The organism is Streptomyces indicus (genome assembly GCF_900100315.1).
In the GTDB taxonomy this organism is placed as follows: Bacteria; Actinomycetota; Actinomycetes; order Streptomycetales; family Streptomycetaceae; genus Streptomyces; species Streptomyces indicus.
Genome location: NZ_FNFF01000005.1, coordinates 333286 through 389115, shown reverse-complemented (window position 1 = coordinate 389115; position 55830 = coordinate 333286). Strand labels below are relative to the sequence as shown.

Annotated in this window: 53 protein-coding genes and 1 pseudogene (2 of these 54 cut by a window edge); 29 read left to right on the top strand and 25 right to left on the bottom strand. The window is 71.7% G+C overall.

Annotation, left to right across the window (positions count from 1 at the left end; all coding sequences use genetic code 11):
* On the top strand, positions 1–456 hold the 3' portion of the coding sequence (locus BLT97_RS16370) for a hypothetical protein (protein ID WP_093610932.1). The gene continues 420 nt to the left of window position 1, outside the view; 456 of the gene's 876 nt are visible here — the last part of the coding sequence; its start codon lies off the left edge, out of view; the stop codon is at positions 454–456.
* Positions 457–692: 236 nt separating this feature from the next.
* The gene (gene arfA, locus BLT97_RS16365; RefSeq protein ID WP_093610702.1) at positions 693–2231 is read left to right on the top strand and encodes an arabinosylfuranosidase ArfA; all 1539 of its coding nucleotides are present in this window, start codon (positions 693–695) and stop codon (positions 2229–2231) included.
* 35 nt (positions 2232–2266) lie between these two features.
* Here the strand turns inward: arfA and BLT97_RS16360 are convergent, their stop codons facing one another.
* The 7 genes from BLT97_RS16360 to BLT97_RS16330 all read right to left on the bottom strand — a co-directional run bounded on the left by BLT97_RS16360 (position 2267) and on the right by BLT97_RS16330 (position 10614).
* Entirely contained in the window at positions 2267–3349 is a 1083-nt protein-coding gene (locus tag BLT97_RS16360) for an aldose epimerase family protein (RefSeq protein ID WP_245769356.1), read from the bottom strand.
* Positions 3322–4560: a multiple monosaccharide ABC transporter permease gene (mmsB, locus tag BLT97_RS16355; protein WP_093610698.1), complete on the bottom strand. Its 1239-nt coding sequence runs from the start codon at positions 4558–4560 to the stop codon at positions 3322–3324. Before mmsB ends, BLT97_RS16360 begins: the two co-directional genes overlap by 28 nt.
* Positions 4557–6107 carry a multiple monosaccharide ABC transporter ATP-binding protein gene (gene mmsA / locus BLT97_RS16350; RefSeq protein ID WP_093610696.1) on the bottom strand — a complete coding sequence of 517 codons (1551 nt, stop codon included), beginning with the start codon at positions 6105–6107 and terminating at the stop codon, positions 4557–4559. The genes mmsB and mmsA overlap by 4 nt, the downstream gene beginning before the upstream one ends.
* A 42-nt stretch (positions 6108–6149) precedes the next feature.
* Complete coding sequence (chvE, locus tag BLT97_RS16345) at positions 6150–7250, bottom strand: multiple monosaccharide ABC transporter substrate-binding protein (protein WP_093610694.1); 1101 nt, start codon at positions 7248–7250, stop codon at positions 6150–6152.
* 2 nt (positions 7251–7252) lie between these two features.
* Complete coding sequence (locus BLT97_RS16340; protein WP_093610692.1) at positions 7253–8251, bottom strand: hypothetical protein; 999 nt, start codon at positions 8249–8251, stop codon at positions 7253–7255.
* Positions 8252–8458: 207 nt separating this feature from the next.
* A complete protein-coding gene (locus tag BLT97_RS16335) occupies positions 8459–9463 on the bottom strand; it encodes a zinc-dependent alcohol dehydrogenase (protein ID WP_176953780.1) in 1005 nt (334 codons plus the stop codon).
* On the bottom strand, positions 9460–10614 hold the full coding sequence (locus BLT97_RS16330) for a mandelate racemase/muconate lactonizing enzyme family protein (RefSeq protein ID WP_093610690.1): 1155 nt from the start codon (positions 10612–10614) through the stop codon (positions 9460–9462). Before BLT97_RS16330 ends, BLT97_RS16335 begins: the two co-directional genes overlap by 4 nt.
* 302 nt (positions 10615–10916) lie before the next feature.
* Here BLT97_RS16330 and BLT97_RS16325 point away from each other — a divergent pair, with 302 nt between their 5' ends.
* Together BLT97_RS16325 and BLT97_RS16320 are read left to right on the top strand one after the other, a co-directional pair.
* Entirely contained in the window at positions 10917–11693 is a 777-nt protein-coding gene (locus BLT97_RS16325) for an IclR family transcriptional regulator (protein WP_093610928.1), read from the top strand.
* An 8-nt stretch (positions 11694–11701) separates the two neighbouring features.
* A complete protein-coding gene (locus BLT97_RS16320; protein WP_093610688.1) occupies positions 11702–12553 on the top strand; it encodes an SMP-30/gluconolactonase/LRE family protein in 852 nt (283 codons plus the stop codon).
* Here the strand turns inward: BLT97_RS16320 and BLT97_RS16315 are convergent.
* Positions 12447–13727 carry an MFS transporter gene (locus BLT97_RS16315; RefSeq protein WP_093610686.1) on the bottom strand — a complete coding sequence of 427 codons (1281 nt, stop codon included), beginning with the start codon at positions 13725–13727 and terminating at the stop codon, positions 12447–12449. The genes BLT97_RS16320 and BLT97_RS16315 overlap by 107 nt on opposite strands.
* Before the next feature lie 86 nt (positions 13728–13813).
* On the opposite strand from BLT97_RS16315, the gene BLT97_RS16310 reads away from it, so the two are divergent.
* On the top strand, positions 13814–14746 hold the full coding sequence (locus BLT97_RS16310; RefSeq protein ID WP_093610684.1) for a LysR family transcriptional regulator: 933 nt from the start codon (positions 13814–13816) through the stop codon (positions 14744–14746).
* A 44-nt stretch (positions 14747–14790) separates the two neighbouring features.
* Here the strand turns inward: BLT97_RS16310 and ppk2 are convergent, their stop codons facing one another.
* Positions 14791–15594 carry a polyphosphate kinase 2 gene (gene ppk2, locus BLT97_RS16305; RefSeq protein WP_093610926.1) on the bottom strand — a complete coding sequence of 268 codons (804 nt, stop codon included), beginning with the start codon at positions 15592–15594 and terminating at the stop codon, positions 14791–14793.
* A 274-nt stretch (positions 15595–15868) separates the two neighbouring features.
* Between ppk2 and BLT97_RS16300 the strand changes: the two genes are divergently transcribed.
* Together BLT97_RS16300 and BLT97_RS16295 are read left to right on the top strand one after the other, a co-directional pair.
* Positions 15869–16141, top strand: coding sequence for a hypothetical protein (locus BLT97_RS16300; protein ID WP_093610682.1), 273 nt, complete (start codon positions 15869–15871; stop codon positions 16139–16141).
* On the top strand, positions 16138–17040 hold the full coding sequence (locus BLT97_RS16295; RefSeq protein WP_245769355.1) for a collagen-like protein: 903 nt from the start codon (positions 16138–16140) through the stop codon (positions 17038–17040). The genes BLT97_RS16300 and BLT97_RS16295 overlap by 4 nt, the downstream gene beginning before the upstream one ends.
* Before the next feature lie 82 nt (positions 17041–17122).
* Here the strand turns inward: BLT97_RS16295 and BLT97_RS16290 are convergent, their stop codons facing one another.
* The 9 genes and pseudogenes from BLT97_RS16290 to BLT97_RS16250 form a co-directional block, all read right to left on the bottom strand.
* Complete coding sequence (locus BLT97_RS16290) at positions 17123–18352, bottom strand: type III PLP-dependent enzyme (protein WP_093610678.1); 1230 nt, start codon at positions 18350–18352, stop codon at positions 17123–17125.
* Positions 18353–18477: 125 nt separating this feature from the next.
* Positions 18478–20325, bottom strand: a pseudogene (locus BLT97_RS16285) (IucA/IucC family protein); the annotation flags it as partial.
* Positions 20325–21560 carry an MFS transporter gene (locus BLT97_RS16280; RefSeq protein ID WP_093610676.1) on the bottom strand — a complete coding sequence of 412 codons (1236 nt, stop codon included), beginning with the start codon at positions 21558–21560 and terminating at the stop codon, positions 20325–20327. The gene BLT97_RS16280 and the pseudogene BLT97_RS16285, both read right to left, overlap by 1 nt.
* Before the next feature lie 6 nt (positions 21561–21566).
* Entirely contained in the window at positions 21567–23276 is a 1710-nt protein-coding gene (locus BLT97_RS16275; RefSeq protein ID WP_093610674.1) for an IucA/IucC family protein, read from the bottom strand.
* Positions 23277–23413: 137 nt separating this feature from the next.
* Positions 23414–24622 (bottom strand): ATP-grasp domain-containing protein, encoded by a 1209-nt coding sequence (locus BLT97_RS16270; protein ID WP_093610672.1) that lies wholly within the window; start codon positions 24620–24622, stop codon positions 23414–23416.
* A 185-nt stretch (positions 24623–24807) separates the two neighbouring features.
* Complete coding sequence (locus BLT97_RS16265; protein ID WP_093610670.1) at positions 24808–25830, bottom strand: ABC transporter substrate-binding protein; 1023 nt, start codon at positions 25828–25830, stop codon at positions 24808–24810.
* Between the two features lie 55 nt (positions 25831–25885).
* Entirely contained in the window at positions 25886–26761 is an 876-nt protein-coding gene (locus tag BLT97_RS16260) for an ABC transporter ATP-binding protein (protein ID WP_245769353.1), read from the bottom strand.
* Positions 26762–26921: 160 nt separating this feature from the next.
* A complete protein-coding gene (locus tag BLT97_RS16255) occupies positions 26922–27983 on the bottom strand; it encodes a FecCD family ABC transporter permease (RefSeq protein ID WP_093610668.1) in 1062 nt (353 codons plus the stop codon).
* Positions 27980–29005: a FecCD family ABC transporter permease gene (locus BLT97_RS16250; protein WP_093610666.1), complete on the bottom strand. Its 1026-nt coding sequence runs from the start codon at positions 29003–29005 to the stop codon at positions 27980–27982. The genes BLT97_RS16255 and BLT97_RS16250 overlap by 4 nt, the downstream gene beginning before the upstream one ends.
* Before the next feature lie 133 nt (positions 29006–29138).
* Here BLT97_RS16250 and BLT97_RS16245 point away from each other — a divergent pair, with 133 nt between their 5' ends.
* Positions 29139–30029, top strand: coding sequence for an iron-sulfur protein (locus tag BLT97_RS16245; RefSeq protein ID WP_425442718.1), 891 nt, complete (start codon positions 29139–29141; stop codon positions 30027–30029).
* An 84-nt stretch (positions 30030–30113) separates the two neighbouring features.
* Here BLT97_RS16245 and BLT97_RS16240 read toward each other — a convergent pair whose 3' ends face one another.
* The gene (locus BLT97_RS16240) at positions 30114–31337 is read right to left on the bottom strand and encodes a saccharopine dehydrogenase family protein (RefSeq protein WP_093610662.1); all 1224 of its coding nucleotides are present in this window, start codon (positions 31335–31337) and stop codon (positions 30114–30116) included.
* Positions 31338–31537: 200 nt separating this feature from the next.
* Here BLT97_RS16240 and BLT97_RS16235 point away from each other — a divergent pair, with 200 nt between their 5' ends.
* The 5 genes from BLT97_RS16235 to BLT97_RS16215 all read left to right on the top strand — a co-directional run bounded on the left by BLT97_RS16235 (position 31538) and on the right by BLT97_RS16215 (position 37603).
* A complete protein-coding gene (locus BLT97_RS16235) occupies positions 31538–32245 on the top strand; it encodes a TetR/AcrR family transcriptional regulator (RefSeq protein WP_093610660.1) in 708 nt (235 codons plus the stop codon).
* A gap of 148 nt (positions 32246–32393) precedes the next feature.
* A complete protein-coding gene (locus BLT97_RS16230; protein WP_093610658.1) occupies positions 32394–33575 on the top strand; it encodes a mandelate racemase/muconate lactonizing enzyme family protein in 1182 nt (393 codons plus the stop codon).
* On the top strand, positions 33572–34486 hold the full coding sequence (locus tag BLT97_RS16225; protein ID WP_093610656.1) for a dihydrodipicolinate synthase family protein: 915 nt from the start codon (positions 33572–33574) through the stop codon (positions 34484–34486). The genes BLT97_RS16230 and BLT97_RS16225 overlap by 4 nt, the downstream gene beginning before the upstream one ends.
* Complete coding sequence (locus BLT97_RS16220) at positions 34483–35202, top strand: SDR family NAD(P)-dependent oxidoreductase (RefSeq protein ID WP_093610654.1); 720 nt, start codon at positions 34483–34485, stop codon at positions 35200–35202. Before BLT97_RS16225 ends, BLT97_RS16220 begins: the two co-directional genes overlap by 4 nt.
* A gap of 151 nt (positions 35203–35353) precedes the next feature.
* Positions 35354–37603: an FAD-dependent oxidoreductase gene (locus tag BLT97_RS16215; RefSeq protein ID WP_093610652.1), complete on the top strand. Its 2250-nt coding sequence runs from the start codon at positions 35354–35356 to the stop codon at positions 37601–37603.
* Positions 37604–37666: 63 nt separating this feature from the next.
* On the opposite strand, the gene BLT97_RS16210 is transcribed toward BLT97_RS16215, so the two are convergent.
* Positions 37667–38845 carry a family 16 glycosylhydrolase gene (locus tag BLT97_RS16210; protein ID WP_093610650.1) on the bottom strand — a complete coding sequence of 393 codons (1179 nt, stop codon included), beginning with the start codon at positions 38843–38845 and terminating at the stop codon, positions 37667–37669.
* A gap of 286 nt (positions 38846–39131) precedes the next feature.
* On the opposite strand from BLT97_RS16210, the gene BLT97_RS16205 reads away from it, so the two are divergent.
* From BLT97_RS16205 to BLT97_RS16185, 5 genes are all read left to right on the top strand, one after another.
* Positions 39132–39950, top strand: a complete 819-nt coding sequence (locus BLT97_RS16205) for an IclR family transcriptional regulator (protein ID WP_093610648.1) — start codon at positions 39132–39134, stop codon at positions 39948–39950.
* On the top strand, positions 39947–40885 hold the full coding sequence (locus BLT97_RS16200; protein ID WP_245769352.1) for a carbohydrate ABC transporter permease: 939 nt from the start codon (positions 39947–39949) through the stop codon (positions 40883–40885). Before BLT97_RS16205 ends, BLT97_RS16200 begins: the two co-directional genes overlap by 4 nt.
* A 2-nt stretch (positions 40886–40887) precedes the next feature.
* On the top strand, positions 40888–41802 hold the full coding sequence (locus tag BLT97_RS16195) for a carbohydrate ABC transporter permease (protein ID WP_093610646.1): 915 nt from the start codon (positions 40888–40890) through the stop codon (positions 41800–41802).
* A 75-nt stretch (positions 41803–41877) separates the two neighbouring features.
* Positions 41878–43194: an ABC transporter substrate-binding protein gene (locus BLT97_RS16190; protein WP_093610644.1), complete on the top strand. Its 1317-nt coding sequence runs from the start codon at positions 41878–41880 to the stop codon at positions 43192–43194.
* A 195-nt stretch (positions 43195–43389) separates the two neighbouring features.
* The gene (locus BLT97_RS16185) at positions 43390–44202 is read left to right on the top strand and encodes an IclR family transcriptional regulator (RefSeq protein ID WP_093610642.1); all 813 of its coding nucleotides are present in this window, start codon (positions 43390–43392) and stop codon (positions 44200–44202) included.
* 33 nt (positions 44203–44235) lie between these two features.
* Here the strand turns inward: BLT97_RS16185 and BLT97_RS16180 are convergent, their stop codons facing one another.
* Complete coding sequence (locus BLT97_RS16180) at positions 44236–45138, bottom strand: LysR family transcriptional regulator (protein WP_093610640.1); 903 nt, start codon at positions 45136–45138, stop codon at positions 44236–44238.
* 107 nt (positions 45139–45245) lie between these two features.
* Between BLT97_RS16180 and BLT97_RS16175 the strand changes: the two genes are divergently transcribed.
* From BLT97_RS16175 to BLT97_RS16155, 5 genes are all read left to right on the top strand, one after another.
* Positions 45246–45608, top strand: a complete 363-nt coding sequence (locus tag BLT97_RS16175) for a YybH family protein (protein WP_093610638.1) — start codon at positions 45246–45248, stop codon at positions 45606–45608.
* A 101-nt stretch (positions 45609–45709) separates the two neighbouring features.
* Positions 45710–46267, top strand: coding sequence for a dihydrofolate reductase family protein (locus tag BLT97_RS16170; RefSeq protein WP_093610636.1), 558 nt, complete (start codon positions 45710–45712; stop codon positions 46265–46267).
* Positions 46268–46411: 144 nt separating this feature from the next.
* Positions 46412–46996: a dihydrofolate reductase family protein gene (locus BLT97_RS16165; RefSeq protein WP_093610634.1), complete on the top strand. Its 585-nt coding sequence runs from the start codon at positions 46412–46414 to the stop codon at positions 46994–46996.
* The gene (locus BLT97_RS16160) at positions 46993–47406 is read left to right on the top strand and encodes a VOC family protein (RefSeq protein ID WP_093610632.1); all 414 of its coding nucleotides are present in this window, start codon (positions 46993–46995) and stop codon (positions 47404–47406) included. Before BLT97_RS16165 ends, BLT97_RS16160 begins: the two co-directional genes overlap by 4 nt.
* Before the next feature lie 176 nt (positions 47407–47582).
* Positions 47583–48377, top strand: coding sequence for an SDR family NAD(P)-dependent oxidoreductase (locus tag BLT97_RS16155; protein ID WP_093610630.1), 795 nt, complete (start codon positions 47583–47585; stop codon positions 48375–48377).
* Between the two features lie 120 nt (positions 48378–48497).
* On the opposite strand, the gene BLT97_RS16150 is transcribed toward BLT97_RS16155, so the two are convergent.
* Both BLT97_RS16150 and BLT97_RS16145 read right to left on the bottom strand, forming a co-directional pair.
* A complete protein-coding gene (locus BLT97_RS16150; protein WP_093610918.1) occupies positions 48498–49895 on the bottom strand; it encodes a GntT/GntP/DsdX family permease in 1398 nt (465 codons plus the stop codon).
* Positions 49896–49934: 39 nt separating this feature from the next.
* Positions 49935–50480, bottom strand: a complete 546-nt coding sequence (locus BLT97_RS16145; protein ID WP_093610628.1) for a gluconokinase — start codon at positions 50478–50480, stop codon at positions 49935–49937.
* A 151-nt stretch (positions 50481–50631) separates the two neighbouring features.
* Here BLT97_RS16145 and BLT97_RS16140 point away from each other — a divergent pair, with 151 nt between their 5' ends.
* The 3 genes from BLT97_RS16140 (at position 50632) to BLT97_RS16130 (ending at position 53029) form a co-directional block, all read left to right on the top strand.
* A complete protein-coding gene (locus tag BLT97_RS16140; RefSeq protein ID WP_093610626.1) occupies positions 50632–51333 on the top strand; it encodes a FadR/GntR family transcriptional regulator in 702 nt (233 codons plus the stop codon).
* Between the two features lie 135 nt (positions 51334–51468).
* Positions 51469–52329 carry an MFS transporter gene (locus tag BLT97_RS16135; RefSeq protein ID WP_245769375.1) on the top strand — a complete coding sequence of 287 codons (861 nt, stop codon included), beginning with the start codon at positions 51469–51471 and terminating at the stop codon, positions 52327–52329.
* A 352-nt stretch (positions 52330–52681) separates the two neighbouring features.
* The gene (locus BLT97_RS16130) at positions 52682–53029 is read left to right on the top strand and encodes a VOC family protein (protein ID WP_093610622.1); all 348 of its coding nucleotides are present in this window, start codon (positions 52682–52684) and stop codon (positions 53027–53029) included.
* 105 nt (positions 53030–53134) lie between these two features.
* Here BLT97_RS16130 and BLT97_RS16125 read toward each other — a convergent pair whose 3' ends face one another.
* Entirely contained in the window at positions 53135–53683 is a 549-nt protein-coding gene (locus tag BLT97_RS16125) for a tellurite resistance TerB family protein (protein WP_093610620.1), read from the bottom strand.
* 172 nt (positions 53684–53855) lie between these two features.
* On the opposite strand from BLT97_RS16125, the gene rpmF reads away from it, so the two are divergent.
* Both rpmF and BLT97_RS16115 read left to right on the top strand, forming a co-directional pair.
* Positions 53856–54026, top strand: coding sequence for a 50S ribosomal protein L32 (rpmF, locus tag BLT97_RS16120; RefSeq protein WP_093610618.1), 171 nt, complete (start codon positions 53856–53858; stop codon positions 54024–54026).
* A 213-nt stretch (positions 54027–54239) separates the two neighbouring features.
* Positions 54240–55067: a class I SAM-dependent methyltransferase gene (locus tag BLT97_RS16115; RefSeq protein ID WP_093610616.1), complete on the top strand. Its 828-nt coding sequence runs from the start codon at positions 54240–54242 to the stop codon at positions 55065–55067.
* Here the strand turns inward: BLT97_RS16115 and BLT97_RS16110 are convergent.
* A complete protein-coding gene (locus BLT97_RS16110) occupies positions 55045–55440 on the bottom strand; it encodes an ArsR/SmtB family transcription factor (protein WP_093610614.1) in 396 nt (131 codons plus the stop codon). The two genes, BLT97_RS16115 and BLT97_RS16110, sit on opposite strands and share 23 nt — an antisense overlap.
* A 169-nt stretch (positions 55441–55609) precedes the next feature.
* On the opposite strand from BLT97_RS16110, the gene BLT97_RS16105 reads away from it, so the two are divergent.
* On the top strand, positions 55610–55830 hold the beginning of the coding sequence (locus BLT97_RS16105; protein WP_093610612.1) for a heavy metal translocating P-type ATPase. The gene runs 1792 nt beyond the window's last position; 221 of the gene's 2013 nt are visible here — the first part of the coding sequence; the start codon lies at positions 55610–55612; its stop codon lies off the right edge, out of view.

The following is a 55830-nucleotide window of genomic DNA, read 5'->3' as shown; positions in this document are numbered from 1 at the left end:
CCGCCTGCGGGCGGCACCCGGTCCTCCGAGTCCGCCGGGTCCGCCGGAGACGGGCCGAGGACCGTACCCGCGGCCGAACTCCTGTGGGCCGACGGAGCCGTCGACGCCGACGACAACGCGTTCTGGAGCCAGAGCACCGTCACCGTCAAGGCGCGCGAGCCCCTGACCGCCCTCACCGTCGAGATGCGCCTGTCCGCCGCGGGCCACCCGGCCGACACCGGCAACTGGCGTTCCCTGCCCGCCGAGGACTTCGACGTCACGGTCCGCCCGCAGGACGACGGCGGCCTCCTGTACCGCTGGACGCTCAAGCCGGGCCGCACCGTCCCGGCCGGTGAGCATGTGTTCGCCGCGCAGTACGGGCACGACGCGGGCGAACGGAACGCACGCGGGGACGCCTGCTCCGTGCGCGCGGGAACGCAGGACCGGCAGGCGGAGTGGGCGGGGGACTTCGCGTAGGAGACCGCAAGGGCAAGGTCATCAACGACGTGGACATCACCGCGCCGGACATCACCCACCCGTGACGGACGGGTGTCCGGAGCAACTCTGTCAGGGCCCTTGACGCACAAGTGGGGGAAATTTACGGTCCGTTCGAGGTTGCGACCGGCGTCCGAAATGTCGAACAGTGAACAGTGCGGCCTGCCGGTGTCAGACGCCTCTCCCTTCCGGCCCTCGTCCTCTCCCGAAAGGACCCCATGTCCGGCAGCACCCAGCCCGCCCCCGGCCGCCAGGCGCGGTTCACCCTCGACCCCGCGTTCACCGTCGGCGCGGTCGATCCCCGCCTCTTCGGCTCCTTCGTCGAGCACCTCGGCCGCTGCGTCTACACCGGCATCTTCGAGCCGGACCACCCGTCGGCCGACGCGTCCGGCCTGCGCACCGATGTCCTCGGCCTGGTAAGGGAGTTGGGCGTCACCGCGATCCGCTACCCCGGCGGCAACTTCGTCTCCGGTTACCGCTGGGAGGATTCGGTCGGCCCGGTCGACCGGCGCCCCCGCCGGCTCGACCTGGCCTGGCGTACGACGGAGACCAACAGGTTCGGCCTCTCCGAGTTCATGGGCTTCCTGCGCGCGATAGGTCCCGAGGCCGAACCGATGATGGCCCTGAACCTCGGCACGCGGGGCATCATGGAGGCCCTCGAGCTCCAGGAGTACGCCAACCACCCGGGCGGCACGGCCCTGTCCGATCTGCGGGTGGCCCACGGCGACAAGGAGCCCTTCGGCATCCGCCTGTGGTGTCTGGGCAACGAGATGGACGGCCCCTGGCAGACCGGGCACAAGACCGCGCGGGAGTACGGCCGGATCGCCGCCGAGACCGCACGCGCCATGCGGCAGCTGGACCCCGGCGTGGAGCTGGTCGCCTGCGGCTCGTCGGGCCAGTCGATGCCGACCTTCGCCGCATGGGAGGCGCAGGTACTCGAAGAGGCCTACGACGTCGTCGACTACATCTCGCTGCACGCCTACTACGAACCGCTCGACGGCGACGTGGACTCCTTCCTGGCCTCCGCCGTCGACATGGAGTCGTTCATCGAGAACGTGGTCGCCACCTGCGACCACATCGGCGCCAAGCTCAAGTCAGAGAAGAAGATCAACCTCTCCTTCGACGAGTGGAACGTCTGGTACCTGAGCAAGTCCGAGGCCGCCGCCGAGGCCGCACCGCGGGACTGGCCGGAGGCGCCGCGCCTGCTGGAGGACAGCTACGACGTCACCGACGCGGTGGTCTTCGGCTCGCTGCTCATCGCGCTGCTGCGGCACGCCGACCGGGTCACGGTCGCGTGCCTCGCCCAGCTGGTGAACGTGATCGCGCCGATCATGACCGAGCCCGGCGGTCCCGCCTGGCGGCAGACCACGTTCTTCCCGTTCGCCGCGGCCTCGCGGTACGGCCGCGGCGAGGTCCTCGACGTCCGGGTCCAGGCCCCGGTGTACGGGACGAAGAAATACGGCGAGGTCCCGCTGCTGCACGCGACCGCGGTGCGCGCCGAGGACGGCACCGTGACCGTCTTCGCCGTCAACCGGAGCCGCACCGAGGAACTGCCGCTCGAAGTGGCGCTGCACGGCCTGGAGTTGAGCGGAGTCGTCGAGCACACCGCGCTCGCCGACGCCGATCCGAACGCGCGGAACACCGTGCAGGACCCCGAGCGGGTCGTGCCGCACGAGGTCGACGGCACGACACTCGCCGACGGCAGGCTGAACGCCGTCCTCGAACCGCTGTCCTGGAACGTGATCCGGCTCGGCTGACGCGCGGCCTTCCGGTTCTCGGCGCGCTGTGCCGCTCAGCGCGCCGAGAACCGGTGCACCGTCGCGGACCGGTACGTGTCACCGGGCCGCAGCACCGTGGACGGGAAGCCCGGCCGGTTGGGGGAGTCCGGGAAGTGCTGGGTCTCCAGGCAGAGCCCGTCGCCCTGCCGGTAGACCGTCCCGCCCGTGCCGGCCGACGTGCCGTCCAGGAAGTTGCCGGAGTAGAACTGAAGGCCCGGTTCCGTCGTGGCGATCCGCAGGGTGCGCCCGGACGCGGGGTCGCGCAGCTCCGCCACCTCCACGGGATGCGCCGTACTGCCCTTGTCCAGCACCCAGTTGTGGTCGAAGCCCCGGCCGTGGAGCAGCTGGGGATGCGCCCTGCGGATCTCCGCGCCGACCTTCTTCGCCCGGCGGAAGTCGAACGGTGTGCCCTCCACCGCCGCCGCCTCACCCGTGGGGATCTGCGACGAGTCCACCGGCGTGTACCGGGAGGCGGCGAGGGACAGCTCGTGGCCGTGGACGCTGCCACTCGCCTCACCCCCGAGGTTCCAGTACACGTGGCTGGTGAGGTTCACGACCGTCGGCTTGTCGGTGGTGGCCGCGTAGTCCACGTGCCAGTCGCCGTTCCGCGTCAAGGTGTACGTGACCACGGTCCCCAGGGCGCCCGGAAAGCCCATCTCCCCGTCCGCGCTCGTGTACGACAGGCGCAGCCCGACGTCGGCGCCGGAGACGAACGGCTCGACCTCCCAGACCACCTTGTCGAAGCCCGCGGCCCCGCCGTGCAGGCTGTTCCCGCCGTCGTTCGCCGACAGCCGGTACGTCCTGCCGTCGAGCGTGAACCGGCCCTTGGCGATGCGGTTTCCGTACCGGCCCACGAGCGCCCCGAAGTACCGGTCCGCCGCCGTGTACGCCTCGACGGTGTCGAAGCCGAGTGACACGTTCGCCGGGCGGCCGCGGCGGTCCGGGACCTCCAGAGACTGCACGATCCCGCCGAGGGAGAGAACGGCGAGCCGGACGCCGCCGTTCTCCAGGGACCACCGGTGGACCTCCGTACCGTCCGCGAGCCGGCCGAAGAGCGACCGCGACGGTCTCACGAACCGACCTTGCGCTTGTTCCACACGTCGAAGCCGACCGCCGCGAGCAGCACCAGGCCCTTGATGACCTGCTGCCAGTCCGTGCCGACCCCGACGAGGTTCATGCCGTTGTTGAGGACACCGAGCACCAGGCCGCCGATGATCGCGCCGAGCACGGTGCCCACACCGCCGCTCATCGACGCACCGCCGATGAACGCGGCCGCGATGGCCTCCAGTTCGAAGTTGAGGCCGGCCTTCGGCGATGCCGCGTTGAAGCGGGCCGCGAAGACCAGGCCGGCAAGGGCCGCGAGCATGCCCATGTTCAGGAAGACCAGGAAGGTGACCTTCTTGTCCCGGACGCCGGACAGCTTGGCCGCCGCCAGGTTGCCGCCGATCGCGTAGATGTGCCGGCCGATGATCGCGTTGCGCATCACGTACCCGAAGGCGACGAGCAGCACGCCGAGGATGAGCAGCACGTACGGCGCACCCTTGTAGCTGGCGAGCAGGAAGGTCAGCGTCAGGATCGCGGCGCTCAGCGCCACCAGCTTCAGCAGGAACAGCTTCAGCGGCGGCACCTCAAGCGAGAACTCCAGCTGCCGGCCCCGGTCCCGGAACTCCTGCACGACCACGACCACGACCAGCGCAAAACCGAGCAGCAGCGTGAGGTTGTGGTAGTTGGTGTCCGGGCCCGCCTCGGGCAGGAAGCCGTTCGCGACCTTCTGCAGGCCCTTCGGGAACGGGCCGAGCGTCTGGCCCGCCAGGAATATCTCCGTGAGCCCGCGGAAGATCAGCATGCCCGCGAGCGTGACGATGAAGGACGGTATCCCGCCGTACGCGATGAAGAACCCCTGGACCGCGCCGGCCACCGCCCCCATCAGCAGGCAGAGCACGACCGCGAGCGGCCACGGCATGTCATTGTTCACCATGAACACCGCGGCCATCGAGCCGACGAACGCGGTCAACGAACCGACGGACAGGTCGATATGGCCCGCGATGATCACCAGCATCATGCCGATCGCGAGGATCAGGATGTAGCTGTTCTGCAGCACCAGGTTCGACACATTGCGCGGCAGCAGCAGGTCACCCTCGGTCCACACCGCGAACAGGACGACGATCAGGCCGAGGGCGATCAGCATCCCGTACTGGCGCATGTTGCGCCGCAGGCCCTCCAGGACCAGCTGGAGCAGTCCCGCTTCGCCCTTGCCGGAGTCGGCCGGCGCCGGGGCCGGCTGCTTGGCGGTCACGTCCGTACTCATCGCGCTACCTCTTTGTCCTTGGTCATCCGGCGCATCAGCGCTTCCTGCGAGGCCTCGGCCCGGGTGAACTCACCCGTGAGCCGGCCGGCCGCCATCGTGTAGATGCGGTCGCACATCCCGAGCAGCTCCGGCAGCTCGGAGGAGATGAAGACGACCGCCTTGCCCTCGGCGGCGAGCTTGTCGATGACGGTGTAGATCTCGTACTTGGCGCCGACGTCGATGCCGCGGGTGGGCTCGTCGAGGATCAGCACATCGGGACCCGCGAAGATCCACTTGCTGAGGACCACCTTCTGCTGGTTGCCGCCCGACAGCTTCCCGACCGGCTCGAACACCGTCGGCGCCTTGATGTTCATCGAGGTGCGGAAGGACTCGGCGAGCTGCCGCTCCTCGTGCTCGTCCACCACACCCCGCCGGGCGACCTTGGACAGGGCGCTCAGCGAGATGTTGCGGTGGATCGTGTCGATCAGGTTCAGGCCGTAGTGCTTGCGGTCCTCGGTGACGTACGCGATCCCGTGCCTGACCGCCTCCGGCACGGTCTTCGTACGGATCTCGCGGCCGTCCTTGAGTACGGTCCCGCCCGCGTGCCGCCCGTACGTCCGCCCGAACACGCTCATCGCCAGCTCGGTGCGGCCCGCGCCCATCAGGCCGGCGATTCCGACGATCTCCCCGCGCCGCACGCTCAGGGACACGTCGTCGACCACCTTGCGCTGCTGGTCGATCGGGTGGTGCACGGTCCAGCCCCGGATCTCCAGGGCGGGCGCCCGGCCCTCCTCCGGCTCGTGCGGGGTGCGCTCGGGGAAGCGGTGCTCCAGGTCGCGGCCGACCATCCCGGAGATGATCCGGTCCTCGCTGGTGGCCGGGTCCTTCACATCCAGCGTCTCGATGGTGCGCCCGTCGCGCAGGATCGTCACCGAGTCGGCGACCCTGCGGATCTCGTTCAGCTTGTGCGAGATGATGATCGAGGTGATGCCCTGGTGCTTCAACTCCAGGATGAGATCGAGGAGTTTGCCGCTGTCCTCGTCGTTCAGGGCGGCGGTCGGCTCATCCAGGATGAGCAGCTTCACCTTCTTCGAGAGCGCCTTCGCGATCTCCACCAGCTGCTGCTTGCCCACGCCGATGTCGGCCACGCGGGTGTCCGGATGGTCTTTGAGGCCCACCCGCGCGAGCAGTTCGGTGGCGTGGCGCAGCGTCTCGGTCCAGCTGATGATGCCGCGCCGCGCGTGCTCGTTGCCGAGGAAGATGTTCTCCGCGATCGAGAGATACGGCACCAGGGCGAGCTCCTGGTGGATGATCACGATGCCGTGCTGCTCGCTCGCCCTGATGTCCTTGAACCGGCAGAGCTCGCCCTCGAAGAGGATCTCCCCTTCGTACGTGCCGTGCGGATGGACGCCGGACAGCACCTTCATCAGGGTGGACTTGCCGGCGCCGTTCTCCCCGCAGATGGCGTGGACCTCGCCCGGCCGGACGGTCAGCGTGACGTCCGAGAGCGCCTTGACGCCGGGGAAGGTCTTGACGATCGAGCGCATTTCCAGGACGGGTCCCGCCATGGACGTGCCTTTCTGAGTCGTTGAACTGGGTCATCCGGCCGGCTAGTTGAGGTCGCTCTCCTTGTAGTAGCCGGTGTCGATCAGCTCCTTCTTGTAGTTCTCCTTGTCGACGCTGACCGGCTCGAGGAGGTAGGCGGGCACGACCTTGGCGCCGTTGTCGTAGGACTTGGTGTCGTTGGTCTCCGGCTTCTCGCCCTTGAGCGAGGCGTCGACCATGTTCGTGGCCACCTCGGCCAGCTTGCGCAGGTCCTTGTAGACCGTCTGCCGCTGCTCGCCCGCGATGATCGACTTCAGCGAGGCCACCTCGGCGTCCTGCCCGGTGACCACGGGCCACGGCTTGGCCTTGGTGCCGTAGCCGTCGCCGCGCAGCGCCGACAGGATGCCGATGGAGATGCCGTCGTACGGCGAGAGCACCGCGTCCACGCGCTTGTTGCCGCCGTACGAGGAGGTCAGCAGGTCGTCCATGCGCTTCTGCGCGGTGCCGCCGTCCCAGCGCAGCGTGGTGACCTGGTTGAGCTCGGTCTGCTTCGACTGCACGACCAGCTGCTTCTTGTCGATGTAGGGCTGGAGCACCTTCATCGCGCCGTCGAAGAAGTAGCGGGTGTTGTTGTCGTCGTTGGAGCCGGCGAACAGCTCGATGTTGAACGGGCCCTTCTCGCCCTTGTCCAGGCCGAGTTGCTCGACGATGTAGGTGCCCTGGAGGGCGCCGACCTTCTCGTTGTCGAAGGAGGCGTAGTAGTCCACGTTCTCGGTGCCGAGGATCAGGCGGTCGTACGCGATGACGGGGATGTCCGCGTCGGCGGCCTGCTGGAGCACGTTGTCCAGGGACTTGTTGTCGATGGCGGCGATCACCAGCGCGTCCACGCCCTGCGCGATCATGCCCTCGATCTGCGAGACCTGCTGGTCGGGCTTGTCCTCGCCGAACACCAGCTTCGTCTCGTAACCCTTGGCCTTGAGGTTCTTGACGACGTTGTCGCCGTCGGCGATCCAGCGCTCGGACGACTTGGTGGGCATCGCGATTCCGACGACCGCGTCCTTGGTGTCCTTCTTCTCCTCACCGCCGCCCTCGCTGTCCTGTCCGCAGGCGGTCAGGGACAGGGCGAGCGCGGCGGTGGCGGCGAGCACCTTCATGGATATGCGCATGATCAGTGGTCCTTAGCGGGTTCGGCCGGGGTGATGGGGTCGGGTGTGAAGCGGTGCAGGGTGCCGGGCAGGCGTGAACCCAGCGGTGACATCCCGCCGTCGGCGCCGTGCCGGGCGAGGAGGTCGAGGGCGAGCCGGCCGCGCCGGACCCGCTCGCGTGCGGTGTCGAGGGCGAGATCGCGCAGGTGCGCGCCGTAGGGATAGATCCCGGGCGCCTTGGCCAGACCGAACTTGAGGTACAGCGGCGCCCCGCGCCGGATCAGCTCGGCGATCTCGTACATCCGCACATAGCCGCCGAGGTCGTCGGGCGCCTCGACGTACATGTCCATCGGAGCGCCGGAGACCCGGCGGATCTCGGTGAGGTGGTCGAGGGTGAGGTCGGAGGGCACGTTCAGCGAGTCGGCGCCGAGCCGCTCGTAGACCGCGTACGAGGCCGGGTTCACCGGCCCGATCAGCGCCGAGACCTTCAGCGTGGTGCCGGCCGGGATGACGCCTTCGAGCCGGGCCCGGTGCAGGGTCCACAGCACGCCCTCGTCCGCGACGAGCAGGCACTTGACGCCCAGCTCCGTGGCGCGGACGGCGTCCTCCACGCAGCCCGCGAGCGCGTCGTGGCCGCGAGCGCGCAGCCCCGCACCACCCGAGTCGGTGCGCACGGACGCCCCGGTGTCCCAGGTGCCGCGCGGTCCGGTGAACAGGCAGAGCTCGATCTCGCGTGCCTCGGTGGCCTCGACCATCTCGGTGATCTCGGCATCGGACAGCATCCATACGCCGCTGCCCTGGCTGACGCGGTGGATCGGCACGTCGAGGCGCGAACTCTCCTTGAGCACCACGGCCAACGCCTCGGGCCCCTCGACGGAGGGGATCTCGGTGCGCCAGAGACCCCCGTCGGGGAAGCGGTGGGAAGAGGCGTCCGCGGCGTCGTGGCCGGGCACGGGATGCCCGAGCCGGGCCAGGGCGGCGGCGCCCGGGCGGCGGGGTTCGGGTGGGGTAGGGCTGGTCACGGAACTCCCATGTTCGAAATATCGGACGTCGTTCGTGCAGCTGCGGAGCATGCGGCCCGGGTGCGGGCGCGCAAGGGGTGGGGTACGGCGGTACGCGGCCGTCAGGTGCTCACGTACCGCCGTACGCACAGGGGGTGCAGGGTGATCGGTGGTACGAGGTGATCCGGTGGTGCGGGCGCGATCCGCTGGTGCGCGGAAGGGCCGGGATCACGGGCGGAGCAGGACCTTGCCGGTCTTCGGATCGCCGCCGCCGACCAGGGCGACGGCCTCCGCGAACCGTTCCAGCGGGAACTCGTGCGTGATCAGGGGCGCCGGGTCGAGCAGCCCGAGCCCGAAGGCCCGTACCGCTTCCGACCAGGCGGCCGACGAGGCGCCGAAGACCGAGCGGATCTCCAGCTGGCTGACGGAGAGGTGGACGGGGTCGATGCCGGTCGCGCCCGCCGCGAACATCCCGGTGAGCACGACCCGGCCGCCGCGCCGCGCGAGGAGGCAGGACGAGGCGGCCGTGGTCGGCGCTCCGGCCGTCTCCACGACCAGATCGAAGCGGCCCTGTTCGGGCCCGTTCGCGGAGAGCGCCGCGCTGGCTCCGAACCGCCGTGCCTGCTCGGCGCGTTCGGCGCGCGGATCGATCACCACGAGCTCGGCGGGCGAACTCGCGGCGAGCAGCTGTACGCAGAGCAGTCCGAGCGTCCCGGCGCCGACCACGGCGATCCGCTCGCCGGCCCGCGGCCGACCGGCCCGGACGGCCGCCGCGACCACGGCGGCCGGTTCGAGCAGGGCCGCGGCACGCAGGTCCGCGCCGTCGTCCAGGAGGTGCAACAGCCGTGCGGGGACGGTGAGATGGTCCGCGAAGGCGCCCGGTTCGGTGAACCCGGTCTCCGCGTACCCCCCGGTGCACAGGCTCGTCTCGCCCTCCCGGCACCGCTCGCAGATCCCGCAGGCGCGGAAGCCCTCGGCCACCGCCTTGCGGCCGACGAGCCCCGGGTCGACGCCCTGGCCGACCGCCTCGACCGTGCCGGACCACTCGTGGCCCGGGACGATCGGATAGCGGACGTAGCCCGGTGCGCGCTTCCCGTCGTACACCTCGCGGTCGCTCATGCAGATCCCGGCGGCCGCGACCCGGACGAGCACCTCGCCTGGCCCGGGCGCCGGTGTCCCGCCCTGCTCCAGGCGGTGTTCGCCGGGGCGCTCGATCACCAGGCGACGGCTCACTTGGGCTGCCTCTTCTCCCAGCCGTCGGCCCACAGGTCGAACCGGGCCTGCTGCTGCGGGAACTCGGCCGCCGCGTCCACGTCCAGCTCGACACCGAGCCCCGGGGCGTGCGAGACCGCGAAGCAGCCGGTCTCCGGGTCCACCTGGGGTGCGCCCTTGACCACCTTCTTGATCTCCGCGTCCGCGAAGTCGTTGAAGTGCTCCAGGATCTTGAAGTTCGGGGTGCAGGCGGCGAGTTGGAGCGAGGCGGCGGTGAGCACGGAACCGCCGACGTTGTGCGGGGCGACGAGCATGTAGTGGGTCTCGGCGGTGGCCGCCAGCTTGCGGGTCTCCAGGATGCCGCCGATGTGCCCGAGGTCGGGCTGGATGATGTCCACGGCCTGCGACTCGAACAGCTCGCGGAACTCGATCCGGTCGTGGATCCGTTCGCCGGTCGCCACCGGGATGTCCACCTTCGCGGCCACCTTCTCCAGGGCCTTGAGGTTCTCCGGGGGCACCGGCTCCTCCAGCCAGGCCGGCTTGAACGGAGCGAGCTCGCGCGCCAGGCGTACCGCAGTGGAGGGGCTGAAGCGGCCGTGCATCTCCAGCATCAGCTCGCACTCGGGGCCGATGGCGTCGCGCACGGCCTCGATCAGCGAGACCGCGTACCAGGTCTGCTCGTGGTCCAGTTCGAAGTGCCCGGTGCCGAACGGGTCGATCTTCAGGGCCCGGTAGCCGCGCGCCACCACGCCCTTCGCCGCCTGGTGGTAGGCCTCGGGCGTGCGCTCGGTCGTGTACCAGCCGTTCGCGTATGCCTTGACCTGGTCGGTCACCTTGCCGCCGAGCAGCTGCCAGACCGGCACGCCGAGCGCCTTGCCCTTGATGTCCCAGCAGGCCATCTCGATCACGGCGATGCCGGACATGACGATCTCGCCGGCGCGTCCGTAGTCGCCGTACTTCATCCGCCGGACGAGATCCTCGACGGCGAACGGGTCGGAGCCCGCGATGTGGTTGGCCTCGGCCTCGCGCAGATACCCGACGAGGGCGTCCGTGCGGCCGAGCATGCGGGTCTCGCCGACACCGGTGAGGCCTTCGTCGGTGTGGACGAGCACATAGGTGAGGTTGCGCCAGGGCGTCCCGACGACATGAGTGCTGATTCCCGTGATGCGCACGGCAGTTGTCCCCAGAGAGAGTCGGAGCGGGTCGTTCGAGAGGATTCGACGTGTGGGTGAGCAGTCCGAGTTGTTCGAGATTTCGTCACACGTTCGAAATCGTGGCGTGACCGTAAACAGGGCTCGGCGGTGGTGTCAATGGATCGCGCGAAGCCCGCGCCGGCGGCGGGCGGGAGGAGGGATGCTGGTTCCCGGTCGCGTTCCCCGCAGGGGCATTGCCCGGTGAACGGGACTGTGGTTAGCCTGCGTTCGGGATCCCGGCCAATGGCCGAAGTATCGAACGACTGGGGTGGGTGAGCGAGATGGGACGACTGGTCCCGGCGGTGACCAGGGCGCTGGACATACTCGAGCTGTTCCTGGACGGCGAGGGCACGCTGTCCGCGCCGGACATCACGCGCAAGCTGGGTCTGCCGCGCACCACCGTGCACGAGCTGGTGACCACGCTGGCCGCCCGCTCGTACCTCGTGCCCGTGCCCGAACAGCCGGGCCGCTATCGTCTGGGCGTCCGCTCCTACCAGCTCGGCAGTCGGTACGCGGAGCAGCTCGACCTCGCCGCGGAGGGCCAGCGGGTGGCCCGCGAGGTCGCCGAGACCTGCGACGAGACCGTGCACGTGGCGATCCTGGAGGACCTGGACGTCATCTACATCGCCAAGGTCGACTCCATCCACGCGGTCCGGATGGTTTCCGCCGCCGGGCGCCGGTTGCCCGCGCACTGCACCTCCGTCGGCAAGATGCTGCTCGCCTCGCTGCCCGCCGACGAGCTGGACGCCCGGCTCGCGGAGGCCGGCGAGCTCGATGCGATGACGCACAACAGCATCACGGACCACGACGAGCTGCGGTCCGCGCTCGCCGGAATCCGCGCGCGTGGGATCGCCACGGAACACCGCGAGTCCAACCCGGACGTGAGCTGTGTGGCCGCGCCGGTACGTGACCGCGCGGGCCGCGTGGTCGCCGCGCTCTCCGTGTCCGTGCCGATGATCCGCTGGACCGAGGAGCGCGAGGAGGAGCTCGCCGAACTGGCGGCCAAGGGCGCGCGCGACCTGTCGGAGAGCCTGGGCTTCCGCGGCGGCGACCGGTGAGCCCGGCGATGCCGGCGACGGCCTTTGAGGTGGCCGTACGGGAGACGGCCGAGCTGGGTGAGGGCCCCGTGTGGGACGCCGCGGCCGGCCGGCTCGTCTGGGTGGACATCCTCGGCTCCCGTATCCACACCCACGATCCGGTCTCCGGGCGGCGCACCGTGCGGGCGACCGGGCAGCACGTGGGCGCCGCGCTGCCGCGCACCTCCGGTGGCCTCGTGGTCAACCTCCGTGACGGAGTGGCCTGTTACGAGGCCGACGGCTCCTTCGCCTGGCTCGCGCGGGATGCGGTGCCGGGCCGGCGCGGCAACGACGCGGCCGTGGCGCCCGACGGCTCCCTGTGGGCCGGCACGATGCGCTACGACGAGGCTCCGGGCGGCGGCACCCTCACGCGCATCGCCCCCGACGGCACCACCACCGAGCTCTTCGGCTCCGTCGCGGTGAGCAACGGCATCGGCTGGAGCCCCGACGCCGCCTTCGTCTACTACGTCGACAGCCCCACGCGGCGCATCGACGTCTGCGGGTTCGACGGCCGTCTCCCGTACGACAGAAGGCCGTTCGTGGAGATCGAACCCGAGGCGGGCTATCCCGACGGGCTCACCGTCGACGCCGACGGCTGTGTCTGGGTCGCGCTGTGGGACGGCGGGCAGGTCCGCCGCTACACCCCGGACGGCCGGCTCGACCGCGTCCTGCGGCTCCCGGTGCGCCGCCCCACGGCCTGTGCGTTCGGCGGCGCCGGTCTGCGCGACCTCTACATCACGACAGCTCGTACGGGGCTCGCTCGCCCGCATCCGCTGTCGGGCTCGCTGCTCGTGGTGCCGGACGCGGGTGCGGGGATGCAGACCCCGGCGTTCGCGGGCTGAGTCCGCGGACCGCGAACGCGGCCGCCACGGCCACGGAGGCGGCGGCCACCGGCAGCCAGTAGCCGGACACGGCCCCGGCGTGCTCCACCGCCCAGCCGCCCGCCGCCGAACCCGCCGCGATCCCGCCGAGTATCGCGGTCACGGCCAACGTCATCCCCTCGTTGAGCCGCTCCGCCGGGGTCCGCTGCTGCACGAGCTGCATCCCCGTGACCATCGTCGGTGCCGTGGCCATGCCCGCCACGAGCAGCGCCGGCGCGAGCAGCAGAAGCCCCGCCGACGAGGCGGCCAGGAGCGGTGCGGACATGAGTGCCGCCATCGCCGCCAGGCACCACCGCAGTCGCACGGCCGCCGACTTCGCCGGGCGGGCCAGGCCGTACAGCAGTCCGGCGGCGCACGACCCGGCCGCCTGGAGCGCCAGGACCGCACCGGCCGCCGCCTTGTGGCCGGCCGCGTCGGCGTACGCCACGGTCACCACCTCCAGCGAACCGAACACCGCACCGGTGGCCGCGAACACGCACAGCAGCGCGGGCATCCCGCGCGCCCGCAGCGGCGAACGGCCGCGGCTGCGCGGGGCCACAGGCGGCTCGGTGCCGCGCTGCGCCGCGAACAGCAGCACGCCCGTGAACATCAGCGCCGCACCCGCGAGCATCCCCGCCTCGGGGAACAGCGCGGTGCACAGGAACGCGGCGAGCACCGGGCCGAGCATGTAGCAGACCTCGTCCGCGGCCTGCTCGAAGGAGTTCGCCGTGTGCAGGGCACGCGGATCCCCGCGCAGCAGATGCGCCCACCGCGCACGCGACATGCCACCGGTGTTGGGCGTCGCCGCCATCAGCACGTACGCGACGAACAGCGTCCAGGCCGGGGCCCGCAGGAACACGCACAGCGTCAGGGCGAGCGCCCCGCCCGCGGCGACGGCGGAGGCGGGCACGGCGGTGCGCGCCTGCCCGTACCGGTCGACGGCGCGGGCGACGAGCGGCCCGGCGACGGCGTTCGCGACCAGACCGGTGGCGGCCACGGCGCCGGCGAGCGCGTACGAGCCGTACCCGGCGGCGATCATCATCACCGCGCTGATGCCGAACATGCCCATGGGAAGGCGGGCCACGAGGTTCCACACGGTGAAGGCCCGGGCGCCCGGTATCGCGAAGAGCCGGGCGTAGGCACGCGCTGAAGTCATGTGATCAAGCGTTGTGCACGGGGTCGGCGAGGGTCCAACACCGGTCCCGGCGGCATTCACGCACCTGGGTTGTGAATACTGGTGTGATGCCCTCCCGCACCCCCGACCCCCGCCTGCTGCGCTGCTTCGTCGCCGTGGCCGAGGAGTTGCACTTCACGCGTGCCGCCGCGGCCCTCTTCGTCGCGCAGCAGGCGCTCAGCCGGGACATCCGCCGGCTCGAACGGGAGCTGGGCGCCGAGCTGTTCGTGCGCACCACGCGCCAGGTGCAGCTCACGCGGGAGGGCGAGCGGCTGCTGCCGTACGCACGGGCGGTGCTCACGGCGTACGACGCGCTCGACGCCGCCTGGACCCCGCAGGACCGCCCGCTGCTCGTCGATGTCGCCGCCCGCGTCTCCACCGCGCACCAAGTGCTCGAAGCAGCTCGCGAGTCCGCGCCCGGCGTGGAGTTCACCGCGCGCTTCCACAGCGGGCTGACCGGCGCGGCGGCGGAGATCCTCGCGGGACGCCTCGACGTCTCCTCCGGCCATGTCGCGGGGCTGCCCGCCGCCGTGCGGGCCCGCCTCGAACACCGCCTGATCCGCTACGAGCACCTGGCGGTGCTGCTGCCCGCCGACCACCCGCTGGCGGGGCTGCCGGCCGTGCCGATGGCGCGCCTGCGCGGCGAGACGCTGTACGCGGCGGCGGGCAACGAGGCCACGGCGGAGTGGACGGCCTTCGCCGCGGACCTGTTCGCCCCCTGGGGCATCAGGATGGCGGAGCCCTTCCCGGAGATCGCCGGCGAGGAGGAGTTCATCCGCGTCGTGCACAAACAGGGCTGGTCGGTCCTCGCCACCACGCAGTTCATCGGCATGCCCGGCATGGTTCTGCGCCCGCTGTGCGACCCGCTGCCGCTCTCACCGGTGTCCCTGGTCTGGCGCCGCGGCCTCACGCACCCCGGCCTCACCGCCCTTCATGAGGCCGCCACCACGCTTGCGGAGCAAGGGGGTTGGCTGGTCAGGCCGCCCGGCTCCACCGTCTGACTCCGATCGGCCGCGAGGCGGTGACGTGCGTCGCGGGCTTCGCGTCAGAGCCCCGCCGCATGGTCGGGCACATACGTCTGAAGATCGCGCGGCGGCCGCTCGTACCCCGTGGACGGCGGACGGGCGGGCAGTTCGAGGACCGGCGGCGGGACCTCGTGGTACGGCACCGAGCCGAGGAAGTGCGCGATCATGTTCAGGCGCGCGCGGCGCTTGTCATCGCTCTCGACCACGTACCACGGCGCCTCGGAGATGTCGGTGTGCACCAGCATCTCGTCCTTGGCCCGCGAGTACGCCTCCCACCGCGTGAGCGACTCCAGGTCCATCGGCGACAGCTTCCAGCGGCGCAGCGGGTCCTCCAGGCGGCGCCGGAAGCGCTCCTGCTGTTCGGTGTCGCTCACCGAGAACCAGTACTTGCGCAGCACGATCCCGTCCTCGACCAGCATCCGCTCGAAGACCGGGCACTGGCGCAGGAACCGCTGGTACTCCTCCTTGGTGCAGAAACCCATGACGTGCTCGACCCCGGCGCGGTTGTACCAGCTGCGGTCGAACAGGACGATCTCGCCCGCCGCGGGGAGGTGCTCGATGTAGCGCTGGAAGTACCATTGGGTGCGCTCGCGCTCGGTCGGCTTCGGCAGCGCGGCGATCCGGGCGACGCGCGGGTTGAGGTGCTCGGCGAAGCGCTTGATGGTGCCGCCCTTGCCGGCCGCGTCCCGCCCCTCGAAGACCACCACCACGCGCGCGCCCTCGGCCCGCACCCACTCCTGGAGCTTGACCAACTCGATCTGGAGGCGCAGCAGTTCGCTCTCGTACGCCGCGCGCGGCACCTTCGCCTTCTTCGTGCCCTTCATGCCCGCCTTCCCCGCCATGCCCGCCTTCCCTGCCTTCCCCGCCATGCCCGCCTCCGTCGGTCGATCTTCCGCTCCGAGGCCTCAACGTAGCCACTGATCCCGGGTCGCGCAGGCGCGCCGCGGATCCGCGTCCGGGCGGCGCGCGGCAACTGACGCGCCGTCAGCACCTTTCCGGAGGTATCGGACTCTCCCCGGCAAACCACCCGGCCGCAGCCTCGTTGTTCCGGCGAGAGTTCCCGCCGGCGTCAGCCGGTGGTCACGTAGGAGGCACTCCTTGGACGCCGGCACCACCCTGCTCGGCTCGTTACTGGCCTGTGCGGGCGTACTGGGCGCGGCACTCGTGGCGTACCTCGGAAAGCGCGGCGAGAACGCGCTCACCGGGTACTCGAGTCTGACCGAACGCCTGCAGACGGAGCGCGACCGTCTGGAACGGCTCGTCGCCGAACGCGACTCGCGCATCGACGAGTTGACCACCCGGCACGCCGCCGACCAGACCGAGATCGCACGGCTGCGGCTCGACGTGCACCGGCTCGGGGGAACCCAGTGACCACCGCACCCCCCGACCCGCTGCCGCTGCACGGCCCACTCCCCGCCCGGAGGCCCCCGGTGACCCGTATCGAGCGGATGCTCGCCCTGCGCTGGCGCAAGATCTTCCTCGTCTGCGTGCTGATCGCGCTCTCCGGGGTCGCGGTGATCCTGTGGGCGCGGATCGACTCCGGCGAGCGCCGGGCCGACCGGATGGCCGAGGAGGCAGCACGCCGGGGCGAGGCCCTGTCCACCCTCGCCGAGGACGTCCGCACCCTGCGCGCACAGGTCGAGGCGAGCGGCGGGACGCCCGCGGCCCCCGACCCGTCGGTGGCCGTGGACGACCTGCTCGCCCGGATCCGTATCCCCGCGGGCGCACCCGGAGCGCCGGGCAAGGCGGGCGAGAGCGGGCGACCGGGCGCGCGCGGTGAGGCGGGTGTGCCGGGTCTGCAAGGGCCTGAGGGCTTGCCCGGCGCGGTCGGTCCGGAGGGTGTCCCGGGGGAGGCGGGCCCGAGCGGGGCGCCCGGTCCGGCCGGCGCGGACGGAGCGGACGGAGCCGCGGGTCCGGAGGGTCCCGCGGGCCCGCCGGGTCCCGGCGGCGCACCCGGCCCCGCAGGTCCTGCTGGCGAGACCGGGGCGAAGGGTGAGCGCGGCGACGCGGGACCGCAGGGTGACCCGGGACCACAGGGCGCCCAGGGTCCGGCCGGTCCGCCCGGGGCCACCGGACCGTCCTGCCCGGAGGGGTACAGCCTCCAGACTCCCGTGGACGACCCCGACGCGCTCCTGTGCCGACGCGACGCCGCTCCCGCGCCCGCGCCGACCGCGCCGACCGCGGCGATCCTGCCGGTGCTGCCCGCCCTGCGGCGCGTGGCGGGCGCGGCGGAACAGCCGGACGGGGACGAGGAGTCGGGCACGGTCTGAACTGCGGGGGCAGCCTTCCGCGGCGGGGTCAGGCTTCCCCAGCAGGTCAGGCTTCCACGCCGGGTCAGGCCTCCACGCCGGATCAGGCCTCCGCGCCGTGCCCCTCCGCCCGCAGGAAGTGGAACGTCGGCCGCGGATGCATCAGGAAGTCGTGGTGCGAGATGTTCCACGCGTACGCGCCCGCCAGCGCGAAGGCCACCCGGTCCCCGGCCCGCAGACCGGCAGCGGGCACACCCCGGGACAGCACGTCCTTGGGCGTGCACAGCTGACCCGCGAAGGTCACCCGTTCGCCCGTGGCCGCCGAGCGGGGCCACGGGTGCGGCCAGGGGCGGTCGCTCCTGAGCACCGTGCAGGGCTGGTCGTGCCCCTTGGTCGCGGGGGTACGCAGATGGTGGGTGCCGCCGCGGACCACCGCGAACTCCTCGCCGTGGCTGGGCTTCACATCGAGCACCTCGGTCGCGTACCAGCCGCAGTAGGCGGTCAGGGCCCGCCCCGGCTCGATGCGGAGTGTCAACTCCGGGTGCCGGTCGAGGAGTCGGGAGAGCCCTGCGCCGTACGCCGCCCAGTCGAAGCGCTCCTCGGGGCGCGCGTAGTCCACGTCCATGCCGCCGCCGACGTTGACCTCGCGGAACCGCACACCGTGCCGCTCCGCCAGGCCGAGCGACCACGCCACGACCGCCTCGGCCGAGGCGAGCAGCTCGGCCGCGTCCAGGCCGCTGGCCAGATGGGCGTGTACGCCCAGGAGTTCGAGCTGCGGATACGTGCCGTCGGTGAGGAGCCGGACGACCGTGTCCGCCTCGGCGGGGTCGAGGCCGAACGGGGTGGGCCGCCCGCCCATCGCCAACTGGCTGCCCCGGAGCGAGGCGTCGGCGAGCGGCAGGTTGAAGCGCAGCAGCACACCCGGCCGTGACGCGGGGGCCACGCGGGCGGTCAGCTCGGCGAGCATGCGCAGCTCGTACACGCTCTCCACGTGGAAGCGGGCCACGCCCAGCTCCAGGGCGGCCGTGATCTCGGCCGGGGTCTTGCCGGGGCCGCCGAAGGCCAGGGCGCTGCCCGGCACCGCCTTGGCGACATGGGCGAGTTCACCGCCCGAGGACACCTCGTACCCGTCCACGTACGGGGCGAGCGCCGCGAGGATCTCCGGCTCCGGGTTCGCCTTGGCCGCGTAGTACAGCTCGGCACGCTCGGGCAGGGCGCTCCGGACGGCGGCGGCGTGGGTGCGCAGGGCGTCCACGTCGTAGAGGTAGGCAGGCAGTTCCTCGAAGGGCAGGCTCAGGGCGCGCCGGCGGACCTGCTCGGTGGGGGCGGTCATCGGGTGCTCCAGGTCGAGTCGTGGGCGGCGGACGCCGTGCGGGTACGGGGCAGTCGGGCCGCGGTGCCGTCGCACGGGAGCGCACCTTCGCCCGCTTCAGCCGCCGATGTCGCGCTTGCGCCGAAGAGCACCTCCTCGGCGAGCGGCGAGGGCAGGGGCACGTAGCCGGCCGCCCGGTCGGCCTTGCGCTCCCAGCGGGTGAGCAGATTGGCCTTGGCGGGCAGCGGCACACCGGCCAGCAGCGCGGCGAGGCGGGGCGGGCAGGTCTCCCGGCTGTCGGCGTACGCGGCGATCGAGGCGCGGACCTCGGCCCACAGCGCGGCCTCGGTCTCGGGGTGCAGGTCGGCGAGCGCCGCGAGCATCTCCGCCACGTGGTTGACCAGGAGGCAGTACACCACCCGGTCCCAGCCGCGCTGGGCGTCGTACGTCATGGGCGCCGCCACCTCGGGCGGCAGCGAGGCGAGGGTGTCGGCGTGGTGCTCGGGCAGCAGCTTGGTGCCCTCCAGGTCGCGGAAGAGCACCTGGGCGGGCATGCCCTCGCCGTCCACGCAGACGAGGACGTTCTGCAGATGCGGTTCCAGGACCAGGCCGTGCTCGAAGTACGCGGCCAGGACCGGCGGCACGAGCAGCTTCAGATACGCCCGCCACCAGGCGAGCGCCCGCTCCGGGCCCGCCCCGGCGAGGAGGCGGCCGAGGTGGCCGGGTCCGGTCGGGTACTCGTCGGCCACCGCGCCCGCGAGCAGGGGAGTGGTGCCCGGCAGCAGCCGCCGGGACAGGCCCTCGCGCACGATCACGCCGAAGCCTTCGAGGAGTGCCTGGTCGGGGCGGCCGTCCTCGCCCGGCAGGACGAGGCTGCGGTACGCGGGCTCGCGGAGCATCGCGCTGCCCGGGTGGCGGTCGGAGAGGTCCGTCAGGGCGCCGTGCAAAACGCGTGTCAGGGCGACGGCGCCCGACAGCTCGTAACTGGCGTTCTTGCGCAGGCAGTTGGTGATGCGCACGTTCAGGCTGAACTTCAGGAACGTGTCCCCGTCGTACAGCGTGCGCACGGAGGCGGTGGCGGCGAAGGGCTGCTCGGTCGTGCCCAGGTCCAGGATGTCGCCCGCGGCGAGTGCGGTCCGCAGCGCCGGGTGGTCCTGGAGCAGGGAGAGCTGCCAGGGGTGGGCGGGCAGCAGCTTGTAGCCCTCGGGTACGCCGGGGTGCAGTCGGTCGAGCGGGGCGGTGGCGCCGGGTTCGGCGGTCTCCTCGGCGACGAGATGCTCCCGTACCGCGAACAGCCGCAACGGGAACGAGGCGCCGGCCTCCGGGGCATACGCGCGCCAGGCCGCGGGGTCGCCACCGCGCGCCTTCGGCGTGGGATGGAAGCGGTGGCCGAACAGGAGCGACTGCTCGGAGGCGAGATACGCGGCCAGGGGGTCACCCGGGTCCGAAGTGGTGTCGTCCTCAACGGACTTGGCGGACTCGCATGACCTGGCGGGCTCGGTGGACCGGGCAGGCTCGCCGGACCTGGCGGAGTCGCCGGACCTGGCGGACTCTGCGGACCCGGCCGTCTCTGCGGCCCTGGCGGCGAGTGCGGCGCGTACGCCCTCGTGGCTGGAGGCGATCTGGTCGAGGAACTCCTCGTTGCGCACCCCGGTGCGCAACTCCAGTTCGCACTGCGTGTACTGGGCGAGCAGCCGCCAGTCGGCCTCGGCCCAGCCGCCCGTCTGCTGCACCTCCACGGGGCCCGCGAAGCGGTGCGCCCCGAGCAGCGAGGTGCGGCGCAGGGCCGCGCGCAGCAGGACGCCCGCCCTCGGCAGGCGCAGCAGCAGCCGGCCGTCGACGACGGCGGTCTGGTGCTCGGGTCCGGAGACCTCGCGCAGCAGGCAGTTGAGCAGGGTGTGCGCCACCACCTCGTCGGCGGTGGGCAGTTGAGCGGCGTTCGGGGGTGTGGGGGTGGTGAGTTGAGCGGGGACGGTGCCCGTGGGCAACGACATCAACGGCTCCATCGGGTGCGGGGCGATCGGATGACCGGGCCCTGGAACAGGAAACGGAAGGCGATGTGGCAGGCCGCGCCGAGCGCGACGGCGGTGCCGGTCAGGAGCGGGGCGGCCGGTCCGAAGAGGCTGTTGCCTGCGGCCGCCGCCAGGCCCGCGGCGACGGCGCCCGACTTGGAGACGAACTCCAGGGAGCCGAACATGCCGCCGGGCGCACGGCCCTTGGCGCAGTCGGCCGCCAGCACGGACAGGCAGACCAGGCCCAAGGTGAGACCCGCGCCGAGCAGGACGCGTACGGCCGTGAACGCGGCGAGCGAGTCGGCGAACCCGTGACCGGCCAGGCCGAGGGCGATGAAGCCGAAGCCGAGGCCGATGCCCTGGCGCGGACGCGCCACGAAGCGGGTGTGCAGGCGCATCGCGAACAGCAGGTAGAACAGGTGCGGCAGGGCGAACAGAACCCCGGAGACCGCCGGCGCCGTGCCGGGTATTCGCTCCTCGATCAGGGAGATCAGATACGGGAAGGAGATGACGGTCGAGAACACGAAGGCGAACTCGAAGGCGTAGAGCGCCTTCAGCGGGGTGCCGGGCGCTGGCGGCGCATCGGGCCGTTCCGCGGTCGCGGACTTCGGGGCGTGGCCCGGTTCGGGCAGCAGGCAGAGCATCACCGCCGCGGCCAGCGGCAGCACGGCGAGCAGCGCGTACTGGCGGTGCGGGGAGAGCCAGGGCGACAGTGTGCCCACGACGATCGGCGCGAACACCAGGGCGGCGCGGGCGCTGCCCTGCATCAGGGTGAGCGCGCGGGACAGGCCCGGGCCTTCGAGCGCCGCGGCCAGGTAGCCGTTGGACGCGGCGAAGGTGCCGCCGAGCACGCCCTGGAGCACCAGCGCGGCCGTGAACGCGGTCAGCGAGTCGGCCCACCCGGCCAGCAGGAACGACAGGGCCAGGCCCAACTGGGCGCGCAGCAGCAGCCGTTTGCGTCCGAAGCGGTCGGCCAGCCGCCCCCACAGCGGGGCGCCGAGCGCGCCGAACACCGTCGGCACGACGTACAGCAGCCCCGCCCAGCGCGCGGTCTCGTCGCCGAGCTCCGGCAGGATCTCGGTGAGATAGGGCGGCAGGCCCAGCGCGGCGAAGGAGGCCACGAAGTAGCAGGCGGCGACGGCGTGCACCTGCCGGCGCCCCAGCGCGGGCGGCTGTCCGGCTGCGGCGGGCTGCACGGGCGGCGTGGTGGTGGTCATGGTCCGTCACTCCCCGCGCAGCAGGTAGTTGGGGCCGGTGGTGTAGTGCTTGTTGATGTCGGCCGCGCCCGAGCGCTCCTTGCTCAGCAGGGTGCCCGCGGTGACCATCGCCTTGACCGGCAGGCGGCCGGCCCGCAGGACCCGGTCGCGCAGCACCTGGCCGGGCTCCTCGGCGAGGCGGTCCACGGCCTCCTCCAGCCGGTCGCGGACGAGCGCGAGCAGCCGGTCGAGCGGCGCCCGCCCGTGCCGGGCGAGGCCGAACGCGTAGGCGCCCGCGCACAGATGGACGGTGATCGTGGTGAACACGTCCACCACCGCGTCGTCGGTGTCGCCGAAGGTGCGGGGGTCGTCGAAGGCGTCGAGCAGCGCCTGCTCGCCGAGCGCGGCGGAGCAGCGCACGGTGTTGATGCGCGGGCCGTCGTTGTCCTTGAGCAGCAGCCGCAGCCGGGCGCGTCCTTCGTGCTCGTCCAGGACGAGGGAGATGTTCTGCTGGTGCGACTCCAGCGCGATCCCGTAGGAGAACAGCGTCGTCTGGAAGTCGAACAGCAGCCGCAGACAGGCGTCGAGGAGCCGCACCGGGTCGCCGGCGAAGAAGCGGTCGGCGAGGTGGTCAACGACGAGCCGGCCGGACGGCGCGCGGCCGAGCAGGGCCGCCATGGGCAGCACCACCGCGTCGTCGAGCCCGGCGGGATAGGAGCGGAGCAGGACCGCGAGCAGGTCGTGCGAGGCATGCGCGTAGCGCGTCTCGTCGGCGTGCAGGACCGTGTCCCGGAACCGGGGCTCGCGGGCGATGACCGCCTCGACGAGCCGCTGGCCCGCGGCGCCGTCCACGAGGGTGCCGGGCTTGATGGTGCGGCGGTTGCGCAGCCCCAACGTGGCGGTGCCGAGCGGCAGTTTGAGGTGGACGGCCGGATCGTCGGCGAGGGCGACCGTGCGCATGGACAGGGTGGGCACGACGTCCAGGTACGGCCGCCCGGCCGGGACGGCACGCTCGCCGAGTGACGCGGCGGCGGTCAGCGGGTGCACGGGCAGGGGGAGATGGGTGCCTTCGAGCTCGGGCAGCCCGAGGTCGCCGAGGGAGGGCCAGAAGGCCGGCAGGGCGCCGCGGTCGAGGCCGCTGGACGTGAGGGCGTCGAAGGGGAGGGCCACCCAGTGCAGCTTGAAGGCCGGGTGGAACTCCGGTGCGTACGAGTGGAGTTGGGCGTCACTCAGTCCGGAGCGGCCGCGGGCCGTCGGGTAGACCGGATGGTCGATCCGGGCCGCGAGCGCGTCGAACGCGAGGGAGCCCGCGAGCCCGGTCCAGTCGGCTGGGTCCGCGCCGTAGCGCTCGGCGAGCTCCTCACCCACCGCGGAGTCCGTCCGTGCGTGCAGGCGCATGGTGGCCAGCGTCTGCGCACACTCCTCGGCGAAGGCCTCGAACCCGGCGCGGTCGACGGGATCGGCCAGCGCGCTCAGCTCGCCCAGAATGGCGGTCAGGCCGGTGAGTTGGGTCCCGTCGCGCTCCCGCCGCAGCAGCGGCAGCCGGGCGGTGTACGCGCACTGGAAGCCGTCCTCGGCGACCGGAAGCAGCAGCGCCGTCTCCCCGGCCGCGGGCAGGCGCAGCCAGGTGCCGTCCTCGAAGCGCACCGGAGCGCTGCGCGAGCGCAGCCCCGCGACGTCCTCGCGCAACAGCGCACCGAGCACCCGCAGGGTCAGCTCGGCCTCGGCGGGATCCATGCCCGGGACGGTGTCCTGCGGGGAAGCGGCGTCCTGCGGGGAAGCGGCGTCCTGCGGGGAAGCGGCGGTCTCCGGAGAGGCGCCCTTCGGAGAGGCGGGGTCCGCCTGGGCGGTCGGCCGTACCGCAGTTGGCGCGGTCACGGCGTGATCTCCCAGCGCTGCTCCGCGAGGAAGCCCGCCACCACCCGGTCCACCGCCGTCTGGTCGGTGCCGGTGGCGCGCAGGACGCCCAGGTAGTCGCGGTTCGTGCCGTACACCTCGTGGTGCTCGCCGACCGCACGCAGCGGCCGGTACGTGAGGCGTACGCCGTCCACGGTCAGGTCGCAGGCCTCCGGAGCGGCGGTGAGCGTGCCCGCGCGTTTCGCGCACGGGTACTCGAGACGGGCCCGGCCGTCCGTGCGGGCGCCCAGGTCCGCGGGCAGCGGCTCACCCAGATGCGCCCGGAGGATGTGCTCGAACAGCGGGATGTCCAGGAGCTGGGCGAGCAGCAGATCGCACTGGTCGCCGATGGCCCGGTAGTTGACCTCGATGATGCGGGCGCGGCCCTCGTGCACCACGAACTCGGTGTGGCAGGCGCCGAACCCGACGCCCAGGGCGTCGAGTTGGGCGAGGACCTGCGCGACGACCGCGGGCGGGTGCGCGGGGACGAAGGTCAGGCGCTCCTCGATGAACACCGGGGGCGGGGACACCTCGGTGTGGAAGCCGCCCAGGACGTGGCGGCGGGCGCCGTCCCCCAGGGTTTCGAGGGTGTACAGCTCACCGGGCAGGTACTCCTCGACGACGAGGGCCGCGCCGGTCCTGCGGGCCTGGATCGCCTTGCACTGCCGCAGCAGGTCCTCGACGTCGTCCACCAGGACGACGTCCTCGCTGGCCACCCCTTCGCGGGGCTTGACCACACAGGGGAAGGGGACCGGCGCGTCGCGCAGGACGGCCGGGTCCTGGCCCGGCGCGAGCTCCGTGGACCACACCGTGTCGACGCCCTGCGCGGCGAGCCTGCGGCGCATCTCGGCCTTGTCCTTGGCGCGCAGCGCGGCGCGCCAGTCCTTGCCGGGCAGGTCGAAGTAGTCGGCGGCGAGGGCCGCTTGGGTCTGGAGGTGGTCGCTGTTGGTGAAGACGGCGTCCGGACGGTGGTGCGTGGCGATCCGTGTCACGACGGCGCGGAAATCGCGTACGTCGCACTCCATGACCTCGATGTCGTGCGCGCCGTCGAGGCCGGCGTACGTCCGGCGGTGGGCCTCCGCCTGGTCGGTGAGCACGGTGACGCCGAGGCCGAGCCGCGCCGCGGCCGGCAGAAATCCTTCGGTGACCGAGTCGGTGGGATTGAGAGCGAGCAGGTACAGCCGCATGGGCTGAACCCCTTCCGGGTCGGATGAGCGGGTGGGGGGGTGGGAGCGCGCCGGGCCGTGGGGACGCGGGCCGGACGCGCGGGCGGGGCGAATCCCCAGGGACGGAAACGGGGACGGGGTCGGGGACGGAGCCGCCGGGACGGGGCCGGGCCGCCATGGGGGAAGCGGCCCGGCCCGCTGCGGCGTTACTGCTTCGGCAGCTCGACGCCGGTGGCCTTCGCGACGTCCGCGAGCATGTGCTCGGCGGCCTGGACCCCGATGCCGGACATCCAGGTCTCGTCCGGGACGGTGAACACCTTGTCGTTCTTCACGGCGCCCAGGGACTTCCAGACCGGGTTGGACGTGACGTCCTTCTGCTTGGTCTTGGAGGGCTCGTCGGCAAGCGTCACGAACACCAGGTCCGCCTCGGCCTTGTCGATCTGCTCGGGGCTGACGTCGAGCATCGTGACCTCGGGGTCGGTCGAGGACTGCGACTTCGGGCGCGCGAGGCCGATGTCGTCGAGGACCACACCGCTGTACGAGGACTTCTGGTAGAGGCGGGTCGGCCCGGCCACGAAGCGCACGACGGACGCGGTCGGCATCTTCCCGTCGTACTTCTTCTTGATCGCCTCACCCAGCGCCTTGGCCTGCGCCTCGTACGCCTTCAGACGCTCGCCGGCCTCCTTCTCCAGGCCGAGCGCCTCGGCGTGGACCTTGAGATTCTCCTTCCAGGGGCCGCCGGTGGTCTCGGTGAAGACGGTGGGCGCGATGCCCTTGAGCTTGTCGTAGACCTTCTCGTGGCGGACCTTCGAGGACAGGATCAGGTCCGGCTTGAGGGAGGCGATCAGCTCCAGGTTCGGCTCCAGGAGCGGACCGACGTCCTTGGCGCCCTTCACCTTGTCGCCCAGGTACGCGGGGAAGCCGCCCGCGGTCTTGAAGTGCGGGGAGACCGCGCCCACCGGCTTGATGCCGAGCATCGTGACCGAGTCCAGCTCGCCGGTGTCGAGGACGACGACCTTCTCGGGCTTGGCGGGGATCTCGGTCTCGCCCATGGCGTGCTTGACGGTGCGCGGGAAGGCCTCGGCGGCGGCGCCGACGTTCTCCTTGCCGGACGCGTCGTCCTTGGCCTTGTCGCCGCCGCACGCGGTCAGCGCGGAGGCGCCGAGGGCGAAGGCGGCGAGAGCGGTACCGAGGCGGCGCAGGCCGCGTGGTGTGGTTCTGCTGGACATGAGGGTGCTTCCTTGTCGGCGAGCGGAGGGTTTTCAGGTGTGGGGGGTCGGACGGTCAGGCAGAGGGTTTCTGCCGGGCCGCCCGGGTCTTGGGGACGACCAGCGGGGTACCGGTCTCCGGGTCGGGGATGACCCGGCAGTCGACGTCGAAGACCTCTCGGACGAGGTCCGCGTCGAGGACGTCGGCGGGTGCGCCGGCCGCGGCCAGTGCGCCGTCCTTGAGGACGACGAGGTGATCGGCGTAGCGCGCCGCCTGTCCGAGGTCGTGCAGGACCATCACGACGGTCCGGCCCGCCTCGGCGTGCAACTCGGCGACCAGGTCGAGGACATCGAGCTGGTGCCGGAGATCGAGGAACGTGGTGGGCTCGTCGAGCAGCAGCAGATCGGTGTCCTGCGCGAGGGCCAGGGCGATCCAGGCCCGCTGGCGCTGGCCGCCGGAGAGCTGGTCCACGGGCAGCTCGCGCAGGGCCGTCGTACCGGTGCGCTCCAAGGCCGACTCGACCGCCGCCTGGTCGGCCTTCGACCAGGGGCTGAGCAGACGCTGGTGGGGATAGCGGCCGAGCCGCACCAGCGCCTCCACGGTGATGGCCTCGGGTGTCACGGGCTGCTGGGGGAGCAGTCCCATCCGGCGGGCCAGCGCACGCGCCGGCATCCGGTGGATGTCGGTGCCGTCCAGGGCGACGGTGCCGCCGGCCGGCGTGAGCAGCCGGGTCAGGGCGCGCAACAGGGTCGACTTGCCGCAGGCGTTGGGACCGACGATCGCGGTCACCGCACCGCCGGGCAGCACCAGGTCGAGACCGCCGACCACGACCCGGTCGCCGTACCGCAGGTCGAGACCGTGCGTGGACAGCTGGTCGGTCCGCGCGGCCCCGGCCCCTTCCGCAGCAGGCGCGGTGGCGTCCTGCCGGGGGACGAGCTGCTTGGAGGTCATACGGGGCTCCCGGGCGAGGTGGGCAGGACGGACGTGATGGGCGTGTGGGGCGTGACAGGCGGGGTGGACATGAGGTACGTGACGGACGGGGTGGACATCAGGTACGTGACGGACGGGGCGGACGTGCGAGCGCTACGGGTCTTCGGAGCGCGCTGTGGCGTCATGACGCCCTCCGGTTCACCGGCGAGCTCTGCCGGATCATCAGGACGAGCAGCCAGGGCGCGCCGAGCGTGGCCGTGACCACCCCGACGGGCAGGCCCTCGACCGGCAGCAGGTGCTGCACGACCAGGTCGGAGGAGAGCAGCAGGACCGCGCCCACCAGGCAGGTGAGGACCGTGGTGGCGGCCGTCGGCGGGCCGGTGACGAAGCGCACGAGGTGCGGCACCGCGAGCGCCACGAAGGCCACAGGTCCGGTCAGCGCCGCGGCCAGGGAGGCCAACGCGATGGCGGTGAGCAGGAGTTGGAGTCGCGCGGCGGAGACCCGCAGGCCGAGGGCGCCCGCGGAGTCGTCCCCGAGGTCGAGCACGGCGAGCCGCCGGTGCAGGACGAACACGGCGGCCAGCGCCACGGCCGTCGCGGCGGCCGCACCCCCGACCTCGGTCCAGGTCCGCCCGTAGAGCGAACCGGTCGTCCATTGCAGGGCCGCGCCCGCGAGTTCGGCCGGGAAGCGGACCACCATCAGGTTCACCGCTGCCGCGAGCCCCGCCTGGACCGCGAGGCCGACCAGGACGAGCCGGGTGACGGCGAGCCCGGACCGCCAGGCGAACACCCCGAGCAGCAGCGCGGCGAGCAGGCCGCCGCCGAGCGCGCCCAGCGGGATGAGCGAGGCGGAGGCGCCCGCCGCGAGCACCACGACGGACCCGAAGGACGCGCCGCCTGTGATGCCCATGACATCCGGAGAGGCCAAGGGGTTGCGGAACAACCGCTGGAGCACGGAACCGGCAACTCCCAGGCCGGCCCCCGCGATCAGCGCAGCCGCGAGCCTCGGCGCCCGGAACTCCTGGACCACGAACACATCGCCCTGGTCGCCGAATCCGAACAGCCCGCGCAGCGCCACCGTCGGCGCGATGTCCATCTGCCCCTGCGTGAGCGAGACCAGCGACAGCGCGAGCAGCGCGAGACCCGCGGCGGCGCCGAGCAGCAGCACACGCCGGCGCCGGCGCACGGGTGCGCTCGCCGGGCGTGCGGGCGCGGCGGTCGGAGGCTTGGCGAGCGTGGTCATCGGGCCACCTTCCGGGCGAGCAGCGCGAGCAGCGGCGCACCGAGGAAGGCGCTGACGATGCCCACTTCGAGCTCGGAGGGCCGGATGACGACCCGGCCGAGCACGTCCGCGGCAAGGAGCAGGATCGGCCCCGCGATCAGGCATCCGGGCACGAGCAGCCGGTGGTCGCCGCCGAGCAGGGGACGTACGAGATGAGGTGCGGCCAGGCCGATGAAGGCGATGGGCCCGGCGACGGCGACCGCGGAACCGGCGAGCAGCGCCACCGCGACGGCACCGGCGAGACGGATCCGGGCCACCGGGACACCGAGGGCCTGGGCCGAATCGTCGCCCAGGGCGAGGGCGTTGAGGGCCGGAGCCACGGCGAGCGCGATGACCAGGCCGAGCACGAGCGTGGGCAGCACCGGGTAGAGCACGTCGAGCGGGCGCTCGGAGAGCGAGCCGGCCAGCCAGAAGCGGGCCTCGTCCAGGGTGCGCTCGCTCGCCAGCATGACCGCGGAGGTCCAGGAGAGCAGCACGAGTTGCAGCACCGTGCCGCCCAGCGCGAGCCGTACCGGGTCGATGTCGCCGGAGCGCCGGGCGAGGGTGAGGGCGAAGAACATCGCGCCCACCGCACCCGCGAAGGCGAACCAGATGTACTCGACGGGACGAGTCAGACCGAGCGCGTAGATGGCCACGACCACGGCGAAACCGGCGCCCGCGTTGATGCCGAGGGTGGTCGGCGAGGCCAGCGGATTGCGCGTGACTCCCTGCGCCACCGCCCCCGCGACACCCAGGGCGCCGCCCACCGCGAGGCCGACCAGCGTGCGCGGCAGCCGCAGCCCGCTGACCACGAGCGCGTCGCGGCCGTGCGCGTCGCCGAACAGGGCGTCGACGACGGTCGACAGCGGCACCGCACGTGCCCCCAGCGCGAGGCTCAGCGCGGCGCAGAGCGTCAACACGCCGACGCCGAGGGCGAGAAGCGGGATCCGGCGGGCGGATACGGGGGGAGACGAGGCGGTTACGCCTGGTGCGGACTCGGACACAGCGAAGACCTTAGGTTAGGCACACCTAAGTCTGTCAACTCGCTGCGACCTTCCCCTCGGGCCTTGATCGCAAACACGATCTGTTCTGGCTAAGGTGAGGCTCACCTAATGATGGCTGAGTGGAGGAGGGCACGTGAGCGCGGGATCGGCCATGTCGGCGTCGAAGGTGGCCGAAAGTGATCTTCAACCGCTCGCCGGAACCTATCAACTCCTGCTCCAGGCCTGCGAGTCGCTGCGCGTCGAGCTCGTGCCGCCCTCCCTGATGGAGTGGGCCGGCAGCGCGAAGAACTGGGTGGACGGTGCCGCTCTGGCCGACCGCCCGGAACTGCTCGATGCACTCATCGAGGGGGAATCCGCCCGGATCGCGGACGAGTTCGGACAGAAGCCACGCACCGATGTCGTCCCCTCGCGCCTGCTGCACCATTACGTCTGGTCCGTCGCCCTGCTCATGAGCGGCCCGTGGTATCTCGCCCGGCGCGTCCCCCGGATCCGCCCGGGCGACATCCGCATCCAACTCGCCACCGCCGACCTCGCGTTCGGGCCGCGCGGGTTCGCCTGCCTGCCGGACGACCCCGCGGCGGGGCAGCCCGGTGTGAAGGTCCTCGCGCACGAGGAGGCGCTGCGGGCGGAACTGCGCTCCGCGGTGGCCGACCACATGCGCCCGTTGCTTGCCGCGGCGGGCCCCCGGATGCGCCGGGGGCCGCGCGCCCAGTGGGGCATGGTCGGCGACGATCTGGTGTCCGGTATCTGGTACTTGGGGCGGATGCTCGACCAGGAGGAACAGTCCGTACGGGCCGCCGCCGCACTGCTCCCCGGGCCGATCGCCCCCTTCCCCGCAGGCGCCGACTTCCGCCGGCTGCAAGGCCGCGCGGGCCGGACCCACCTGACCCGCACCCGCGCCGGCTGCTGCCTCTACTACGCCATCCGTCCCGCGGTCGGCTCCGGCCTGCCCGCCCCGCAGGCCTGCCTCACCTGCCCGCGCACCTGCGACGAGGAGCGGGTGCGCAGGCTGGAAGAGGAGTGAGGGCGCGCGTGCGGGGGTGGTGAACTCCGGTTCACGCAGGGCGTTCCAGGCGTCGCCCGGCAGGCGGGTGATCGAAGACAGGCCCTAGCGCTCCTCGCGCAGCCCCCACGGCGAGTCGTACGCGCCGAGCAGATCCAGGAACGGGCGCGGCGGCAGCGCTTCCGGGCCGAGCACCCCACTGCCCTTCCATGCGCCCGTGGCCATCAACTCCAGGGCGATCACCGGGTTGAGCGCGGTCTGCCAGACCACCGCCTGCGAGCCGTACTCGCGCATCGACCACTCGTTGTCCACCACGTGGTACAGGTACACCTCGCGCGCCGAGCCGTCCTTCGTGCCCTTCACCCAGGTCCCCGCGCAGGTCTTGCCCGTCATGCGGTCGCCGAGCGTGGCCGGGTCGGGCAGGCAGGCGGCGACCACGTCGCGCGGCGAGACCTGCACCGGACCGTCGGGTCCTGGCACCGCCACCTTGGCCGTGGCGTCGAGCCCCAGCTCGTGCAGCGTCTTGAGCTTGGCGATGAAGTCGTCGCCGAGCCCGTACTTGAACGTCACGCGGCGCGCGTCCACCCAGCGCGGGATCAGCAGCACTTCCTCGTGCTCCACGTTCACGCACTCCACCGGCCCGATGCCCTCGGGGAACTCGAACACCTCGGGCTCGCTGAACGGCGCCGTGGTGAACCAGCCGCGGTCCTTCTCGTAGACGACGGGCGGGTTGAGGCACTCCTCGATCGTGGTCCAGATGCTGAACGAGGGCGCGAAGTCATAGCCCTCGACCGTGAGGTTCGCGCCGTCGCGCACCCCGATCTCCTCGATCTCGTCGAAGAGTTCCTCGGCCGCGTACCGCGCGAACACATCGGACAGACCGGGCTCCACGCCCATGCCCACCAGCGCCATCCGGTCCGACGCCTCCCAGGCCGCCGCCTGGGCGAACTGCTCGTCGCCGAGCTTCACACCGCATTCCTCGTACGGGGCAGTCGCGTGCGGTGCGGAGAGGGACATGGCCATGTCCATGTAGTGCGTACCGGCGGCCAGCGCCGCCTCGAACAGCGGCATCACGAACCGCGGGTCGGTGGCGTTGAGGAGCACGTCGCAGCGCTCGTCGACGAGTGCGGTGCGTACGGCGTCCTGGTCCGAGGCGTCCAGGCGGCGCGCGCTGAAGCGCGTGCCCTGCTCGCCCAGTGCGGCGACGGCGGCCTCGGCGCGGGCCAGGTCGTAGTCGGCCACCACCATGTGCGTCAGGAAGGAGCGGCGGGCCGCGATCCGGGTGACGGCGGTCCCGACCCCGCCCGCACCCACGAGAAGTACACGCATGTCACACACCTATTCGGCTACGTCGGTGCACTCGGGCACCGAGAGGGTCGTACGCGGCGCGGCGGGCACCGCGACGGTCGTCCTCGGCGCGCACGGGCGCCGGGACGTCCCCGGGCGGGAGCCCGTGGTGCTCCGATGCAACGCGAGGGAGGGCGTTAATGTCTACGACGTTGGCATAAGGGTGCGAAGGGCGGGGAGCGATGCCGAAGAAGGTGGTGCCCGAGGAGGCGCGGCGCAGGCGCCGGCCGACCCGGCAGGGCCAGGTCCTGTCCGAGCGGCTCATCGTGGAGACGGCGCTGCGGATGCTCCGCGAACACGGCAGTTCCGGCCTGACCGCGCGCCGCCTGGGCGCCGCGCTCGGCGCCGATCCGAGCACGCTCTACCGGTACTTCGCCGGCCTGGACGGTCTGACGCGCGCCATCGGCGAGGAGCTGATGGGCCGGGCGCTCGACGCGTGGAGGCCCATGGGGGCGTGGCGGACCGACCTGCGGGCGCTCGGCCTGGCGATCCACGCCTCCTACCTCGCGCATCCGCAGGCGGCCGTGCTCACGGCCAGCCGGGTCACGGGCCGACCGCGCGAGATCGCGGTGGACGAGGCGATCCTCGGCATTCTGCGCGAGGCGGGCTTCACGGATGCCGACGCCGTCGGGGTGTACCACGCGTTCATCGACCTGGCGCTCGCGTTCGCGGCCCTGGACGCGGGGGCGCTGGCGCTGAAGGACGAGGCGAGGGAGGCGGACGAGGAGATGTGGACCTCCACCTACGCCCGGCTGCCCGCCGAGACCCATCCGCACATCGCCGCCACCGCGCACCTCCTCGCCGGCCGGATGAACCGCAGCGCCTACCCCCTCGTCCTCGAAACGCTCCTGGACGGCGCGCAGGCGCGACTGGCCGCGCGAGGCGCGTGACGCGTCAGGGTGCTGCACGGGCACGGCCGAGTGATTCCGTACTGCCGGATCCACTCCTTGCATGTCACTTGCATCATGTGGGAATGTGCCATCAACTGAGCTTGGGCCCCCGGGGCTTGGGCGCTGGGCCGACGCTGGAATGGTGAGCATGCCGCAGATCCGTGATGTCAGGGTTTTCGTGCTGAAACTTCCGCACGAAGAGGCCTACTTGGGGCGGCTCGACGACGGCAGCGACCTGACGGAGGACCGCGGCTACGTCGTCCGCGAGCCGTGGCGCAGTCTGTACTCGGCGCGCTTCGAGACCATGTTGGTGCAGCTCGTCGCGGACGACGGCACGGAAGGCTGGGGCGAGGCCCTCGCCCCCGTCGGCCCCGAAGTCCCCGGCCAGATCGTCGCCACGCTGCTGCGTCCCGCCCTGCTCGGCCTGCCCGTCGGCGCGGTGCGCCCCGCCTGGCACCGGCTGCGCGACCTGATGCGCGAGCGCGGTCATCTGACCGGGCACCAGGCCGACGCCCTGGCCGCCGTGGACATCGCGCTCTGGGACCTCGCCGGCCGCAGGTGCGGGCTCCCGGTGGCGGAGCTGCTCGGCGGCGCCTTCCGCGCCACCCTGCCCGCGTACGTCTCCGGACTGCCGCGCGACACCGACGCCGAGCGGGCCGCACTCGCCGCCGAGTGGGCCGGCCAGGGCGTCCGCCTCATCAAGCTGCACCTGGGCCGAGGCGTCGAGGCCGACCTCGCCACCGTGGACGCGGTGCTCGCCGCCGACGCGCGGCTGCGGGTGGCCGTGGACGCGCACTGGGCGTACGGCGTGGGCGAAGCGGCAAGGCTGGGGCGGGAGTTGGAGCGCCGCGGCCGGATCGACTTCCTTGAGGCGCCGCTCGTGCCCGAGGACGTCGAAGGCCACCGCGAGCTGCAACGACGCCTCGACCTGCCCGTCGCGGTGGGCGAGGCGCTGCGCAACCGCTACGAGTTCCAGGACTGGATCGGCCGCCGCGCCCTCTGTCTCGCCCAGCCCGACATCGGCCGCACGGGCATCACCGAGGCACTCGCCATCGCCGAGGTCGCCGCGGCGCACCACGTGCCCGTCGCCCCGCACCACTCCGTGGGCCTGGGGGTGGCCACCGCCGCCGGGCTGCACCTGGCGGCCGCCGTCGCCGACCTGCCGTACTTCGAATACCAGCCGACCACCTGGGCCGTCGCGAACCGCATCCTGCGCACCCCGCTGACCGGCGGACCGGGCGAAGGCATCGCGCTGCCGCAGGGGCCCGGCCTGGGCATCGACGTGGACACCGAGTTCGTCGCCAAGCACGCTGAGGAGATCACCGCATGAGCAACCCCGTCCGAGGCCTCGTCCCCGTCCTCGCCACCCCGTTCGACGAGGACGGCAGCCTGGACCGCGGCTCGCTGCGCCGGCTCACCGAGTTCCAGCTGCGCTCGGGCGCGGACGGGCTCGCGGTGTTCGGGATGGCCAGCGAGGGCTTCGCGCTGGCGGCCGCCGACCGCGAGGCGATCCTGCGGGACGTCACCGAGGTCGTGGCCGGAGCGGTTCCGGTGGTGGCGGGGGTGAGCCCGACCAGCCTGGTCACGGCACTGGAGGCGGCGGAACAGGCGGTGGCCGGCGGCGCCGACGCGCTGATGGTGCTGCCGCCGTACCTGGCCAAGCCGAGCGCCCAGCAACTGGTCGACTTCTACGGCGAGATCGGCGCCCGGTGCGGTGCCTCCGTGATGGTGCAGGACGCGGGCGCGACCACCGGCGTGCCGATGCCCGTGCCGCTGCTCACCGAGTTCGGCAAGCTGCCCGGCGTCGACTCCGTGAAGGTGGAGACGGCACCCACCGCGCCGAAGATCGCCGCCACCGTCGCCGCCGCGCCCGAGGGTTTCGAGGTGCTCGGCGGGCAGAACGCCTTCTTCCTCCTGGAGGAACTGGCCGCCGGCGCCGTGGGCACCATGCCCGCCTGCGAGTTCACCGATCTGCTCCGGCCGCTGCTCGACGCCTGGGCGGCCGGCCGCACCGAGGACGCGCACGCCGCGTACGAACGACTGCTTCCGCTGATCCGCTTCGGCATGCAGCCGGGCCTCGCCTGGGCGGTGCACAAGGAGGTCCTGGTCCGCCGGGGCATCATCCGCAGCGCGGCCGTCCGCATGCCCGCGCAGCCGCTGACCGAGCCGGTCCGCGTCCAACTCGACGGCATCATCGGCCGGTTGGGGCTGCCCGCGGCCACGGTCGGGACCCCGCGATGATCCGCGGGGTGCTGGTCGTCGGCGGCGACTCCGCGATCGGCGAGGCCATCGCCGCGGCCTTCGCCGCCGACGGCGACGCCGTGGCGGGGTGCGGGCTGCGCGCGAGCCGGCACCCCGCGTACAAGGCCTACACGGTCGCCGACTGCACGGACCCGGGCGCGGCGCAGGAATGCGTGGACACGGCACTGCGGGAGCTGGGCGGCCTGGACGTCGTCGTGCTCGCGGCCGCGGCCCAGCCGGTCGCGAAGGCCGAGGACACCACGGACGCGCAGTGGCGGCTCGCCCTCTCCGCGACCCTCGACACCGCCTTCTACACCGCACGCGCCGCGCTGCCCCACCTCGGCGAGGGCGCGGCGATCGTCGCGGTGTCCTCCGTGAACGCCTTCCTCGCCGCTCCCGCGCTGCCCGCCTACGCGGCCGCGAAGGCCGGAGTCGAGGGATTCGTACGGCAGTTGGCGCTGGACTACGGCCCGCGCGGCGTACGGGTCAACGCCGTCGCCCCGGGAATGATCGGCAACGCCCACCTGCCCCACGTCACCGAGGGCTACCCGCTGCGGCGCACCGGAGCCCCGCACGAAGTGGCCGCCGCGGTGCACTTCCTCGCGTCGCCGGCCGCCTCGTTCATCACCGGCGTCGTCCTGCCCGTGGACGGCGGCCTCAGCATCTCCTCGCCGGCGGCGTGGCTGCGGCCGGATCTGCGGGAGCGGTTCCTCTAGGCGCGCGGCGTTCCGTACCGCTCAGTCCCCCGAGGGCCGGTGTGCCAGGCACCCGGCCCCAGGCTTCGCCGTGCCCTTTTCCACACCCAACGTCCGCCCTGGACCTCGAAGGTCCGCCCAAAACCTCCACCCACGAACAAAGGACACCCCTGTGCGTGAGGAATCCGTCGACAGCGACATCACCGTCATAGGCGGCGGCCTGGCCGGCGTGTGTGCCGCGATCGCCGCCGCCCGCCTCGGCCGCACCGTCGCCCTGGTACACAACCGCCCTGTGCTCGGCGGGAATTCGAGCAGCGAGGTGCGCGTCTGGGTGTGCGGGGCCACCGCCCACGGCGTGCACCGGTGGGCCCGCGAGACGGGCATCATGGGCGAGCTCTACACCGAGAACCAGTACCGCAACCCCGAGGGCAACCCCTACTACTGGGACCAGGTCGTCCTGGACGCGGTCCGCGCCGAGCCGAACATCCGGCTCTTCCTCAACACGGACGTCCGCGAGGTGGCGGCCGAAGGCCCGGCGGACGAGCGGCGCATCACCGCCGTCACCGGCTGGACGATGGGCTCCGAGCGGCTCATCACCTTCGAGAGCCCGGTCTTCCTCGACTGCACCGGTGACGGCCTGGTCGGCGCGCTCGCGGGCGCGGAGCACCGTATTGGCCGGGAGTCGCACGCGGAGTACGGCGAGGAGTGGGCGCCCGAGGAGCCGGACGGCCAACTGCTCGGCTCCACGATCCTCTTCTATACGAAGGACGCGGGCCACCCGGTCAAGTACGTACCGCCCGCGTACGCCAAGGACATCCTGACCACCCCCATCCCCGAGCACCGTCTGATCCGCACCGGCGACAACGGCTGCGACTACTGGTGGATCGAATGGGGCGGCGAGCTCGACACCGTGCACGACAACGAGCGCATCCGCGACGAACTCTGGTCCGTCATCGCCGGCATCTGGGACCACATCAAGAACTCCGGCAAGCACGACGCGGACAACCTGACCCTGGAGTGGGTGGGTTCCGTCCCCGGCAAGCGCGAGTACCGGCGCTTCCTCGGTGACCACGTCCTGACGCAGACCGAGGTCATGGCGCAGGAGCCGTTCGAGGACCGGGTCGCCTTCGGCGGCTGGTCGGTGGATCTGCACCCGGTCGAGGGCATGTACGCGCAGAGTCCCGGCGCCAGGCAGCGCTACGCGGACGGCGTCTACCACATCCCGTTCCGCAGCCTGTACTCGCGCAACGTCGCCAACCTCCTGTTCGCCGGCCGCAACATCTCCGCCACGCACATCGCGTTCGGCTCGACCCGCGTCATGGCCACCTGCGCCACGCTCGGCGAGGCAGCCGGGACCGGCGCCGCCCTGTGCGTACGGGACGGGCTCACCCCGCGCGAGCTCGCGGGGCGCCGGGAACTCCAGCAGACCCTGCTGCGCCAGGACGCCTCCGTCGTCGGCGTGCGCAACGAGGACCCGGAGGACCTCGCACGCGACGCCCGCGTGTCCGCCTCCAGCACGCTCCGTCGCCTCGCCGTGGAACCGGGTGACGGGGTGAGCCTCGAACGGTGCCCGCTCGACCGGGACTTGGGGCTCGTCCTGCCGGTGGACCCGCTCCTCGCCGACCTCGACGTCCTCGTGGACGCGGACGCCGACACCGAGCTGTGCTTCGAACTCTGGGACACAGTACGGGCCGAGAACGCCGTGCCCGCGCAGCTCGTGCAGTCGGTGCGCGTCCCCGTCGCGGCGGGCAAGGGCCAGTGGGTCGCCACCGGTCTCGCGTGGCAGCCGGACGAGCCGCGCAACTGCGTCGTGGTCGTACGGGCCGACCCGCACGCGGCCCTGCACCTGGCCGACACCCGCCGCACCGGCGTCCTCGCCCTCGCCCGCAAGCTCGCGGGGGAGCCCGGCGTGGACCACGACATCCCCGAGGAGGCGGGCCAGCCCGTCGCCGACTGGGTGGCACGCGGGCTGCGGCGCAGGAGCTTCTGCTTCCGGGCCGGGTCCGCGACGGAGGCGTACGCGCCGCAGAAGGCCGTGGGCGGTTATCAACGGCCCTACGGCGGACCGCAGTTGTGGCAGGCCGAGGGTGGGGCGGACGGCGAGTGGCTGCGGCTCGACTGGGGCTCGCCGGTCACGGTCGGCCAGGTGCGGCTCGTCTTCGACGACGACGTGGACGAGTACCTCAACAACCTGCACCGCCACCGCACCCCGTACGAGGTGATGCCGGAACTCGTCGCCGACTACCGCGTGGAGGCCCTGCGCGAGGGCGCCTGGCACCCGGTGGCGGAGGTCACCGGCAACCGGCGCCGCCACCGCATCCATGACTTCCCGGCCGTCCGCACGACGGCCCTGCGGGTCGTGGTCGGGGCGACGCACGGCGCGCCGGAGGCGCGGATCGTGGCGGTGCGGGCGTACGGGTAGCGGTTGCGGGCAAGGGAAGCGCCGGCCGGGGGAGCTCCCCGGCCGGCGAGTGAGCGGCGGACCTCAGCGCCGTACGAACTTCACCGCGTCCGCATGCGCGCAGCTCGTCCCGCTCGCCGTCAGCGACACCGAGGCGCCCGTGCCCGCCGCGTACGTCTGCGTGCCGAGGGAGACCCAGCCCGAGGTGCCCGAGCGTTCGTCGAGGGTGCGGGTGACGGGTGTGCCGCCGTTGTCGAGGGTCGCCTTCGCCGCGGGGTCGCCGTTCGTGCTCGAGGCCGTCTTCCAGATGTACGCCTCGTACGTGCCGGCGGCCCGGATGTTCGGCCGCCAGGTGGCCTTCGCGCCCGCCGTGCAGGCATACGCGACCGGTGACCCCGCGGTCCAGCCGGTCAGCGCGCTGGGCGACCACGTGCCGGCGGTGGAGAAGCCGTACGCCGCCGGGCCGTCGTTGTCGACGTAGTAGTCGCGCTGCCAGTACCGCACGTAATCGAACTGGACGGCCGAGGGCAGCTTGGACACGTCGGGAGCCGCTCCGTACGCGATGGAGGTCAGCCAGATGCTGGTGTAGTCGTGCGTGCCCTGACGCGGGCTGTACGAGGTGCTGTAGCGCTGCACGCCGTCGATGAAGAAGGTGACGCCCGTCTCGGTCCAGTCGAAGCCGTACGTGTGCCACTGGCGCAGGTCCAGGCCCGTGTCGTACAGCCCTGAGCCGTAGTGCAGGGCGCCGTCGCCGGTCGGGCCCTTCCAGGCGTGGACGTTGTGCATGGTCCTGGTGGGGTTGACGGAGTCGGTCTCGAAGCCGTCGACCTCGGTGCGCCGGTCCTCCGGGAAGGTCGTGCTGCCGTCGCCGGCCATCAGCCAGAACGAACTGTGCCAGCCGGCACCGTCGTTGATCTTCGCGCGCGTCTCGTAGTAGCCGTACCGCAGTTTCTTCTTCGAGATCACGCCGCCGCCGGTGAACTCCTTGCCGCCGTACGCCTCCTTCTTGAGGTTGATGCTGAGCAGACCGCCGGACTGCGTCACGTTCTGCGGCCGCTGGGCGCTGTTCGCCTTCACGTCGGTGCGGAAGGTCCAGGCCGAGGTGTCCACGGCCGGGGCGTCGAACTCGTCCGCGAACGCGAGCGTCCAGCCCGTGCCGGCCGGATCCGCCGCGGCCGGGGGACCGGTGGTGAGTCCCAGGGCGAGGGTTGCGAAAGCGGTGAGGGCGGCCAGGCGGAGCCGTAGGCGCCGTGCGCGTTTCATGGGGATCTCCTGTCTCGGATGCAATCGCCATGTGCAATGCGGGAAGCGTGCCCACATGTTGACGACCCGTCAATGCTTGCGGCGATACGCCTGTGTGCGGGGGTGCGACAGGGGTGTCGGTGGGGGTGTCGACGGGGGAGCGGGCGCGTATCCGAGGCCGTCCGAGGCTCATCCCAGGTCTCGATCCGGCACAACTCTGCAGTTCGTGCTGCATCAGGGGTTGACGCGTTTGCAATATGTGGGCAACGATCCCGCATGTTGCACACCAGATTCACTGGAGCTGTCGATGGCATCCGATCAAGGCAACAACCAGAGCGTGGAACGGGCGATGGCCGTCCTGAAGGTCTTCCTGGACGGACAGCCCGAGTTGCGGGTCTCCGACGTCGTACGGATGACCGGGCTCGGCACCTCGACCACCTCGCGGTTGCTCGCCACCCTCGAGTCCCTGGAGTTCGTCGAACGCGACGGCATCAGCGGCCTCTACCGGCTCGGCACCGCGCCGATCACGCTCGGCGGCGTGGCCGTCAACCACAACCCCGTCCACCGCGAGGCCCGCCAGCTGGCGCAGGAGCTGGCCGCGCGCCTCGGCCTCGGGGCCAACGTGGCCGTACGGCACGGCGCTTCGCTGTTCTACCTGCTCAACTTCGAGGGACACCTGGCCCCGCGCTCCACGGTCCTCACCGGCCAGCGCAAGCCCCTGCACGCCACCGGGCTCGGCAAGTGCCTGCTCCTGTCGCTCACCGCCGGCGAGCGCCGCGAGCTGATACCCGAGGACGCCCTGCACGGCTTCACCCCGGCCACCCTCACCACGCACGCCGAGCTCGACAAGGAACTCGAGGTCTCCGAGCGCCGCGGCTACGCCACCGAGGTCGAGGAACTGGCGCACGGCCGCTCCTGCGTCGCCGCGCCGATCCGCGACCGCACCGGCCGGATCGTCGCCGCCATCTCCATCTCGGGCCCGCTGTCCACCGTCGCCCTGGACCGGCGCGAGGACGAGCTGGCCAGGGCCGCCATCGAGGCGGCCGACTCCGTCAGCGTCGGCCTCGGCTATGTGGGCCCGCGCGGCGGGACCACCTCCCTGATCCCCGAGAGGAGCCGGGTGTGACCACCGCCCCGCCCATCGCGAAGTCCCCCGATGCCACCGGCGGTCCGTCCCGCGGCACCCGGGGCCGGCGGATGTCGAACGGCATGTTCGCCTTCCTGCTGACCGTGCCCGGCCTCGCCCTGTTCGGCGCGATCGTGCTCTACCCGCTGATCGCCTCGCTGGTCACCGGCTTCTTCGAGCAGGACCTGCGCTTCCCCGGCCGCAGCTGGGTCGGCTTCGACAACTACGCGGACGTCTTCGCCGGGGACTTCGCCGCCATCCTCGAACACACCCTCGTCTTCACCGTCGGCGCCACCGCCGCGCCCTTCCTCATCGGCCTGGCCCTGGCGCTCGCGCTCAACACCGGCATGAAGGGCTCGGGCTTCTTCCGCGGCCTGTTCCTCTTCCCCTGGGTCATTCCCGGCGTGGTGGTCTCCTTCCTCTGGATGTGGATCTTCAACGCCAACTACGGAGTCCTCAACGGCGCGCTGATCAAGACGGGCCTGATCGAGGAGTCCATCAGCTGGCTCGGCGAGCCCGGCACCGCGATGCTCGCCGTGATCATCACCAAGACCTGGGCGAGCTTCCCCTGGATGATGGTGATGCTGCTCGCCGGACTCCAGACCGTGCCCCGTGAACTGCACGAGGCCGCCGCCGTGGACGGAGCGGGCGCCGTACGCCGGTTCTTCGCCGTCACCTGGCCCGGCATCCGGGGCGTCGCGGCCATCGCGCTGCTCCTCGAATTCATCTGGAACTTCCAGCACTTCGACACGATCTACGTGCTCACCGGCGGCGGACCCGCCGGCGCCACCGAGACCTTCGCCGTCGCCGTCTACCAGGACGCGTTCAAGGGCTTCGACCTCGGCCACGCCACCGCACTCGGCGGACTGTGGATGCTGCTGCTCCTGGTCCTCGTCGGGGTGTACCTCAAGCTCTCGGAGCGGGAGACCAAGTGACCATGACCACCGCAGAAGCGCCTGTGCAGACCGTCGAGGAACCGGTCCGCCCCACGCCGCCGCCCGCCGCGCGCAAGCTGCGCCGCAGGCCGGACCGGATCCGCTCCTCCATAGCCGCCTGGACCGCCGTGGCCGTGATCGGCCTGTTCGGGATGCTCCCCATGTACTGGATGCTGGTCACCGCGCTCAGCCCCAAGGGCCAGGCCTTCCAGTTCCCGCCGAAGTTCATCCCGACCGAGATCACCTTCGAGCACTTCCGCACCTTCGCGGAGAACGAGCAGCTCTTCGACTACATGGTCAACAGTGTGATCGTCGCGCTGATCACGGCCGCCCTGAGCGTGATCGTCTCCACGTACATGGGCTACTCGTTCTCGAAGTTCCGCTACCGCGGCCGCAAGTCCCTGATGAACTTCGTGCTCGCCTCGCAGATGTTCCCGCAGGCCCTGCTGCTCATCACGCTGTACGCGGTGTTCCGCCAGTTCGGCCTGCTCGGCACGTACACCGCGCTCGTGCTCTCCTTCACCACCTTCACCATGCCGCTGTGCGTCTGGATGCTGAAGGGCATCTTCGACACGGTGCCGGACGCGCTCCTGGAAGCCGCCGCCATCGACGGCGCCTCGCGCTGGCGCACCCTGCACACGATCGTCGCGCCCCTCGCGGCGCCCGGCATGATCGCGGCCGGCCTGTTCGCCTTCGTCCGCGGCTGGAACGACTTCATCTTCGCCCTGACGCTCGCCAACAAGGACACCATGACGCTGCCGCCGGGCCTGGTGAACACCTACATCGGCGAGTTCCAGACCTCCTGGCCGGCCCTGATGGCGGCCTCCCTGATCGTCTCGGTGCCGGTCGTCGCGGCCTTCATGTTCCTGCAGCGCTACCTCGTCGGCGGTCTCACGGCCGGCGCGGTCAAGAGCTGACGCACCCGGCACGCCCGCACCGCCCCCTCACCAGCACCCCAACTTCCTTGCCCTGTCCCGTTCTAGGAGACCCGCATGTCCGCTTCCCGTACGACCGGTGCCCGCCTGTCCGGTGCCGCCGGAATGAACCGCCGTGACGCCCTCAGGCTCTTCGGCCTCGGCGCACTCGGCGTGGCCGCCGCAGCCTGCGCCCCGTCCGGGGGCAGCACCTCCAACGGCGGCGACACCAAGGCGAAGAACTTCGGCTTCTCCTCCTGGTCGCTCAACGAGGAGGCCAGCAAGCCCGAGGTGCAGAAGATCATCAGCGCCTGGGAGAGCTCCCACAAGTCGAAGATCACCACGACCGCCTTCCCGTACAACGAGTACCTGCAGCAGCTCACGCTGAAGCTCAACGGCGGCGAGATCCAGGGCGCGGTGCACCTCGACATCGCCTGGCTCGCGGCCATCGCCCAGATGGGCAAGCTCAAGGACCTCGGCAAGGTGGCGGGCAAGGGCGGCTACACCGACGTCTCGTTGAAGAGCGGCCAGTACGACGGCGTGCAGTACGGACTGCCGTGGACCACCGGCTCCATCGGCCTGATCGGCAACCAGAAGCTGCTCACCGAGGCAGGCATCAAGCAACACCCCACCACCATCGCCGAGTTCGAGGACGCGCTGCGGGCGCTCAAGGAGCTCAAGGGCGTCACGCCGTACGCGGCGGCGACCAAGGTGGCCCAGCTCAAGGACATCTTCCCGTGGATGCAGACCTTCGGCTGCACCATCCTCGACGGCGACAAGGTCACCATCGGCGACGACGCCTCCGTCGACGCCGTCGAGTGGTACAAGAAGCTGCACGACGAGAAGCTGATCGCCAAGGACGTGGACCGCTTCGACGCCCGCGCGCTGTTCGGCCAGGGCACGGTCGGCTTCTACGACGACGCCGTCATCGGCAAGGGCGCCACCCTCGCCACCGCCAAGGAGAAGGGCCTCGCCGAGCAGATGGTGCCGGTGCCGCGGCCGGTCCTGAAGTCCGGCGACCAGCCGCGTGCGCTCCTGTGGGGCGGTGTGATCGCGGTGGTCGAGGGCGAAGGCTCCGACGCGGCCACCGACTTCGCGCTGCACACCACCTCGGACCAGGCCACCACCGTCGAGTACTTCTCGAAGCTGGCGCTGCCGCCCACCACGACGAAGGGCCTCGCGGACCCCAAGGTCGCGGCGGACACCTTCACCACCGACTGGACCGAGAAGATCACCAAGACCGCCACCCCCGGCCCGTTCTGGGCCTACGCCAAGAACGCGCAGATCGAGGAGGCCGTCGCCAAGCAGGTGCAGGCGGTGCTCGTCGGACAGGCCTCGGGCAAGGACGCCATGAAGAAGGCGGGCGAGGAGGTCTCGGCGCTGATCAAGGGCTGAGTCGGTCCCGGCCTCCACAAGGGCTGAGCCGGTGCCGGCCCGTGAAGGGCCGACCTGAGCGTCTGCGGCGGCCTCGGTTCCGTTTGCCGAGGCCGCCGGCGCCTGCGCAGCCCTGTACATCCCGCCCCGGGCCACCCCGTACCCATGTAGCATCCACATGCTGGATGACGCAGTCACAGGGAATCTGGGGTCACGATGGTGCGCTCAACCGGGGCCAACGCGAGCCCCGCCGTGTCGGGCACGCAGTCCGTGGAGCGCGCCCTGTCGCTGCTCTCCTTCTTCACCGACGAGCAGCCCGAGCGCCGTATCGCCGAGCTCGTCGAGCTGACCGGTCTCGGCCAGTCCACCGTCTCGCGTCTTGTGGCCACGCTGGAGTCCCTCGGCTACCTGGTCAGGGACGAACGCAGCGGCCTGCACCGCATCGGCCCCAAGGTCGTCTCGCTCGCGGGCATCGCGCTCAACCAGTCCCCGGTGCACCGCGCCGCCCGCCAGCCCGCGCAGAACCTGGCCCACGAACTGGGCCTCGGGGCGAACGTGGCGGAGCGCCACGACGACCAGATGTTCTACCTCTGCCACTTCGAAGGCCCCCTCGCGCCCCGCGCGTTCACCCTCACTGGCCGTCTCGCGCCCCTGCACTCCACCGCGATGGGCAAGGCGCTGCTGTGCGGTCTGACGGACGACCAGGTCCGCAAGACGCTTGGCAGGGCGTACCCCGCGTACACCCCGCACACCATCACCGCGCTCGACCCGCTCCTGGAAGCACTCCAGGAGGTACGGACCCGCGGATACGCCACGGAGATCGAGGAGTTGGCCTTCGGCCGGGCCTGCCTGGCCGCCCCGATCCGTGACCGCTCCGGCGACGTGGTCGCGGCCCTCTCGGTCTCCGGCTCCCTGTCCGCGATGGACCTCCCGAACCGTCAGGACTCCCTGGCCGCGAAGGTGGTCGAGCAGGCCGACCAGATCTCGACGAGCCTGGGGTTCATGGCGCACGCGCGGCTCGGCCTCTGAACGGCTGACCTGGGCCGGGTCCGACGCTCGCTCCTACTTGCGCAGCCCCGGAAAACCCGCGAAGGCCCGCCTGCCGTGCGCGAGGAACGCGCGGACCGGCGGGCTGTCCGGGTTCTTCCAGACCAGCGCGAGCAGCGCCGGCGTCTCCGCATCGGCGATCCGCCGTACGACAAGCCGGTCCCCGCCGCTCGCGGCCGCCATCGACTCGCTCAGGACGGCGACCCCGAGCCCCCTCGCGGCCAGCTCCGCGACGGCCTCGGCGGCACTGGCCTGGAGGGCGATCTCCGGCCGCAACCCCTGTGCCGCACAAGCCTGTTCGAGCACCGCGCGCAGCCCGGTGCCGGGCGGCATGCACACGATCGGGTGGGCCACCAGGTCCGCCAGGGTCGGCCGCCGCCGCTGCGTCGCCAGCGGATGCCCGGCCGGCACCGCCACGACGAGGCGCTCGTCGATGAGCGTCAGCGACTCCAGACCCTCGGGGGCGGCGTCCGCGGCCCCGATCAGCGCCAGGTCCAGCACACCGCTGCGCACCCCGTCGACCATCCGGTCCGAACTGTCCTCCAGGAGCGAGATCTCCACGCCGGGATGCGCCTCGTGGAAGGCGGCGAGGGCGTCGAACAGCGGGGTCAGGGTGCAGCCGATGACCATCCCGACCGCGAGCCGCCCCCGGATCACATCGGCCACCTCGCCCACGGCCTGACCCATCGCCTCCGCCGCGGCGAGCGCGGCACGGGCGTATGCGAGGGCGGCCTTCCCCGCGACGGTGAGCGAGACGCTGCGGCCCGACCGGTCGAACAGCTCGGCGCCGACCTCCCGTTCCAGCCGGCGGATCTGGGCGCTGACGCCGGACTGGCTGATGTGCACCCGCTCCGCGGCCCGCGTGAAGTTCCGCTCCTCGGCCACGGCGACGAAGTATTCGAGCTGCCTCAGGTCCATGACCGTAGATTCTAGTTCCGAGAAAAACCATCTGTTGGACTTCTGGTGGGCCGGGACGAAGACTGGGAAGTGCCCAGACGGTGACCGGACTTGAGGAGGAGCACCTGATGCCCGAGTACGAGAAGGCCATGCGGCCCGAGGACCTCACCCGCCTGTTCGTCGAGCGGGCCAACGCCGGCGACGCCGCCGGTGTGGCCGCGCTCTACGAGGAGGACGCGGTGCTCGCCTTCCCACCGGGGCGCACCACGGTCGGCCGGGCGGCGATCCAGGCACTCCTGGAGAAGATGCTCGCCGACGGCCCGCGCTTCGAGCCGGAGCAGCCGCTGCCCACCCTGGTCAGCGGAGACATCGCCCTCACCTCGACGCCGCCGAAGGACGGGGCGGGCGCCCGCGCCCAGGTGGTCCGCCGCCAGCCCGACGGCAGCTGGCTGCGGCTGCTCGACCAGCCGGAGTTCGTTCCGTCCGGGTGAGCGGTGCCTGCGGACCGCCGGCCGGCCGATGAGTTCTTGCGTGTACGGGTGTCAGAGTCTGCAGCACACCGGCAGCTCGGCACCCGTACCGAAGGAGCCCCATGGGCAAGCTCATCTACTCGATGATCACCTCACTCGACGGCTACGCGGAGGCGGCGGAGGGCGATCTCGGCACCGACGCAGGCGACGAGGAGGTGCACACGTTCGTCGGCGACCTCTTCCGCCCCGTCGGCACGTATCTCTACGGCCGCCGCATGTACGAGACGATGGTCTACTGGGAGACCGCGCACACCGAGCCGGACCAGCCGCCGCACATCCTCCAGTACGCCCGCGACTGGCAGGCCGCCCGGAAGGTCGTCTACTCCACGACACTCGAGTCCGTGTCCAGCGCGCGGACCAGGATCGAGCGGAGCTTCGATCCGGACGCGGTGCGCAAGCTCAAAGCCGAGTCGGATCACGACCTCACCGTCGACGGCCCCACGCTCGCCGCCCAGGCGATCAGGGCCGGACTCGTCGACGAATACCACCTGTTCATGACCTCGACCGTGGTCGGCGGTGGCAAGCGCTTCTTCCCCGACGGCGTACGCCTCGACCTCGAACTGGTCGAGCAGCGTGCCTTCGCGAGCGGGCTGATCTACGCGCGCTACCGGACGCGCTGATCCTGTCCGCCCGTACGGAATCGGGTCAGGGCCAGGCCGGGGCGATGAGTTCGCGGGCCGTACGCAGTCGTACCTGTGGCAGGCCCGTACGGACGGGCGCAGCAGCGGAGCCATCCCGCGCCGTGGTGCAGAGAGGCAGTCCCCATGCGCACACCGATCCGGCTCTACATGTCGATGTCACTCGACGGCTTCATCGCAGGACCCGACGACCGGCCGGGCCAGGAACTCGGCCGCGGCGGCGGGCGCCTGTTCAATTGGCTCGACGACCGGAACTCCGACGGCCCCAGCGGCCAGGTCTACCGCGAGGCGCTGGCGACCGGAGCGCTGATCTCCGGCCGGCGGACCTTCGAACTCGCCGGACGGTGGCAGGGCGACCACCATGACGGTGTGCCGATCTACGTGCTCACCCACAAGATCGACGAGTCGGACGTGCCGCCCGGACACGCACGCTTCGTCACCGATGTCGAGGACTGCGCCCGCCGGGCCCGCGAGGACGCGGGGGACCGGCCGGTCATGGTGCACGGCGCGGGCGCGGCCCAGGCGCTCCTGCGCGCGGGCCAACTCGACGAGATCGAGATCCACTTGGTGCAGGTGCTGCTCGGGGAAGGCCGCCGGCTCTTCGAGCACCTCGACACCGCCCCGATCGAACTCGACCTCGTACGACGCCTCGACGACCGCGACGTCACGCACCTGCGCTACCGGGTGCGTCGGCCCGAGGAGACCGCGTGAAGACCCTGTTCACCGCCTACCGCGTCACCGACCTGGACCGCTCGCTCGCCTTCTACACTGCCCTGGGCTATGCCGAGTTGGGCCGGGTGGCACCCGGCGACGGCAGCCGGCTCGTGCTCCTCAAATTCCCCGGCGAACCCGCGGCCTCGCTCGAACTGGTCCACCGCCCGGCCGACGGAAGCGTCGACGTGGGCAGCGGCGTCGACCACCTCGCGATCCAGGTGGACGATCTGGTCGCCACGGTGGAGCGGCTGACCGAGGCGGGCCTGGCACCAGGACCCGTGGAGCACCCGGGCGGACCGCAGGGCCCGAAGACCTCCTGGCTCACGGCCCCGGACGGCTACCGGATCGAACTGGTCCAGTGGCCGCCCGGACATGCCGACGGCCTCACCGAGGAGGACTTCGCGTAAGCCTGCGGCTGGACGGCTGGACGGCTGGACGGCTGGACGGCTGGACGGCTGCACGGCTGCACGGCTGGACCGGCCTGTCGCCGGGGCGCGCGCTCCCTTGCCCGGGGCAAGACTGGGTAGGCGAGGACGCACGCGCATCGGCAGACCCTGTCCACACCGGAGGAGTACCGCTTCCCATGCACATCGATCTGACCGGACGGACCGCACTGGTCACCGGCTCCACGCAGGGCATCGGCGCCGCCATCGCCACCGGACTCGCCCGCGCGGGCGCCCGCGTCGGGATCAGCGGCCGGACGAAAGAACGTGTGGAGGAGGCGATCGCCCGCATCGGCGGCGAGGCACCGGGCGCCGACCTGGTGCCGGTGGCCGCCGACGTCACGACCGAGGAGGGCGCCCGGCAGGTCGCAGACGCGCTGCCGCAGGTGGACATCCTGGTCAACAACCTCGGCATCTTCGGCCCCGTCGACCCGCTGGACATCAGCGACGAGGAGTGGCGGCGCTACTTCGAGGTCAATGTGCTGGCCGCGGTGCGGCTCATCCGCCAGTACCTGCCCGGTATGACCGAGCGCGGCTGGGGCCGGATCCAGAACATCGCCAGCGACTCCGCCGTGGTGATCCCCGCAGAGATGATCCACTACGGCATGTCCAAGACGGCGCTGCTCGCGGTCACGCGCGGCTTCGCGAAGCAGGCGGCCGGATCGGGTGTGACGGTGAACTCCGTGATCGCCGGTCCCACGCACACCGGCGGCGTGGAGGACTTCGTGTACGGCCTGGTCGACCGGGACCTGCCGTGGGACGAGGCGCAGCGCGTCTTCATGCGCGAGCACCGCCCGCAGTCGCTGCTTCAGCGCCTGATCGAGCCCGAAGAGATCGCGAACATGGTGGTCTATCTCGCGTCGGACCAGGCGAGCGCCACCACCGGGGGCGCACTGCGCGTGGACGGGGGATACGTGGACTCGATCCTGCCCTGACTGGACCTGGCTGGCCGTGACCCGGCCCCACCTGACGACAACATGCCGGTGGCCCCGCATCGGGCGGGGCCACCGGCATGTCCACGGCGAAGCGACGGACGCCGCACCAGCGGTGAGGCGCTACAGCAGCAGGGAAAGCAGCAGGACGAACGCGCCGGCCACCACCGAGATGATCGTCTCCATCACCGACCACGTCTTGATCGTCTGTCCGACGCTCATGCCGAAGTACTCCTTCACGAGCCAGAACCCGGCGTCGTTGACATGGCTGAAGAACAGCGAGCCGGCGCCGATCGCGAGGACGAGCAGGGCCGCGTGGGCGGTCGACATGTCGGCCGCGAGCGGGGCCACCAGACCGGCGGCGGACACCGTCGCGACGGTCGCCGAGCCCGTGGCGAGGCGGATCACCACGGCGATCAGCCAGGCGAGCAGCAGCGCGGGGATCGACCAGTCCTCGGAGATGTCCAGGACCATCTGACCCACACCGGAGTCGATGAGCGTCTGCTTGAAGCCGCCGCCCGCGCCGACGATCAGCAGGATGCCGGCGATGGGCGCGAGGGACTTCTCCACGGTCGTCGACAGCCGGCCCTTGCTGAACCCGGCCGCCCGGCCCAGCGTGAACATGCCGACGATCACGGCCGCGAGCAGCGCGATGAGCGGCGAACCGACCACGTCGAAGACACGCTGCACCCCGTTCTCCGGGTCGTCCACGACGATGTCGACCAGCGCCTTGGCCAGCATGAGGACGACGGGCAGCAGCACGGTGGCGATGGTGGCGCCGAAGCCGGGGCGCCGGTCGAGGTCCTCCGAGGGGCGCTGCGGCACCATCTTCTCGGGCACCGGGATGTCCACCCAGCGGGCCGCGAACTTGGAGAAGACCGGGCCGGCGATGATCACGGTCGGGATCGCGACGAGCACGCCGAGCGCCAGCGTGACGCCCAGGTCGGCCCCGACGGCGTCGATCGCGACGAGCGGGCCGGGGTGCGGCGGGATGAGCCCGTGCATCACGGAGAGACCCGCGAGGGCGGGGATGCCGATCCGCATCAGCGAGTAGTTGCCGCGCTTGGCGACCATCAGGACGACCGGGATCAGCAGGACGATGCCGACCTCGAAGAACAGCGGCAGACCGATCACGCTCGCGATGAGCACGATCGCCCAGGGCATGGAGCGCCCGCCGGCCCTGGCGAGGATCGTGTCCACGACCTGGTCGGCGCCCCCGGAGTCGGCGAGCAGTTTGCCGAGGATCGCACCGAGCGCGATGAGCACGCCCACGCCCGCGACCGTGGAGCCGAGCCCCGAAGTGAAGCTGGCGATGGCCTTGTCCAGCGGTGCGCCCGCGAAGGCGCCGAGGGCCAGGGAGCCGATGGTCAGCGCCAGAAAGGCGTGCACCTTGAACTTCGTGATGAGCAGGACGATGACGGCGATGCCCGCGAGGACGGCGATCCCCAGCTGGGCGTGGCCGGCCGAGGTGATCGGCTCGACGGGGTCCGCTGCCAGCATCTCGACGCTGAGTCTGGTCACGGTCACTTCCTTCGTACGTGGGGGCAGGTGGGGTGGGCGTTACTGCGAGGCGAGCTGACTGCGGGGCTCCGCGTCGAGCGCGTGCAGCGAGTGCAGTGCGGCGACGGCCCGGGCGACGATCTCCTCGGGACCGCCCGCCACATCGACGGACACCCCGGTCTCGTCCGGGCCGAGCGGCTGGAGCGTGGCGAACTGCGAGTCGAGGAGAGCGGTGGGCATGAAGTGCCCCTGCCGCCCGGCCATCCGCTCCTCGATGAGGCTGCGCTCACCGGTGAGGTGGACGAACACGAGTCCGGGGGCCGCGGACCGCAGCCGATCCCGGTAGGCGCGCTTGAGCGCGGAGCTGCTGACCACCCCGCCCCGGCCGACCCGGCCGTGCGCCCAGGTGCCGATGGCGTCGAGCCAGGGCCACCGGTCCTCGTCGGTGAGCGGCGTACCGGCCGACATCTTGGCGATGTTCGCCTCGGGGTGGAAGTCGTCGCCCTCGGCGTAGGGAACGCCGAGCTCGGCGGCGAGCAGGGGGCCGATCGTGGTCTTGCCCGTGCCTGCCACGCCCATGACTACGACGACGTGGGGGGTGTTCATGGCTGCGCCTCGCTGTCTTCATCGACATCGGTGCGCACGGCACCGGGCCGTGCGTCACGCCACTGAAACCCATTAGGTCAGACGAATTCAAGAGTCTGTGACTTAAAAGTCAGACTTATTGCGGAAGCGTGTCTCCTCGTAGGCTGACCTCATGACTGAACAGGCCCGGGGGCTGCACGCCCGCGTACTCGAAAGCCTCGGGCCCGCGATCACCGCGGGCGAGTACCCGCCCGGCAGCGTCCTGCGCACGGACGAGCTGTCCCAGGAGTTCGAGGTCTCGCGCTCGGTGATGCGCGAGGCCGTACGGGTCCTTGAGTCCATGCACCTCGTGGAGTCGCGCCGTCGGGTCGGCGTCACCGTGCGGCCCGCCGCCGAGTGGAATGTCTACGATCCGCAGGTCATCCGGTGGCGCCTGGCCGGCGCGGACCGACCGCGCCAGCTGCGCTCCCTCACCGTGCTCCGCTCCGCGGTCGAACCGGCCGCCGCCGCACTCGCCGCACGGCACGCCACCGCCGCACAGTGCGCGGCCCTCACGGAGTGCGCCATCGGCATGGTCGCCACCTCGCGCGGCCAGCAGCTCGAGGGGTATCTGCGGCACGACATCGAGTTCCACCGCATCATCCTGAACGCCTCCGGGAACGAAATGTTCGCCCGCCTCGGCGACGTGGTCGCCGAGGTCCTCACCGGGCGCACCCGCCACCAGGTCATGTTCGAGGACCCGGACCCGGCGGCGGTCACGCTGCACGTCAAGGTCGCCGAAGCCGTACGCGAGGGCGATGCCGTCCGGGCGGAGGAACTGACCCGCGAGATCACCCTCGGCGCCCTGGAGGAACTGGACGTACTGGCGCCGTAACGGCCTCGCGCGGGCCGGATGCCCCGTCCTCAGTGCCGCATCCCCCGCAGCGGATCGGCCCGCGAGAGGATCGCCGTGCTCAGCGCCTCCACCGGTTCGGTGCGGGCGTGCGGGTTGGTGAGGAGCACCTGGTCGATCTCGCCGAGCTGCGGCAGGCCTGCGCTCGGCGGCAGTTCCACGAGGTCGCCCGGGGCGAGGCTGCGGGCGAAGATGGCGATGCCCAGGCCGGCCTTCACCGTCAACGCCCTCACCTATGCCGCACCCATCGGAGCCCTGCTCCTGATCCGCTCCGGTGACCTGCACGGCTCGGACGTGAGCTTCACCTCCGCGCGCCGACTGCGCGACGGGCTGCGCCACACCGCCCGGGAGCGGCACCTGCTGTGGCCGATCCTCCTGGTGGGCGCCTTCGGATTCTTCACCGTCAACCTCCCCGTGACCCTGGCCTCGTACGCGCAATCCGTGCTGCACACCGATGCCGGCGGCTACGGGCTGCTCAGCGCCACGACCGCCGTGGGCGCCCTCGCCGGCGCACTCCTGGCCGCCCAGCGCACCCACAGCACCCACCGCGCGATGTCCGCCACCGCCGCAAGCCTGGCCCTGGCCTACGTCGGGGCAGCCTGCGCGCCGGGCCCGGGCTGGCTGGTCGCCTTCCTGATCCCCGTCGGCGCGCTGACGACCCTCCTGAACACGTCCACCAACACGGCCGTCCAACTGGGCGCCCCCGACGCGCTCCGCGGCCGCGTGATGGGTGTCTACGTCCTGGTGTTCGTCGGCAGCGGAGCCCTCGGCGGCCCCGTACTCGGCGCCGTCAACGAGGCGTTCGGCCCGCGCGCGGGCCTGTGCGCCGCGGGCGTGACGGGCGCACTCGCCGTATGCGCCCTGTGGTTCACCCGCCCCGCACCCGCCCACGCCCCGGCCACGCCCGGCTCAGGCCACCGGGGCGCGACACCCGTCGTAGGTCACCGCCGGGGCGTCCGCGGCCCGAAGACCACGTGACCCTACGCCCGGTAGCCGGCAGGCGCCCCATCGGTCGACAGTGGCTCCCGCAATCCAGGGCGGGAGTTGAGGAGGCGGGTGGACCGGATGCTGCTGTGCCTGAACACGCACAATCCGTCGGCCAATGCCTTGAACCGGAGATGAGTCCGGTCGAGTCGAGACGGTCCACGGTCACCGCTGCGGGCAGATGACCACCACCGCCCACCACGACGGCGGGTCCCGCGTGGGGTGACCCCGTGCAGCGGTGTCAGCCCGAAGTGCGTGAAGGTGCGGCGAAAGCGCAGACGGCTGTGGGCGCGGCGCGGTAACCCTGGAGGACGCAGAGACCCGTCGTCCACCCGTGGAGTCGTCGATGGCCGTTCGCCGTGTCGTGCCCAACCTTCAGACGGACGCCGTGCCGGAAAGCAGGGAGTTCTACCGGCTGCTGGGCTTCGAGGAGGTCATGAACCACGGCTGGATCGTGACGCTCGCCTCCCCGTCCGCTCCCGCAGCGCAGATCAGTGTCATGACCAGCGACAAGACCGGACCGGTCACGCCGGACCTGAGCATCGAGGTGGATGACGTGGATGCGGCGTATGCGGCCATCCGGGCAGGAGGTGCCGAGATCGTGCACCCCTTGCAGGACGAGGAGTGGGGCGTGCGCCGGTTCTTCGTCCGCGACCCAGGCGGTCGCGTGGTCAATGTGCTCGGTCACCGCTGACGTCACGCCGTGCGCGGCGGTGCGAGGCGACCGAAGGCCACCTCGCACCGCCGCCGTACGAGCCGCCTGGCCACCGGGCTGGCCAGGGCCTGGCCGTCGCCGGTGTCAGAGCCCGAACTGCTGCGGATTCACCCCCAGCGCCGCGCACGCCTCGCGCAGCACCTGCTCCTCGGCCGGGGCGATGTACCCGTCCGCACCGGCGACGACGAACCCGGTCTGCACGACCGCCTGGGCCTCCGTCGGCTTCTTCGCCGCCTTGGCGATCTCCTGCATGACCGCGGTCTTGCCCTGCTGGAAGTTGTACGACAGCTGGTCGACGTGCTTGTTGAACCGCTCGCGGAGCTGCTCCGGCGGGAAGTTCTGCAGCACGTCGTTCTGCAGGATGAGCGACTCCACGTGCTGCCGCTCGGCGGGGTCCACCGAACCGTCGGCGGCCGCGACCAGCGCGCACATGGCCATCGTGGCGTCCCGGTAGGCGCCGCTCTTCAACTCCGTCTTGAGCGAGCTGAGCTGGGTCTTGAGCACACCCACCAGCTGGGCCTTCGATCCACCGCCCGACCGTGCGGCCGACCCGCCCTGCCCACCGGAGCTACGCCCTGCGTGCGCCTGCTGAAGCCCCCTGGCCTGATCCTTGAGCCGGTCCCACATTGCCATGCATGCCACCTCGGGTGTCGTTCGTCGATCTGTGCGTATCGCTTGCGCCCTGGAAACGTTCCTGTACGCCCCGAAGTTCCTCGCCGCGCAGGCCCCCATCGACCCATTGTTAATGGGAACCATTTTCATGTAGCGTGAGGGCTGCACGCCCGACCGAGATCAGGAGCCACCCATGGCCGTCCCCAAGCGGAAGATGTCACGCAGCAACACCCGCCACCGCAGGGCTCGTTGGAAGGCGGCGACGGCACAGCTCGTCCCGGTCACTGTGGACGGCGTGCCGCAACTCGTGCCGCAACGCCTGGTGAAGGCGTACGAGCGCGGCCTGCTGCGCACCGGAGGCTGACCGGCGAGGCGTTCGGGAAGGGGCGGCGGGTGCCCGGTTGCTCGTGACGGTGTTGCCGGGGTCCGTGAACGGCCGGCAACTGGTGTGCATCGCACGAGGCTTCGGGCCGCGCGGTGCGGGCCTGAACTCCGGGGCGGGTGGCGGTCGCAGCCACGGCGCCGCCCGCCCCGGTGCGCGACGGCGGAGCCGAAACACCTGACGACGGAGGCGGCCATGGCAGGTCACGGCGTACAACTCGGCGCGGTCCAGGAGACTCTGCTCATCCCGCTCTACGGGCGCGCGGTGGAGAACCGCAAAGCCGAACCGGCCCTTCGCGATCCGCGCGCCGAGGAGATCGTCTCGGCCATCGACTACGACTTCGACCGCTTCGCCGAACTGCCCAGCCTGCTCGGCACGGTGCTGCGCACCTCGCTCTTCGACCGATGGGCGCGCGACTTCCTGACGGCCCACCCCGACGGCACCGTCGTGGAGATCGGCACCGGCCTCAACACCCGCTACGAGCGCGTCGACAACGGCCGGGCCCACTGGTTCGAACTGGACCTGCCCGACGTCATCGCCCTGCGCCGCAGGTTCTTCACCGACACCCCGCGACGCCGCATGATCGCGGCCTCCGTCACCGACGGCGGCTGGGCCGACGTCGTCAGAGAACGGGCCGCGGGCCCGTATCTCTTCAGTGCTGAAGCGGTGCTGCCGTTCCTCGGCGAACCGGAGGTCCGCGCCGTCGTCGATCTCATCGCCGACCGCTTCCCCGGCTCTCTTCTCGCCCTCGACACGGCGGGCCCCGGCATCATCACCACCCAGGACCGGCACGACGCCCTCAGCAAGGTCGAGGCCCGGATGTGCTGGTCCTGCGCGGACCCCGCCGGTCTCGCCAGGTGGCGCCCCGGTGCGCAGCTGCGCGCCACGCACACCCTCACCAGCCTGCCGCAGGAGATGTACGAAGCCCTGCCCGCCGCCTACCGGGAGATGCTCACCGGTCTGGCCGCCCAGCGCCTCGCTCAGGTCGAGGAGTACCGGCTCAACCTGCTCCGACTGCCCTGACCTCAGCCGGCTCCGCGGTGGTGTCGTCGGGCAGGCCGAGCCGCAGGTGCTCGATGTGGAAGAGGGCCTGTTCGAGCAGCGCGGCCACGTGGTTGTCGTGCAGCGCGTAGATCACCGAGCGGCCTCGGCGCTCACCGGTGACGAGGCCCAGATTGCGCAGCAGGCGCAGTTGGTGGGAGCAGGCCGACTGCTCCATGCCCACGGCGTCCGCCAGTTCCGTCGCCGCGCACGGGCCCTCCTGGAGGCGGGCCAGAATGCGCAGCCGCGAGGGTGTGGCCAGGGCCTGGAGGGTGGCGGCCACGTCTTCGGCACCGACGGCGTCGAGGCGCTCGCGTGCGGTGGCAGTGGTGGTGGCGTCAGCTCCGTGGCCCATGGGCAGCAGTCTATGGGTCCTCATTCATGAATACCTCTTCATCTATTCCTGTATGGTGGGCCCTGGCCCCGGGCGCCTCCGCGTGCCGCGCCGGGGTGTGCCCTCCTGTGTGCCTCCGGGCGTACTCCTGTGCCGCTTCCGCGCGTCCGTCCTGAAGGAACGTCACCTGATGACCTCCACCCTGACTTCGTCGTCGGCCACCCCCTCACCGCCCGGCAAGTCCGCGTCCCCGGAGGGCGGGCACGGTCCGGACCACCGGCGCACCCGCGTCCTCGCGCTGCCCGAAGTGCGCTGGGCCGCGGCTGCCACCGCCTTCTTCCTGCTCGCGCTGCCCCTGCACCTCGCCGGTCTCCCCGCCTGGCTCTGGGGTCCGCTCTACGCGCTCGTGTA

Bases quoted from the DNA above. Each gene is read 5' to 3' on its own strand.
- arfA (WP_093610702.1), top strand. From the start codon at position 693: ATGTCCGGCAGCACCCAGCCCGCCCCCGGCCGCCAGGCGCGGTTCACC.
- mmsB (WP_093610698.1), bottom strand. From the start codon at position 4,560: ATGAGTACGGACGTGACCGCCAAGCAGCCGGCCCCGGCGCCGGCCGAC.
- mmsA (WP_093610696.1), bottom strand. From the start codon at position 6,107: ATGGCGGGACCCGTCCTGGAAATGCGCTCGATCGTCAAGACCTTCCCC.
- chvE (WP_093610694.1), bottom strand. From the start codon at position 7,250: ATGCGCATATCCATGAAGGTGCTCGCCGCCACCGCCGCGCTCGCCCTG.
- BLT97_RS16325 (WP_093610928.1), top strand. From the start codon at position 10,917: ATGGGACGACTGGTCCCGGCGGTGACCAGGGCGCTGGACATACTCGAG.
- BLT97_RS16320 (WP_093610688.1), top strand. From the start codon at position 11,702: ATGCCGGCGACGGCCTTTGAGGTGGCCGTACGGGAGACGGCCGAGCTG.
- BLT97_RS16315 (WP_093610686.1), bottom strand. From the start codon at position 13,727: ATGACTTCAGCGCGTGCCTACGCCCGGCTCTTCGCGATACCGGGCGCC.
- BLT97_RS16310 (WP_093610684.1), top strand. From the start codon at position 13,814: ATGCCCTCCCGCACCCCCGACCCCCGCCTGCTGCGCTGCTTCGTCGCC.
- ppk2 (WP_093610926.1), bottom strand. From the start codon at position 15,594: ATGAAGGGCACGAAGAAGGCGAAGGTGCCGCGCGCGGCGTACGAGAGC.
- BLT97_RS16290 (WP_093610678.1), bottom strand. From the start codon at position 18,352: ATGACCGCCCCCACCGAGCAGGTCCGCCGGCGCGCCCTGAGCCTGCCC.
- BLT97_RS16280 (WP_093610676.1), bottom strand. From the start codon at position 21,560: ATGACCACCACCACGCCGCCCGTGCAGCCCGCCGCAGCCGGACAGCCG.
- BLT97_RS16275 (WP_093610674.1), bottom strand. From the start codon at position 23,276: ATGGATCCCGCCGAGGCCGAGCTGACCCTGCGGGTGCTCGGTGCGCTG.
- BLT97_RS16270 (WP_093610672.1), bottom strand. From the start codon at position 24,622: ATGCGGCTGTACCTGCTCGCTCTCAATCCCACCGACTCGGTCACCGAA.
- BLT97_RS16265 (WP_093610670.1), bottom strand. From the start codon at position 25,830: ATGTCCAGCAGAACCACACCACGCGGCCTGCGCCGCCTCGGTACCGCT.
- BLT97_RS16260 (WP_245769353.1), bottom strand. From the start codon at position 26,761: ATGACCTCCAAGCAGCTCGTCCCCCGGCAGGACGCCACCGCGCCTGCT.
- BLT97_RS16255 (WP_093610668.1), bottom strand. From the start codon at position 27,983: ATGACCACGCTCGCCAAGCCTCCGACCGCCGCGCCCGCACGCCCGGCG.
- BLT97_RS16240 (WP_093610662.1), bottom strand. From the start codon at position 31,337: ATGCGTGTACTTCTCGTGGGTGCGGGCGGGGTCGGGACCGCCGTCACC.
- BLT97_RS16235 (WP_093610660.1), top strand. From the start codon at position 31,538: ATGCCGAAGAAGGTGGTGCCCGAGGAGGCGCGGCGCAGGCGCCGGCCG.
- BLT97_RS16230 (WP_093610658.1), top strand. From the start codon at position 32,394: ATGCCGCAGATCCGTGATGTCAGGGTTTTCGTGCTGAAACTTCCGCAC.
- BLT97_RS16225 (WP_093610656.1), top strand. From the start codon at position 33,572: ATGAGCAACCCCGTCCGAGGCCTCGTCCCCGTCCTCGCCACCCCGTTC.
- BLT97_RS16220 (WP_093610654.1), top strand. From the start codon at position 34,483: ATGATCCGCGGGGTGCTGGTCGTCGGCGGCGACTCCGCGATCGGCGAG.
- BLT97_RS16210 (WP_093610650.1), bottom strand. From the start codon at position 38,845: ATGAAACGCGCACGGCGCCTACGGCTCCGCCTGGCCGCCCTCACCGCT.
- BLT97_RS16205 (WP_093610648.1), top strand. From the start codon at position 39,132: ATGGCATCCGATCAAGGCAACAACCAGAGCGTGGAACGGGCGATGGCC.
- BLT97_RS16195 (WP_093610646.1), top strand. From the start codon at position 40,888: ATGACCACCGCAGAAGCGCCTGTGCAGACCGTCGAGGAACCGGTCCGC.
- BLT97_RS16190 (WP_093610644.1), top strand. From the start codon at position 41,878: ATGTCCGCTTCCCGTACGACCGGTGCCCGCCTGTCCGGTGCCGCCGGA.
- BLT97_RS16185 (WP_093610642.1), top strand. From the start codon at position 43,390: ATGGTGCGCTCAACCGGGGCCAACGCGAGCCCCGCCGTGTCGGGCACG.
- BLT97_RS16180 (WP_093610640.1), bottom strand. From the start codon at position 45,138: ATGGACCTGAGGCAGCTCGAATACTTCGTCGCCGTGGCCGAGGAGCGG.
- BLT97_RS16175 (WP_093610638.1), top strand. From the start codon at position 45,246: ATGCCCGAGTACGAGAAGGCCATGCGGCCCGAGGACCTCACCCGCCTG.
- BLT97_RS16170 (WP_093610636.1), top strand. From the start codon at position 45,710: ATGGGCAAGCTCATCTACTCGATGATCACCTCACTCGACGGCTACGCG.
- BLT97_RS16165 (WP_093610634.1), top strand. From the start codon at position 46,412: ATGCGCACACCGATCCGGCTCTACATGTCGATGTCACTCGACGGCTTC.
- BLT97_RS16155 (WP_093610630.1), top strand. From the start codon at position 47,583: ATGCACATCGATCTGACCGGACGGACCGCACTGGTCACCGGCTCCACG.
- BLT97_RS16145 (WP_093610628.1), bottom strand. From the start codon at position 50,480: ATGAACACCCCCCACGTCGTCGTAGTCATGGGCGTGGCAGGCACGGGC.
- BLT97_RS16140 (WP_093610626.1), top strand. From the start codon at position 50,632: ATGACTGAACAGGCCCGGGGGCTGCACGCCCGCGTACTCGAAAGCCTC.
- BLT97_RS16130 (WP_093610622.1), top strand. From the start codon at position 52,682: ATGGCCGTTCGCCGTGTCGTGCCCAACCTTCAGACGGACGCCGTGCCG.
- BLT97_RS16125 (WP_093610620.1), bottom strand. From the start codon at position 53,683: ATGGCAATGTGGGACCGGCTCAAGGATCAGGCCAGGGGGCTTCAGCAG.
- rpmF (WP_093610618.1), top strand. From the start codon at position 53,856: ATGGCCGTCCCCAAGCGGAAGATGTCACGCAGCAACACCCGCCACCGC.
- BLT97_RS16115 (WP_093610616.1), top strand. From the start codon at position 54,240: ATGGCAGGTCACGGCGTACAACTCGGCGCGGTCCAGGAGACTCTGCTC.
- BLT97_RS16110 (WP_093610614.1), bottom strand. From the start codon at position 55,440: ATGGGCCACGGAGCTGACGCCACCACCACTGCCACCGCACGCGAGCGC.